The sequence below is a fragment of the Enterovibrio baiacu genome (assembly GCF_004120195.1).
Taxonomy (GTDB): Bacteria; Pseudomonadota; Gammaproteobacteria; order Enterobacterales; family Vibrionaceae; genus Enterovibrio; species Enterovibrio baiacui.
The window spans coordinates 57,429-115,099 of the sequence record NZ_SCHN01000012.1; the positions used below are offsets into that span (position 1 = coordinate 57,429).

General features: G+C 48.7%; 53 protein-coding genes and 1 pseudogene (2 of these 54 cut by a window edge). 33 read left to right on the forward strand and 21 right to left on the reverse strand.

Translation table 11 applies throughout. The features are described from left to right. Positions 1–484: the 5' portion of an acetylglutamate kinase gene (gene argB / locus EQP46_RS13795; protein ID WP_129494224.1), read on the reverse strand. 296 nt of this gene lie to the left of the window's left edge; only the first 484 of its 780 coding nucleotides appear in the window; it begins with the start codon at positions 482–484; the stop codon falls past the left edge of the window. Between the two features lie 10 nt (positions 485–494). Next, on the reverse strand, positions 495–1,502 hold the full coding sequence (gene argC, locus EQP46_RS13800; protein WP_129494225.1) for an N-acetyl-gamma-glutamyl-phosphate reductase: 1,008 nt from the start codon (positions 1,500–1,502) through the stop codon (positions 495–497). Positions 1,503–1,977: 475 nt separating this feature from the next. Here argC and ppc point away from each other — a divergent pair, with 475 nt between their 5' ends. Together ppc and EQP46_RS13810 are read left to right on the forward strand one after the other, a co-directional pair. Continuing rightward, positions 1,978–4,608 carry a phosphoenolpyruvate carboxylase gene (ppc, locus tag EQP46_RS13805; RefSeq protein WP_129494226.1) on the forward strand — a complete coding sequence of 877 codons (2,631 nt, stop codon included), beginning with the start codon at positions 1,978–1,980 and terminating at the stop codon, positions 4,606–4,608. Positions 4,609–4,961: 353 nt separating this feature from the next. Further along, positions 4,962–5,534: a PadR family transcriptional regulator gene (locus EQP46_RS13810; RefSeq protein WP_017009582.1), complete on the forward strand. Its 573-nt coding sequence runs from the start codon at positions 4,962–4,964 to the stop codon at positions 5,532–5,534. Between the two features lie 119 nt (positions 5,535–5,653). Here the strand turns inward: EQP46_RS13810 and metF are convergent, their stop codons facing one another. From metF to EQP46_RS13825, 3 genes are all read right to left on the reverse strand, one after another. After that, positions 5,654–6,544: a methylenetetrahydrofolate reductase gene (gene metF, locus EQP46_RS13815; protein WP_129494227.1), complete on the reverse strand. Its 891-nt coding sequence runs from the start codon at positions 6,542–6,544 to the stop codon at positions 5,654–5,656. Positions 6,545–6,782: 238 nt separating this feature from the next. Next, the gene (locus tag EQP46_RS13820; RefSeq protein ID WP_129494228.1) at positions 6,783–9,224 is read right to left on the reverse strand and encodes a bifunctional aspartate kinase/homoserine dehydrogenase II; all 2,442 of its coding nucleotides are present in this window, start codon (positions 9,222–9,224) and stop codon (positions 6,783–6,785) included. Then, on the reverse strand, positions 9,224–10,387 hold the full coding sequence (locus EQP46_RS13825; protein WP_129494229.1) for an O-succinylhomoserine (thiol)-lyase: 1,164 nt from the start codon (positions 10,385–10,387) through the stop codon (positions 9,224–9,226). The genes EQP46_RS13820 and EQP46_RS13825 overlap by 1 nt, the downstream gene beginning before the upstream one ends. A gap of 208 nt (positions 10,388–10,595) precedes the next feature. Between EQP46_RS13825 and metJ the strand changes: the two genes are divergently transcribed. Further along, positions 10,596–10,913, forward strand: coding sequence for a met regulon transcriptional regulator MetJ (metJ, locus tag EQP46_RS13830; protein WP_017009578.1), 318 nt, complete (start codon positions 10,596–10,598; stop codon positions 10,911–10,913). Positions 10,914–11,027: 114 nt separating this feature from the next. Here metJ and EQP46_RS13835 read toward each other — a convergent pair whose 3' ends face one another. Continuing rightward, complete coding sequence (locus tag EQP46_RS13835; RefSeq protein WP_129494230.1) at positions 11,028–12,278, reverse strand: malic enzyme-like NAD(P)-binding protein; 1,251 nt, start codon at positions 12,276–12,278, stop codon at positions 11,028–11,030. Positions 12,279–12,559: 281 nt separating this feature from the next. Next, on the reverse strand, positions 12,560–12,772 hold the full coding sequence (gene rpmE, locus EQP46_RS13840; RefSeq protein ID WP_017009576.1) for a 50S ribosomal protein L31: 213 nt from the start codon (positions 12,770–12,772) through the stop codon (positions 12,560–12,562). A 264-nt stretch (positions 12,773–13,036) separates the two neighbouring features. Here rpmE and priA point away from each other — a divergent pair, with 264 nt between their 5' ends. The 7 genes from priA (at position 13,037) to rraA (ending at position 20,827) form a co-directional block, all read left to right on the forward strand. Then, positions 13,037–15,232, forward strand: coding sequence for a primosomal protein N' (gene priA / locus EQP46_RS13845; protein WP_129494231.1), 2,196 nt, complete (start codon positions 13,037–13,039; stop codon positions 15,230–15,232). A 147-nt stretch (positions 15,233–15,379) separates the two neighbouring features. Further along, on the forward strand, positions 15,380–16,417 hold the full coding sequence (gene cytR, locus EQP46_RS13850) for a DNA-binding transcriptional regulator CytR (RefSeq protein ID WP_276320902.1): 1,038 nt from the start codon (positions 15,380–15,382) through the stop codon (positions 16,415–16,417). Positions 16,418–16,497: 80 nt separating this feature from the next. Continuing rightward, the gene (locus EQP46_RS13855) at positions 16,498–17,082 is read left to right on the forward strand and encodes an SPOR domain-containing protein (protein WP_129494233.1); all 585 of its coding nucleotides are present in this window, start codon (positions 16,498–16,500) and stop codon (positions 17,080–17,082) included. 145 nt (positions 17,083–17,227) lie between these two features. After that, positions 17,228–17,752, forward strand: a complete 525-nt coding sequence (gene hslV, locus EQP46_RS13860) for an ATP-dependent protease subunit HslV (RefSeq protein ID WP_017009572.1) — start codon at positions 17,228–17,230, stop codon at positions 17,750–17,752. Positions 17,753–17,765: 13 nt separating this feature from the next. After that, a complete protein-coding gene (gene hslU / locus EQP46_RS13865; RefSeq protein WP_129494234.1) occupies positions 17,766–19,100 on the forward strand; it encodes an HslU--HslV peptidase ATPase subunit in 1,335 nt (444 codons plus the stop codon). 171 nt (positions 19,101–19,271) lie between these two features. Continuing rightward, positions 19,272–20,177, forward strand: a complete 906-nt coding sequence (locus EQP46_RS13870) for a 1,4-dihydroxy-2-naphthoate polyprenyltransferase (protein ID WP_192545512.1) — start codon at positions 19,272–19,274, stop codon at positions 20,175–20,177. Positions 20,178–20,341: 164 nt separating this feature from the next. Continuing rightward, entirely contained in the window at positions 20,342–20,827 is a 486-nt protein-coding gene (gene rraA / locus EQP46_RS13875; RefSeq protein ID WP_129494236.1) for a ribonuclease E activity regulator RraA, read from the forward strand. A gap of 134 nt (positions 20,828–20,961) precedes the next feature. On the opposite strand, the gene zapB is transcribed toward rraA, so the two are convergent. Next, the gene (zapB, locus tag EQP46_RS13880) at positions 20,962–21,204 is read right to left on the reverse strand and encodes a cell division protein ZapB (RefSeq protein WP_129494237.1); all 243 of its coding nucleotides are present in this window, start codon (positions 21,202–21,204) and stop codon (positions 20,962–20,964) included. A 633-nt stretch (positions 21,205–21,837) separates the two neighbouring features. Between zapB and glpK the strand changes: the two genes are divergently transcribed. Beyond that, positions 21,838–23,343, forward strand: coding sequence for a glycerol kinase GlpK (glpK, locus tag EQP46_RS13885; RefSeq protein ID WP_129494238.1), 1,506 nt, complete (start codon positions 21,838–21,840; stop codon positions 23,341–23,343). A 216-nt stretch (positions 23,344–23,559) separates the two neighbouring features. Beyond that, on the forward strand, positions 23,560–24,567 hold the full coding sequence (gene glpX / locus EQP46_RS13890) for a class II fructose-bisphosphatase (protein WP_129494239.1): 1,008 nt from the start codon (positions 23,560–23,562) through the stop codon (positions 24,565–24,567). A 78-nt stretch (positions 24,568–24,645) separates the two neighbouring features. On the opposite strand, the gene EQP46_RS13895 is transcribed toward glpX, so the two are convergent. Together EQP46_RS13895 and EQP46_RS13900 are read right to left on the reverse strand one after the other, a co-directional pair. Then, entirely contained in the window at positions 24,646–26,133 is a 1,488-nt protein-coding gene (locus tag EQP46_RS13895; RefSeq protein WP_129494356.1) for a DHA2 family efflux MFS transporter permease subunit, read from the reverse strand. Positions 26,134–26,198: 65 nt separating this feature from the next. Then, positions 26,199–27,230 (reverse strand): HlyD family secretion protein, encoded by a 1,032-nt coding sequence (locus EQP46_RS13900; RefSeq protein WP_129494240.1) that lies wholly within the window; start codon positions 27,228–27,230, stop codon positions 26,199–26,201. A 329-nt stretch (positions 27,231–27,559) separates the two neighbouring features. On the opposite strand from EQP46_RS13900, the gene EQP46_RS13905 reads away from it, so the two are divergent. The 3 genes from EQP46_RS13905 to EQP46_RS13915 all read left to right on the forward strand — a co-directional run bounded on the left by EQP46_RS13905 (position 27,560) and on the right by EQP46_RS13915 (position 29,646). Beyond that, positions 27,560–28,180 carry a helix-turn-helix transcriptional regulator gene (locus EQP46_RS13905; RefSeq protein ID WP_102317269.1) on the forward strand — a complete coding sequence of 207 codons (621 nt, stop codon included), beginning with the start codon at positions 27,560–27,562 and terminating at the stop codon, positions 28,178–28,180. Positions 28,181–28,243: 63 nt separating this feature from the next. Next, positions 28,244–28,987: a ferredoxin--NADP reductase gene (locus EQP46_RS13910; RefSeq protein ID WP_129494241.1), complete on the forward strand. Its 744-nt coding sequence runs from the start codon at positions 28,244–28,246 to the stop codon at positions 28,985–28,987. Between the two features lie 320 nt (positions 28,988–29,307). Continuing rightward, entirely contained in the window at positions 29,308–29,646 is a 339-nt protein-coding gene (locus EQP46_RS13915) for a DUF3135 domain-containing protein (RefSeq protein ID WP_129494242.1), read from the forward strand. A gap of 73 nt (positions 29,647–29,719) precedes the next feature. Here the strand turns inward: EQP46_RS13915 and EQP46_RS13920 are convergent, their stop codons facing one another. Next, positions 29,720–30,073: a 5-carboxymethyl-2-hydroxymuconate Delta-isomerase gene (locus EQP46_RS13920; protein WP_129494243.1), complete on the reverse strand. Its 354-nt coding sequence runs from the start codon at positions 30,071–30,073 to the stop codon at positions 29,720–29,722. Between the two features lie 279 nt (positions 30,074–30,352). Here EQP46_RS13920 and tpiA point away from each other — a divergent pair, with 279 nt between their 5' ends. After that, positions 30,353–31,123 (forward strand): triose-phosphate isomerase, encoded by a 771-nt coding sequence (gene tpiA, locus EQP46_RS13925; RefSeq protein ID WP_129494244.1) that lies wholly within the window; start codon positions 30,353–30,355, stop codon positions 31,121–31,123. A gap of 180 nt (positions 31,124–31,303) precedes the next feature. Further along, entirely contained in the window at positions 31,304–31,768 is a 465-nt protein-coding gene (trmL, locus tag EQP46_RS13930; protein WP_129494245.1) for a tRNA (uridine(34)/cytosine(34)/5-carboxymethylaminomethyluridine(34)-2'-O)-methyltransferase TrmL, read from the forward strand. An 85-nt stretch (positions 31,769–31,853) separates the two neighbouring features. On the opposite strand, the gene EQP46_RS13935 is transcribed toward trmL, so the two are convergent. The 3 genes from EQP46_RS13935 to EQP46_RS13945 all read right to left on the reverse strand — a co-directional run bounded on the left by EQP46_RS13935 (position 31,854) and on the right by EQP46_RS13945 (position 35,759). Then, positions 31,854–33,524 (reverse strand): methyl-accepting chemotaxis protein, encoded by a 1,671-nt coding sequence (locus tag EQP46_RS13935; protein WP_240671737.1) that lies wholly within the window; start codon positions 33,522–33,524, stop codon positions 31,854–31,856. A 142-nt stretch (positions 33,525–33,666) separates the two neighbouring features. Further along, complete coding sequence (cpxA, locus tag EQP46_RS13940; protein ID WP_129494246.1) at positions 33,667–35,064, reverse strand: envelope stress sensor histidine kinase CpxA; 1,398 nt, start codon at positions 35,062–35,064, stop codon at positions 33,667–33,669. Then, positions 35,064–35,759 (reverse strand): response regulator, encoded by a 696-nt coding sequence (locus EQP46_RS13945; protein ID WP_129494247.1) that lies wholly within the window; start codon positions 35,757–35,759, stop codon positions 35,064–35,066. Before EQP46_RS13945 ends, cpxA begins: the two co-directional genes overlap by 1 nt. 246 nt (positions 35,760–36,005) lie before the next feature. On the opposite strand from EQP46_RS13945, the gene EQP46_RS13950 reads away from it, so the two are divergent. The 3 genes from EQP46_RS13950 to pfkA all read left to right on the forward strand — a co-directional run bounded on the left by EQP46_RS13950 (position 36,006) and on the right by pfkA (position 38,832). Then, positions 36,006–36,476 carry a Spy/CpxP family protein refolding chaperone gene (locus EQP46_RS13950; protein ID WP_192545513.1) on the forward strand — a complete coding sequence of 157 codons (471 nt, stop codon included), beginning with the start codon at positions 36,006–36,008 and terminating at the stop codon, positions 36,474–36,476. Between the two features lie 236 nt (positions 36,477–36,712). Then, the gene (gene fieF, locus EQP46_RS13955) at positions 36,713–37,603 is read left to right on the forward strand and encodes a CDF family cation-efflux transporter FieF (protein WP_129494248.1); all 891 of its coding nucleotides are present in this window, start codon (positions 36,713–36,715) and stop codon (positions 37,601–37,603) included. 266 nt (positions 37,604–37,869) lie between these two features. After that, positions 37,870–38,832: a 6-phosphofructokinase gene (gene pfkA, locus EQP46_RS13960; RefSeq protein WP_129494249.1), complete on the forward strand. Its 963-nt coding sequence runs from the start codon at positions 37,870–37,872 to the stop codon at positions 38,830–38,832. Positions 38,833–38,955: 123 nt separating this feature from the next. On the opposite strand, the gene cysE is transcribed toward pfkA, so the two are convergent. From cysE to EQP46_RS13980, 4 genes are all read right to left on the reverse strand, one after another. Beyond that, positions 38,956–39,798: a serine O-acetyltransferase gene (gene cysE, locus EQP46_RS13965; RefSeq protein WP_129494250.1), complete on the reverse strand. Its 843-nt coding sequence runs from the start codon at positions 39,796–39,798 to the stop codon at positions 38,956–38,958. Between the two features lie 316 nt (positions 39,799–40,114). Continuing rightward, on the reverse strand, positions 40,115–41,146 hold the full coding sequence (gene gpsA / locus EQP46_RS13970; protein WP_129494251.1) for an NAD(P)H-dependent glycerol-3-phosphate dehydrogenase: 1,032 nt from the start codon (positions 41,144–41,146) through the stop codon (positions 40,115–40,117). A gap of 26 nt (positions 41,147–41,172) precedes the next feature. Continuing rightward, a complete protein-coding gene (gene secB / locus EQP46_RS13975) occupies positions 41,173–41,643 on the reverse strand; it encodes a protein-export chaperone SecB (RefSeq protein WP_102317281.1) in 471 nt (156 codons plus the stop codon). Between the two features lie 102 nt (positions 41,644–41,745). Then, positions 41,746–42,186, reverse strand: a complete 441-nt coding sequence (locus tag EQP46_RS13980; RefSeq protein WP_129494252.1) for a rhodanese-like domain-containing protein — start codon at positions 42,184–42,186, stop codon at positions 41,746–41,748. Positions 42,187–42,629: 443 nt separating this feature from the next. Between EQP46_RS13980 and gpmM the strand changes: the two genes are divergently transcribed. Genes gpmM through EQP46_RS13995 form a run of 3 tightly spaced genes read left to right on the forward strand, consistent with a single transcriptional unit; the run spans position 42,630 to position 46,073 of the window. After that, a complete protein-coding gene (gene gpmM / locus EQP46_RS13985) occupies positions 42,630–44,168 on the forward strand; it encodes a 2,3-bisphosphoglycerate-independent phosphoglycerate mutase (protein ID WP_129494253.1) in 1,539 nt (512 codons plus the stop codon). Between the two features lie 17 nt (positions 44,169–44,185). Then, the gene (locus tag EQP46_RS13990; protein ID WP_129494254.1) at positions 44,186–45,340 is read left to right on the forward strand and encodes a peptidoglycan DD-metalloendopeptidase family protein; all 1,155 of its coding nucleotides are present in this window, start codon (positions 44,186–44,188) and stop codon (positions 45,338–45,340) included. Positions 45,341–45,356: 16 nt separating this feature from the next. Continuing rightward, positions 45,357–46,073, forward strand: coding sequence for a divergent polysaccharide deacetylase family protein (locus EQP46_RS13995; RefSeq protein ID WP_129494255.1), 717 nt, complete (start codon positions 45,357–45,359; stop codon positions 46,071–46,073). Positions 46,074–46,126: 53 nt separating this feature from the next. Here the strand turns inward: EQP46_RS13995 and tdh are convergent, their stop codons facing one another. The 3 genes from tdh to EQP46_RS14010 all read right to left on the reverse strand — a co-directional run bounded on the left by tdh (position 46,127) and on the right by EQP46_RS14010 (position 49,273). Further along, on the reverse strand, positions 46,127–47,167 hold the full coding sequence (tdh, locus tag EQP46_RS14000; RefSeq protein ID WP_028025850.1) for an L-threonine 3-dehydrogenase: 1,041 nt from the start codon (positions 47,165–47,167) through the stop codon (positions 46,127–46,129). Between the two features lie 7 nt (positions 47,168–47,174). Continuing rightward, positions 47,175–48,371 carry a glycine C-acetyltransferase gene (locus EQP46_RS14005; protein ID WP_129494256.1) on the reverse strand — a complete coding sequence of 399 codons (1,197 nt, stop codon included), beginning with the start codon at positions 48,369–48,371 and terminating at the stop codon, positions 47,175–47,177. 254 nt (positions 48,372–48,625) lie between these two features. Then, positions 48,626–49,273: a TetR/AcrR family transcriptional regulator gene (locus tag EQP46_RS14010; protein ID WP_129494257.1), complete on the reverse strand. Its 648-nt coding sequence runs from the start codon at positions 49,271–49,273 to the stop codon at positions 48,626–48,628. Between the two features lie 104 nt (positions 49,274–49,377). On the opposite strand from EQP46_RS14010, the gene rfaD reads away from it, so the two are divergent. The 10 genes and pseudogenes from rfaD to EQP46_RS14060 all read left to right on the forward strand — a co-directional run. Beyond that, entirely contained in the window at positions 49,378–50,322 is a 945-nt protein-coding gene (rfaD, locus tag EQP46_RS14015) for an ADP-glyceromanno-heptose 6-epimerase (protein ID WP_129494258.1), read from the forward strand. Between the two features lie 65 nt (positions 50,323–50,387). Then, entirely contained in the window at positions 50,388–51,329 is a 942-nt protein-coding gene (gene lpxM, locus EQP46_RS14020; protein ID WP_129494259.1) for a lauroyl-Kdo(2)-lipid IV(A) myristoyltransferase, read from the forward strand. Positions 51,330–51,339: 10 nt separating this feature from the next. Next, positions 51,340–52,605, forward strand: coding sequence for an O-antigen ligase family protein (locus tag EQP46_RS14025; RefSeq protein ID WP_161972866.1), 1,266 nt, complete (start codon positions 51,340–51,342; stop codon positions 52,603–52,605). Next, entirely contained in the window at positions 52,598–53,419 is an 822-nt protein-coding gene (locus EQP46_RS14030) for a glycosyltransferase (RefSeq protein WP_129494261.1), read from the forward strand. The genes EQP46_RS14025 and EQP46_RS14030 overlap by 8 nt, the downstream gene beginning before the upstream one ends. A gap of 35 nt (positions 53,420–53,454) precedes the next feature. Further along, positions 53,455–54,501 carry a lipopolysaccharide heptosyltransferase II gene (waaF, locus tag EQP46_RS14035; protein WP_129494358.1) on the forward strand — a complete coding sequence of 349 codons (1,047 nt, stop codon included), beginning with the start codon at positions 53,455–53,457 and terminating at the stop codon, positions 54,499–54,501. Positions 54,502–54,591: 90 nt separating this feature from the next. After that, positions 54,592–55,167: pseudogene (locus tag EQP46_RS14040) on the forward strand (glycosyltransferase family 9 protein); the annotation flags it as partial. A 16-nt stretch (positions 55,168–55,183) separates the two neighbouring features. After that, positions 55,184–56,059, forward strand: coding sequence for a hypothetical protein (locus EQP46_RS14045; RefSeq protein ID WP_129494262.1), 876 nt, complete (start codon positions 55,184–55,186; stop codon positions 56,057–56,059). Positions 56,060–56,127: 68 nt separating this feature from the next. Next, positions 56,128–57,084: a glycosyltransferase family 2 protein gene (locus EQP46_RS14050; RefSeq protein WP_129494359.1), complete on the forward strand. Its 957-nt coding sequence runs from the start codon at positions 56,128–56,130 to the stop codon at positions 57,082–57,084. Positions 57,085–57,101: 17 nt separating this feature from the next. Further along, positions 57,102–57,482: a GtrA family protein gene (locus tag EQP46_RS14055; protein WP_240671741.1), complete on the forward strand. Its 381-nt coding sequence runs from the start codon at positions 57,102–57,104 to the stop codon at positions 57,480–57,482. Between the two features lie 15 nt (positions 57,483–57,497). Next, positions 57,498–57,671, forward strand: partial view of a 3-deoxy-D-manno-octulosonic acid transferase gene (locus EQP46_RS14060; RefSeq protein ID WP_129494264.1) — the 5' end (the start) only. It continues 1,122 nt past the right edge of the window; 174 of the gene's 1,296 nt are visible here — the first part of the coding sequence; it begins with the start codon at positions 57,498–57,500; its stop codon lies beyond the right edge, outside the window.

Here is a 57,671-nt window from a genome sequence, read left to right on the forward strand (position 1 = left end):
CGTTCACGTTCATCAGTTGTCCGTTATCATCCAAGCCAATTGAGCTAATGATAGGCACACAACCTGTCGCTAAAATCGCCTGCAATAATGCAGAGTTTCCTGGTGCTGCTTTACCCACACACCCCAATTCAGGATCCAGCTGTGTGATTTGACAAAGGCCACCATCTGCAAGGCTCAAGCCCGCCGCATTAATGCCGCTTCTTACCGCTTGGCCCTGTAGCAATTTATTTGCTGTTCCCGCAAGTGCACCGGCAACCACGTTAATCTGATCGCTTGGCGTGACACGCAGGCCTTGTTTCTTTTCGACTTTCAGGTTGAGGCCATTCATGAGCTCATCAACCAAGTAGCCACCACCATGAACCACCACCAAATCACGGTGCGCTGATTCTTTATATTCACTGATGGCATTGAACAGTTTCTCGAGCGTTTCTTCACAAGAAAGCGCTGCACCGCCTAGCTTTACTACCAAAGGACGTAAACTCATCACCACTCTCCTAAACGATCGCCGTAAGAGGCGCAAAGCCGAAACGAATGTTTATGCACTGCATCGCTTGGCTTGCAGCACCTTTTAATAGATTGTCGATCGCCGAGGTAAGCACCACGTGCTGCCCTTTCACAGACCAGCCAATGTCGCAAAAGCCTGTGTTTTGAACAGATTGCAGTTTTGCACTTTGGCCGGCACCGAGTGGACGAACCAAAGGTTGGTCAGCATACGCTCCCTCAAGTGCTTGTGTTACCGCACTTTCATCCACGCCATCAGCCAGCTTTGCCGTGATGGTCGCTAGGATACCGCGTTTGAAGTTGCCAAGGTGCGGCGTAAAGATAACTTCTCGACCAAGATGCGCAGAAATCTCAGGTTGGTGACGGTGTGTGAACACGCCATACGCATGCAGACTCACTTCGCAAAAGCTGTTGGTCATTGACGCTTTGCGGCCTGCACCAGATACCCCACTCACTGCACTAATGACGGGCCACTGAACTTCATCAAGTAACCCTGCATCGATAAGCGGTTTTAATGCCAATTGAGAAGCCGTTGGATAGCACCCCGGTACTGCAATCAAATCTGCCGATGCAATGGCATCTGCATTCCATTCAGCAAGGCCGTAAGCCGCTTGATCGAGCAACTCTGGGAAGGTGTGGGCAAAGCCATAATAAGTGGTATAGAAATCATCGGACTTCACACGGAATGCACCAGACAGGTCGAAGACTTTACAACCCTGCGCGAGGAACGAGGCCGCCAGATCATGGCTCACTTCGTGGGCGGTCGCTAACAACACGACGTCCGCATTTTTTGCAATAGTATCAACGTCTACCAAAGGCTGTAGCGGCAAATCAATCAGCCCTTTCAACTGACCATGGAGATCGCTGATAGGTGTGTTGGCATCGGCACTGTTCTTCGATACGTATAACCCAGCTAACTCAAGCTCTGGGTGTAGATGGACCATCTTGGTCAGCTCGGCACCGGTATAGCCACTAGCGCCGACAATCACAGTCTTTAACATGGAAAATCCGTTTATATAATCGGTAGAGAATTGTTGTGTTTCAGCTCGCTCAGCTGCGGGAGGGGTGCGCGTCACCCGGCGTTAAATTAACGTCGGCGTCGTCGTAGAAGAAGAGGGGTCTGTGAGTAATAATCCATCATCGTATCGTACCTTTTCACTGCATCCGTGAGCGAATTTTTTAATTGTTATTCATTTAATATGAATTTATATGTGCTTTTTATCGTGATAAGTGACTAATGTCAACTCTTTGTACAAACAAAAAACACAAAGGCTGGATGCAACGCAAATTCGGCGTTTTTCGCCACTTTCAGTTGTAATTTTGTTACATCTCGCTGTATGCCTTGCTATCGCTGGGATGAACGACAAAAAGTCGACAATTCAACACATGGATGATTGACCTTAGGTGCGTATATTGGCTAGATTGAGTGACTATGATTGCAATTTGGATGTAACAAAGTTACGAAACGGATGCCTTATGAATGACAAGTACGACGCGCTAAAAAGCAACGTCAGCATGCTTGGTCACTTGCTGGGAAACACCATCAAGGATGCCCACGGTGACGAATTGCTGGCAAAGGTAGAAGAGATCCGTAAGCTCTCTAAATCTGCCTCTGCAGGAAACGACGAAGATCATGCAAAACTGATCGACGTGCTTCAAAGCCTACCGAACGATCAGCTTCTTCCTGTTGCTCGCGCTTTTAGTCAGTTCTTGAACTTGACCAACATCGCAGAACAATACCACTCAGTCTCTCGCCACTGCGAAGAAACCGTCTGCAGCCCAGATGCACTGGACGGACTATTCCAACGCCTAAAAGGTAGCGACATTTCTCCTGCCGACACAGAGAAAGCGATTGATGACCTAAAAATAGAGTTGGTATTGACGGCGCACCCAACGGAAATTGCTCGTCGTACAACCATTCATAAGCTCGTACAAATCAACAAATGCCTTTCCAAACTAGAGTTGGGTGACATTTCTTACAGCGAGCGCAATAAAACAGAACTTCGCCTTGAGCAGCTTATCGCGCAGGCTTGGCACTCTGACGTTATTCGCCAACAACGCCCAACGCCGCTTGATGAAGCTAAATGGGGCTATGCGGTTATCGAAAACAGCTTGTGGCAAGCGGTGCCTGAGTTCCTTCGTCAATTCGACCTCAAGCTTAAAAGCCACATTGGCCGTGGCCTGTCTGTCGATGCATCACCGATTCAGATTTCAAGCTGGATGGGCGGTGACCGCGACGGTAACCCATTCGTCACCTCTGACGTGACCCGTGAAGTGTTGCTTCTTTCCCGTTGGAAAGCGGCAGACCTTTATCTAACAGACATTCAAGAACTCATCAGCGAATTGTCGATGACCCGTTGTAATGACGTGGTTCGCGCAATGGCAGGTGACGAGCACGAACCGTACCGCGCGATTTTGAAATCTCTGCGTAAAACACTGACCAACTCCCTTGATTACCTCGATGCGAAAATCAAAGGTCAGCGCGCAGAAGATAAAGACATCCTGACGCACATTGACCAGCTTTGGACGCCTCTTCACGCGTGTTACCAATCGCTGCACGAGTGCGGCATGGGCATCATCGCTGATGGTTTGCTACTTGATACGCTTCGCCGTATTCAATGTTTTGGCGTTAACCTTATCAAGCTGGATATCCGCCAAGAAAGCACCCGTCATGCTGACGCGCTGTCTGAAATCACCCGTTGCCTAGGCATGGGCGATTACAGCCAATGGAGCGAGCAAGACAAACAAGCCTTCTTGATCCGCGAGCTTAGCTCGAAGCGCCCTCTTCTTCCGCGTAACTGGGAACCGTCTGACGACGTACAAGAAGTCCTTGATACCTGCCGCGTAGTGGCACAACAGCCACGTGAAGCATTGGGCTCATACGTGATCTCTATGGCGCGCACCGCCTCAGACGTACTTGCGGTTCACCTTCTGCTTAAAGAAGCAGGTTGTCAGTTCCGCATGGATGTCTGTCCATTGTTCGAAACCCTAGAGGATTTGAACAACGCTGAATCCGTGATCAATCAACTGCTGAGCATTGATTGGTACCGCGGCTTTATCCAAAACTTCCAAATGGTCATGATCGGCTACTCAGACTCTGCGAAAGATGCAGGTGTGATGGCGGCAGGCTGGGCGCAATACAAAGCCATGGAAGCATTGGTTAGCGTCTGTGAAAAGGCTGGCGTTGATTTGGTGCTGTTCCACGGTCGCGGCGGTTCAATTGGTCGTGGCGGTGCACCTGCGCACGCAGCATTGCTGTCACAACCACCACGCAGCTTGAAGGGCGGCCTTCGCGTGACAGAACAAGGTGAGATGATTCGCTTCAAACTGGGTCTACCAGATGTGGCGACAAACAGCCTCAACCTTTACGCAAGTGCGATCCTCGAAGCAAACTTACTACCACCACCAGAGCCAAAACAAGAATGGCGTGATCTGATGGAAACCTTGAGCGAAGTGTCATGCGAAGCATACCGTGACATCGTTCGTGGTCATTCTCAGTTCGTTCCTTACTTCCGCTCAGCCACACCAGAGCTAGAGCTTGGTAAACTGCCTTTGGGTTCGCGTCCTGCAAAACGTAATCCAACGGGCGGCGTTGAAAGCCTACGTGCCATTCCTTGGATTTTCGCATGGAGCCAAAACCGTCTTCTATTACCTGCATGGCTAGGTGCGGGACAGGCAATTCAATTCTCTATCGATCATGGCCACCTCAAGCAGCTTGAAGAGATGTGTAGTGAATGGCCATTCTTCTCAACGCGCCTTGGCATGTTGGAAATGGTCTTCACCAAAACCAGCCCTTCTATCTCGAAGTACTACGATGAGAAATTGGTTGATAAAGAGCTTTGGTCTTTGGGTGAGCAATTGCGTGAACGCCTAAACCAAGACATCAAAGCGGTGTTGATGGTAGAAAACAGCGATCACCTGATGGCGCAAAACCCTTGGGGTGCAGAAGCCATTCGCCTGCGTAACATCTACGTTGAACCATTGAACATGCTTCAGGCCGAACTGCTTTGCCGTACACGCGCGACGGAAGGTGAAACCGCCGCATTGGACGATGCACTGATGGTGACCATCGCAGGTATCGCAGCAGGTATGCGCAATACTGGATAAATGAGAAATTGTTCCAAAAATAAGAAAGGCTGCATTCTTGCAGCCTTTTTTATTTTCCGTGCGTCTTTTTCCATTGTTGTCGCATTGATAATGTTATTAATATGTTGAAGTGCTTAGACGATGTGCATACATAGCGCATCGCATGGCCGCGACGACGGTAAATAACCGTTCTAATTCCCACGTACTATGTCTTTTTCAGTATCCGCACCATTTTTGGATACGACGTTGGCAAGGGGCATGGCGAGGGTAATTGGATACGTTTCGATCCGCCCAGTTTTGTGGAATAAACAAACTCGCCAAAGAGCGACATCCCAGGGCACCGGATCGTCTTTTTATGATTTTGGATAGAAGAGATGTCACTACCACACGTAATTCTCACGGTACTAAGTCACCGGGATGCTACTGGTTACGATATAACCAAAGAGTTTTCTAACGCCATCGGTCAATTCTGGAAAGCCAGCCACCAGCAAGTGTATCGCGAACTTAATAAGCTCGCAGATATGGGCGCTGTTAGCTGCAAACTCGAACCTCAAGACGGCAAACCTGATCGCAAAGTCTATTCCATCACGGACATCGGCAGACAAAGTTTGTATGAGTGGTTCTTGTTACCCGCTAAACACCCAACTGACCGCGATGAAGTGTCTGCAAAGCTTCTGACTTGCAGCCTTTTTGAACCCGCACCTATGATTCAACATATGCATGCATTGATCGATGAGTCGCGCCTCCAGCTAAGCCAATATCGCGATCTGGAAAAGAATCACTACGCTGATTCTGCGCTTCTAACGCGAGATGGACGCCTTGAGCGCCTGACGCTACGTCGAAACATTTTGCGTAAGGAAGCTTGGTTAACGTGGGCTGAAGAAGTATTGATTGAACTAAACGCCATGGAAGCCTCTGTGCTAGAACCTAAGTTGGCCATGCGTTAAGTCATATTCACTACCCACAAAAAAAACCGTCGTTATCGACGGTTTTTCTTTTTCTGCAGTCCACCCAAAGTATTCATTCGGGCCAGCCTTCTTTAATTCGATGTATTGCTGAGCGGGTATTAACCTTTTGGACGAACACCTAAGGTGTGGCAAAGCGCATAGGTATGTTCAGCACGGTTCAGCGTGTAAAAGTGGAAATCCTTCACCCCTTCTCGGCTTAGCACGCGGATCATATCAATCGCTTGGCTTGCACCCACCATTTGGCGTGTAACCGGATCATCATCAAGGCCTTCAAACTGGTTCGCCATCCAACCAGGGATGCGCACGTTTGTCATGTTTGCAAAGCGTGAGGCTTGCTTGAAGTTGGACACTGGCAAAATGCCCGGGATGATTTCTACGTCAATGCCCGCCGCTGCGCAGCGGTCGCGGAAACGCAGGTAGCTTTCAACATCAAAAAAGAATTGGGTAATTGCACGGTTTGCACCTGCATCCACTTTGCGTTTTAGGTTAATCAAATCCGCCTGTGCACTGCGCGCTTCAGGGTGTACTTCTGGGTAGGCCGCCACTGAAATATCAAAGTCAGCTTCGCCTTTTAGCAATTCCACCAAATCTGCCGCATACATATCAGGCTTGGCGCTTTTTTCTGGCAAGTCACCACGCAATGCGACGATATGGCGAATACCACTGTCCCAATAATCACGTGCAATGGCTTTCAATTCATCACGGCTTGCGTCGATACACGTCAGGTGCGGCGCAGCTTCAATGCCGGTTTCTTGTTTAATGCTTTTTACGATGGAATGCGTACGGTCACGCTCGCCGGAGTTTGCGCCGTAAGTAACAGAAACGAACTTTGGTTGCAGTGTTTTTAAGCGTTGAACAGATGCCCAGAGGGTTTGTTCCATGCTTTCAGAGCTTGGCGGGAAGAATTCAAACGATACGTTGATGTCGCCGTTCAAATCGGTAAGATTTTGATTCAATGCGTCTAAATGACTGGCGTGTGAGTATCCCATACTGTCTCCCTGACTCGGCTACACAGCCGATAATTCCTTATGACGAACTTCCATTTAGCCGTCTATATGTCTAGATGATGTCTTGCGAACATATCAAAGTCAACTTGGTTTAGTTGAATTTTCTTCATGTTGATCATCATGATTTTTCAAAAAGAAAAAAGCGGAGGGGCTAACCTCCGCTTTTATGCTTGATCCTTATCGCCATTTAAACCTTGTTCTGCAACAAGTTTAAAGTCCGCTAAAGCAAAGACGCGATTCGGTTCAAATCTGATAGCAATGCACCGGCGGTAACGTCTCGCCCTGCGCCAGGGCCTCGGATCACCAAAGGGTTCTCTCGATACCATTGGCTCTCAATCGCGAAGATATTGTCACACGGCAACAAGTTCGCCAGAGGATGCTCGTCAGAAACCACCTCTAAGCCAACACGCGCCTTTCCATCACGCGTGAAACGCGCGACATAACGAAGGACACCCTTTTCTTTTTTTGCATCTTCTAGCCACTCAGACAGCGTGCTGTCCAATGCTTGGCTTTGATCAAAAAATGCATCAAGCGACAAATCCATCAATGCGTCAGGCACCAGTGATTGCACGCGCACTTGCTCTGGTTCAATCGTTAGCCCGGATTCGCGTGCCAAAATCACCAGTTTACGCATCACATCAGCACCGCTGAGATCTTCACGTGGATCAGGTTCTGTTAATCCTTGCTGCCACGCTTGCTCAAGCAAGTCACTGAACGCCACTTCACCGTTGTATTGCTGGAATAGCCAAGACAAGGTGCCAGAGAAGATGCCGGATAAGGCGATGATTTGATCGCCACTCTCGCGCAGATCTCGAACGGTATGGTTCACAGGAAGCCCTGCGCCTACCGTCGCGTTATACAGCCAATGGCGGCCTGTTTTCGCAAACGCGTCTTGTACCCTGTGGTATTCCGTCCCACTGGCAGAACCCGCGACTTTATTCGCAGACACAAGGTGGAAACCGTGCTCCGCCAATTCAGGGTACTGCTTCGACAACGTCGCACTGGCGGTTACATCCAGCACAACAACGTCGTCATACGGGTGGTTGAGCAATTGAGAGAGCCAATCGCTGTCTTGATACGGCGCTGAATGCTCTGTGAATGCATCCATCACAGTCGCCGGATCGATACCATTGAAATCAATCCACTGGCTGCCACTGTCGAGGACAGAGATCAGCTCGAAGTTCATGCCGTGACGCTTTTCCAATGCGGCTTTTTGCTCAGCAAACAAATTCAACCAACGACTACCAATGTTGCCTTTACCTAACAGCACAAGGCCAATACGACGCTGTGCTTGAAACAGCGCGCGGTGAATCCCTGCCACCAATGCACCCGTGTTTGCTTTGCGCAGCAATGCCGCGATGCTCAGGCCATTTTTAGATTCACTGATAAACTCTATCGGCTGCTCGCGAAGCTGCTGATAAAATCCGTGGCAGTGAACAGGGTTCCCCGTGACCCCCGCCCCCACGGCAGCCACCAGACTGAACCCTTCGCGCAAACGGATCTCAGCAGGAATACCGGCATTTTGCAGTTGCTCTAACACGCTATTGACCACTTCTGAGGTGTAAGCGAGTTGAATCCGGTGCTGATCTTCACTGGCGGATGTCGCCAGTGGTTGCAATTGATTACGTGTCAGCAAGCGTTCTAAATCTAAACGGGCGATTTCAAAATCGTGCGAACGCGGGACATCCAATTGCAACAAGCACACATCATCCAGTGATGTGATGATTTTCGCGCCGCGGCCAGAAGCCAATACGCGCTCAATGCGTGTAGAGCCAGATTCCGGTTCGTAGCTACAACGAAGGTTCAAGTCGATACAACTTTGCGCGACAGGTTGTAGCGTTCGCGTGTGCATCACAGGCGCAGCAAGGCGCGCCAATTCTGCTGCTTCATCAAGGCGAAGCAAAGGCAGTAAGCAGGCGTCAGTAACGACACGAGGGTCCGCGCTATAAACGCCGGCCACATCGCTCCAAATCGTCACGCGGTTTACATCCGCCAACGCACCAATCAAGGTGGCGGAGTAATCGGACCCATTGCGTCCAAGTAACACGGTTTCACCCGCACGGTTTTGCGCCATGAATCCGGTGATCACCACACGGTGGTGGTTGTGCTGCACCAACTGCTCTTTAAGCAGCGGCCAAGAGCTTGCGCGATCCACTTCCGGTTGCGCGGCACGCTCTGCACGCAAAAAAGAGCGCGAGTCCATGCTGACAGACGGCATACCCATTTGAGTAAGCAGTGCGGGTAAAAGGCGTGAAGACCATACTTCACCAAACCCTTGAGCCCATGCACGTTGCGCCTCAGTTAAACGTGCTTCAGCCGCTTGTGCCAATACGCTGAAATCTTCATAAAGCGCATCGACCAAGGCTTGCTTCGCATCACCTTCAATCAAGTTTTCAATCAAATCTTGCTGATATTTACGCAAGCTTTGCAGGCTTTCATGCGCAAGACGGCCATCTTTCTCTAGAAGGCCTAACCATTCGATTAGACGATTGGTGGTTTTACCTGCAGCAGAAACCACGACCAAGTCGTCTTCACCGCTGTATTGCTCGAGAATACGAGCCACGCGACGAAAACACGCTGGGTCGGCAAGGCTACTGCCACCAAATTTGTGTAACTGGCGGGACAGCGAATGCTGTGGGGGGACTACTTCAACCGCGCTCATTACTGATTCTCTCTCACTGTGTCGAATGCATATTTCAGGTCAGCGACCAAGTCGTTATGATCCTCTAGACCGATAGACAAACGCAATAGGGTTGCGGCGATACCCGCTTCCGCCTGCGCTTCATCAGACATGGCTCTGTGCGTCATCGAACCAGGGTGAGTCACGAGACTCTCCACACCGCCGAGTGATTCTGCCAACGTGAATAGCTTAAGGGAGCGAAGGAAAAGTTTCAGCTCACTTTCGTTCCCTTCGAGCTCAAAGCTCAACATACCACCAAAACCTGTTTGTTGTTTCTTCGCAATCTCATGGCCAGGGTGTTCTGGCAGCGATGGATGGTAGATAACACGCACCAATGGCTCACTTTGTAAGAAGGCCAGAATCTCTGCGCTGTTTTCTTCATGCTGGCGCATTCTCGCGCTCAAAGTACGTAATCCACGCAGCGTCATGTAGCTATCAAACGCATTGCCTGTTGCGCCGATACAGTTGCCCCACCATTTCAGTTCGTCAGCCAAGGTCTGGTCTTTGGCAACGACAACACCGCCAACGGTATCAGAGTGACCGTTGATGAACTTCGTGGTGGAGTGAACAACAAAGTCAGCGCCTAAGTTAAGTGGCTTTTGAAGCATTGGAGATAAGAAGGTGTTATCCACGCCGACCCACGCGCCCACCGCGTGAGCTTGTTGGCAAATTGCTTGCACATCGACCACGCGTAGAAGTGGGTTTGATGGGGTTTCAATCCATACCAGTTTCGGGCTCTTCGCAAGCGCAGATGCCAAGGCCGCTTCATCCGATTGATCAACAAATTCAATCTTGAATGCCCCTTTTCTCGCGCGCGAATCAAACAGACGATACGTGCCACCGTAGCAATCGTGCGGCGCAACAATCAGATCGTCTGGTCCTAATAAAGACAACACCAAATTAATGGCAGACATGCCGCAGTTCGTTACTACTGCACCCGCGCCATTTTCTAAATCACAAAGCGCTGTCTCTAGCAGGTTTCGTGTGGGGTTGCCGCCACGCGCATAGTCGTAGGTTGGCACTTCCCCAAACTCAGGGAATTCGTAATTAGTAGAAAGATAGATAGGAGGAACCACTGACTGGTATTGTGAATCTGTAGTGATACCAGTGCGGACGGCGATGGTGGCTGACTTCTTGTCGCTCATAGGTGCTTCCCTGTAAAAAATGCGTGCGGAATATGTTTGAATTATGTTCAACCTTAAACATTCGAGACTAAGACGTCAACACTTCTAGACGTCTATATGTCTTTACATGTAGCGGTTAATATCGCTAAAATTTATGTTCATCCAACCTGGGCGATTGCTTCCGGCGTTGACTGCGATTTGAGAATTGAACTGCTTATGAAGGTGAACGATGGCAGACTGGAATGGCGAATATATTAACCCTTACGCCGAGCACGGTAAAAAGAAAGAACAAGTAAAGAAGATCACCGTCTCTATCCCGCTGAAAGTGTTAAAGATTCTGACAGATGAACGTACTCGTCGTCAGGTGAATAATTTGCGCCACGCCACCAACAGTGAACTGCTGTGTGAAGCATTTTTGCATGCTTACACTGGTCAACCACTGCCCACGGATGATGATATTCGCAAGGACAAAGGCGACAGCGTGCCTGCGGAAGCAAAGCGCATTATGAAAGAACTGGGTATCGAGTTTAACGAAGAAGAATATTAATTTCGTTAGCAGAATGACAAAAAACCAGCCAATTGGCTGGTTTTTTTTATTTAAAAGAAAACGGTACTATTTTCCTTTCAAGGTACTACGTAAGAATTATGCGTCGATAAACGCTTATTTATCTTCCATGTAGTTTTCTGGCATCTCGATACGTGACACACCAGATTCCACCGCAGCAATCGCAACAGCTTTAGCAACGCGTGGCAGAAGACGTGGGTCCATCGGCTTCGGAATGATGTAATCAACACCAAAGCTCAAAGCATCAACACGTGCCGCTTTCAATACTTCTGCTGGTACAGGCTCTTTTGCCAGTGAACGGATCGCTTCAACGGCTGCTAACTTCATTTCGTCATTGATGCGGCTTGCACGTACATCCAGCGCGCCACGGAAAATGAACGGGAAACAAAGTACGTTGTTCACTTGGTTCGGGTAATCCGAACGGCCTGTACCCATGATCAAATCGTCACGCACTTGGTGTGCAAGCTCAGGTTTGATTTCTGGATCAGGGTTTGAACACGCAAACACAATGGGCTTTTCAGCCATAAGTTTCAACGCTTCTGGTGGCAACAAGTCTGGACCTGACACACCCAAGAAAATGTCGGCACCTTCAATCACATCTTCAAGCGTACGCTTGTCGGTGTTGTTCGCAAACAGTTGCTTGTATTCGTTGATGTCATCACGGCGCGTGTGAATAACGCCTTTACGGTCCAGCATGTAAATCTTTTCACGCTGCGCGCCACACTTGATCAACAGCTCCATACACGCAACCGCCGCTGCGCCTGCACCCAAACACACGACAACCGCATCTTCGATGTTTTTGCCTTGCAGCTCCAAGGCATTCAACATGCCCGCCGCGGTCACAATCGCGGTGCCGTGCTGGTCATCGTGGAAAACTGGGACATGGCAACGTTCGATCAACTGCTTTTCGATTTCAAAACAATCAGGTGCTTTGATGTCTTCAAGGTTGATGCCGCCAAAGGTGTCAGAGATGTTGGCAACCGTGTCGACAAACTCTTCAATGGTGCGGTGCTTTACTTCGATATCAATGGAATCGAGACCCGCGAAGCGTTTAAACAGTAACGCTTTGCCTTCCATCACAGGTTTTGATGCAAGTGGACCCAAGTTACCTAGGCCAAGGATTGCAGTACCGTTTGAAATCACGGCAACCATGTTACCTTTCGCTGTGTATTTATAAACATTATCAGCATCTTGTGCGATTTCACGAACGGGCTCTGCCACACCAGGGCTGTACGCCAACGCCAGATCTTCCACGGTATCAGCCGGCTTGGTAAGTTCTACCGAAATTTTACCTGGCACTGGATAGGCGTGATAGTCCAGAGCCTGTTGGCGTTTGTCTTCAGACATGTTGTTATTTCCTGATTGTATTTATCGTCATTGGTTAAAAACCTTGCCGCGTTAACGATCTCGCAAGCGAAGAGATCAATCCGAAGCAAGTTCAGGGCGAGAACATCCCTACCCTAAATGTAATCGTAAAATGTTAACGCAGTGAGAATTTCAGAACCACCCAATTCAACGGTTATTATTAATTAGTATCTATAGTGATTTATGGGACGGGTATTACATGCCGAAATGGCATAAAAAAAGGGAGGTGCTTTCGCACCTCCCTTTTTATTGTCTCTGCAATATTACTTGCTAGACAGAGCGCCAAAACGCTTGTTGAAGCGATCAACACGGCCGCCAGTGTCAACAACACGTTGCTTACCAGTGTAGAATGGGTGGCACTTGTCACATACGTCCAGGTTGATGTCTTTACCTAGAGTAGTGTTGAATTCAAAAGTGTTGCCGCATGAACATTTCGCAGTTACTGCAGCGTATTCTGGATGGATACCAGCTTTCATAGGGATAACCTCTAATATAAGGCCGTGTCGCTCTCCCGAGCCTATCGGGCACCACACGTCGTTAACAAACAAATTGTAAGGCGCGAAATTCTAATCAAGGAGACCTAGGATCGCAACTTTTTTGTTCAATTCATTTCAAGGCCAAGGATTGCACTGCTTCAGCACCTTGATTCAAAAAGAATATACTTTCGTCCTTTGCGCACCTGTTTCCCATAGGTACACTGTTCCTATGACGAGTCTCTTACTACGCAGCCTTTACACCTCATGACCCCAATCATTGCCCAAGTGGCCTTGCCTGTGCCGTTGCACAAAACGTTTGATTACCGAATTGGCAGTGACATGCCTGTTATCGGTGGGCGAGTGCGTGTGCCATTTGGTAAGCAGTTCAAAGTGGGCATTGTGGTTGCGCTGTCCGATACGTCCGATTTTCCGCTAGAACAAATCAAACCGATCAATAGCGTGATAGATGCCGCGCCTTTATGGCCTTCTCCTTTATATAAGCTATTAAATTGGGCGAGCCGTTATTATCAATACCCGCTTGGCGATGCGCTCGCGACCGTCATGCCTGGGCATCTAAGAAAAGGAAAGCTTGCGCAGCGTGAACGCGAACGTGTTTGGCAACTTACTGAATCAGGAAAGGTCCAACCGCTCACCGCGTTGAGTCGCGCACCTAAGCAGGCGCGGCTGTTAACCTTGTTGAGAAGCGGGGCGATGACACACAGCGATCTCCTTGATACCGAGTTAACGGCAGCTGTCATAAAAGCCGTTGAGGACAAAGGCTGGATTGCGCCTGTAGAGAATGTGCGCGCGAAGCCGTGGACATCGGGTTATGCCGTCGTCGAAGACAAACCTACCCTCAACCATGAGCAAGCCATGGCGGTGGCAACCATCAATGCCAACCCAGAGTTTGGCTGCTATTTGATTGAAGGGGTAACGGGTTCCGGTAAAACCGAGGTGTACTTAAACCTGCTTGAGCCTGTTCTAGCAAAAGGCCAACAAGCCCTGATCCTCGTGCCAGAAATTGGTTTAACGCCGCAAACCATCAACCGATTTAAGCGTCGCTTCAATGTCCCCGTTGAGGTACTGCATTCCGGCTTGAACGATACCGAACGTTTAAATGCTTGGCTTGCCGCACGCGACAACGAAGCCGCCATTATTATCGGCACCCGCTCTGCGCTTTTCTCGCCGTGCAAATCTCTTGGCATCATCATTGTCGATGAAGAGCACGATGCGTCCTATAAGCAGCAAGACAGCTTTCGCTATCACGCCCGTGATCTGGCAGTAATGCGTGGTCATGAAGAAAACATTCCCGTGGTGTTGGGCTCTGCCACCCCTTCCCTTGAAAGCCTTCACAACGCCACCACGGGCAAATACCACCATTTAATCTTATCGATTCGCGCGGGCAATGCCGTGAAAGCCAAACACGGCGTATTGGATATTCGCGGTTTGTACCTTGAGTCAGGGCTTTCTGCGCCCATGATTGCGGAAATGCGCAAACATTTGTCCGTGGGTAATCAGGTGATGTTGTTTTTGAACCGCCGTGGTTATGCCCCCGCCTTAATGTGTCACGAGTGTGGCTGGTTGGCCGAATGTAAGCGCTGTGATGCTTACTACACGCTGCATCAGCAAAGCGGCGAACTGCGTTGCCACCATTGCGGAAGTCAGCGCCCTATTCCGCACCAATGTGGCAGTTGCGGTTCAACACAGTTGATCAGCGTGGGTGTCGGTACCGAACAGCTTGAATCGCAATTGGCCAGCCTGTTCCCTGAATACAAAACCATTCGTATTGACCGCGATAACACGCGACGTAAAGGCGCGTTAGAGGAATACCTCAACGCCATCCACAATAAGGAATACCAGATCCTGATTGGCACGCAGATGTTGGCGAAAGGCCACCACTTCCCCGACGTCACACTCGTGGGCTTGGTGGACGTCGACAGCGCCTTGTTCAGTAATGATTTTCGCGCCCCAGAAAGATTGGCGCAGCTTTTTGTGCAAGTGGCAGGTCGTGCCGGTCGTGCCAGCAAACCCGGTTTGGTCTTATTGCAAACCCACCACCCAGAACACGCGCTGCTGCAATCGTTGATCCACAAAGGCTATGACAGCTTCGCGCGAGCAGCGCTGCAAGAACGTCATCAAGCGCAATTGCCGCCATTCAGTTTCTTTGGGTTGATCCGTGCCGAATCACACCAAAGCGACATGGTTGAGCAATTCCTGCAACAAGCGCGCACCGTGTTAGATGCTAGTCCATTAGAAGACGACGGCTGCGCCGTGATGGGGCCAGCCCCTGCACCACTTCATCGTCGTGCCGGGCGATACCGTTGGCAGCTGATCTTCCAAGCCCCAAGCAGGAAGATGCTGCAGCAGCGACTTTCCATTGCACTGCAAGCGATTCGCCAGCTTCCTCTCTCTAAAAAAGTCCGTTGGTCGCTCGATATCGAACCGCAAGACATGAGCTAAATGGTTTTCATTCGACTAAACCGACCGACATCACGTTATTCTTGTAATATCTGTTAACATGACCATGTTTAATACAGCCTCATCAGATTAAGATAGAGACACCAAGACACGTTTTGTCTCATTGCTGTAGGTCCCGATGGGGAAGCATTGCCAAACACATTAAGCAAGAGGAATAGCACTATGGCGACAATGAAGGATGTTGCCCATCTGGCCGGCGTTTCAACGGCAACGGTATCCCGCGCCTTGATGAATCCTGAAAAGGTGTCGGCATCGACACGGAAGAAAGTCGAACAAGCTGTGATGGAAGCAGGCTACAGCCCCAATTCATTGGCGCGCAACCTACGACGCAATGAGTCGAAAACCATCGTGGTTATCGTCCCAGACATCTGTGACCCTTACTTCACCGAAATCATTCGTGGTATCGAAGAAGCAGCGATGGAACACGGCTACCTCGTGTTGCTGGGTGACAGTGGTCAACAAGACAGTCGCGAAAGTTCTTTCGTGAACCTGGTATTTACGAAGCAAGCTGACGGTATGCTCCTTTTAGGCACAGACCTTCCTTTTGACGTCAGTAAACCAGAGCAGAAAAACTTACCGCCTCTCGTGATGGCCTGTGAATACGCGCCAGAACTTGAATTGCCAACAGTGCACATCGATAACCTGACGGCTGCGTTTGAAGCGGTGAACTACTTAACCCAAGTGGGTCACAAGCAAATCGCGCAAATCACGGGCTTAAAAGATGCAGCATTGACGCAATTCCGCGTGCAAGGCTATCAGCAAGCGCTGCGTCGTGGTGGCATCACCATTAACCCTGCCTATACCGTATCGGGTGATTTCAGCTTTGCGGCTGGCGCACGCGCCATGACATCACTGTTGTCTTTGCCAGTACCGCCCACCGCGGTGTTCTGTCACTCGGACGTGATGGCAATTGGTGCAATGCAACAAGCCAAGCGCCTCGGTTTCCGTGTTCCGCATGACATTTCGATTGTCGGCTTCGATGACATTCAATTTGCGGAATACTGCGACCCTGCACTGACCACGGTATCTCAACCGCGTTATGACATTGGCCGCCAAGCCATGTTGATGCTGTTGAAGATCCTCAAAGGCAACGATGTGCAAGCAGGCTCACGTTTGCTGGATGCACAACTGGTTGTTCGTGAGAGTGTTGCACCACCATCACGCTAAACTCAGTCTATCGGTACTGGCGCGCTTTCGAGCAAGCCAGTACCATATAGCATCCATTCGAAGAAAAGATACGCAAATAAGTGGCAACCAGAGATTATGTCAAACGTGGCAAAGCGCCGCGTAAACCGACCCGAAATACCAAGAAAGCCCCCCCAAAAGCGGCCTTCCCATTAAAGTGGGCGATTATCGCTATTTTACTCGTGGGCGCATTCGGTTATGGCCTTTTCCTCCTCGCCACCAGCACGCCACCGGAAAACACGACACCTGCTGAACAGAAAGTAGAGAAACCCGCACCTGCCTCTAAAGCGTCCTCTTCAAGCCAAAAGGCAAAAGAAACCTTGCCACCACAGCCCAAAGAAAAGTGGTCATACATTGAAGAGCTCGAAAACAAAGAAGTCGAAGTCGAAGCGAACGAGCAAGAAGTATCGAGCCGCCCTTACCTGATGCAGTGCGGTGCTTACCGAAGCTCGAGCCAAGCCGATGAGCGTAAAGCCATGATTGCTTTCCAAGGCTTAGAAAGCCATGTCAAAACCAGCCAAGGCGAAAAAGGCATCTGGTATCGCGTCGTTCTAGGGCCTTACCCGCTCAAACGCGAAGCAGAACGCGACCGCAACATGCTGCGCCGCGCAGGCATAGAACCTTGCGCAATCTGGTACTGGAACTGATTTAATCCGGTTTTTCGGCGAAAAAATCCTATAAAGCAGGGTTTCATCCCTGCTTTTCCCCTTGAATTTAGTTTTCTCCATCCCCACCTCTGTTGTTAACAACCCATACTGGTTATAAGCCAGAGCAAAACGAAGAGGTTCTTCCGTGACAACGATTGTTTCAGTCCGCCGCAACGGCAAAGTTGTGATCGCCGGTGACGGCCAAGTGTCACTGGGTAACACCGTAATGAAAGGCAATGCCCGCAAAGTTCGCCGCCTATACAACAACAAAGTACTGGCAGGTTTCGCTGGCGGCACCGCTGATGCCTTCACCCTATTCGAACGTTTCGAGCGTAAGCTGGAAATGCACCAAGGTCATTTGACCAAAGCCGCGGTTGAGCTCGCTAAAGATTGGCGTTCTGACCGTGCACTGCGCAAGCTAGAAGCACTGCTTTGTGTTGCGGATGAAACCGCGTCTCTGATCATTACCGGTAACGGTGATGTGGTTCAGCCAGAGCACGATATGATCGCCATCGGTTCAGGCGGTAACTTTGCACAGGCTGCGGCCATTGCATTGCTAGAAAACACAGAGCTTGATGCACGCGAAATCGCCGTGAAATCTCTGACCATTGCTGGCGACATCTGTGTCTTCACCAACCAGCACCACACCATCGAAGAACTTGATTACTAAGCAGGATCCCAGCATGTCTGAAATGACCCCACGCGAAATCGTGTCTGAACTAGACCGTCACATTATTGGTCAAACCAAAGCTAAACGTGCCGTTGCGATTGCGCTTCGTAACCGCTGGCGTCGCATGCAGTTGGATGAAGATCTGCGCGCAGAAGTGACGCCTAAAAACATCCTGATGATCGGCCCTACTGGTGTCGGTAAAACTGAGATCGCACGTCGTCTCGCAAAGCTTGCGAACGCGCCGTTCATCAAAGTTGAAGCCACCAAGTTCACCGAAGTGGGCTACGTGGGTAAGGAAGTGGAAACCATTATCCGTGACCTGACTGACGTTGCAGTAAAAATGACCCACCAGCAAGCGATGGAAAAAGTGAAATTCCGCGCTGAAGAACTGGCTGAAGAGCGCATTCTCGATGTCCTGCTGCCGCCGCCGCGCGATGCATGGGGACAATCTGAAGAGCCAAAAACGGATTCGAGCACACGTCAAAGCTTCCGTAAGAAAATCCGTGAAGGCCAGCTTGACGACAAAGAAATCGAAATCGATGTTGCTGCACCGCAAATGAGCATGGAAATCATGGCGCCTCCAGGCATGGAAGAAATGACCAGCCAGCTGCAAGGCATGTTCCAAAACCTTGGTGGTGGTAACACGTCGAAAAAGCGCAAAATGAAGCTAAAAGATGCCCTTAAAGCCGTGACGGAAGAAGAAGCTGCCAAGCTGGTTAATCAAGAAGAATTGAAAGACCAATCTATCCACATGGTTGAAAACAACGGCATCGTCTTCATCGATGAAATCGACAAAATCTGTAAGCGTGGCGAAAGCTCAGGCCCAGACGTATCACGTGAAGGCGTTCAGCGTGACCTGCTTCCACTGGTTGAAGGCAGCACGGTTTCCACCAAACACGGCATGGTACGTACCGACCACATCCTGTTTATCGCATCCGGTGCTTTCCAAGTGGCAAGCCCATCGGATTTGATTCCTGAGCTGCAAGGTCGTTTGCCAATCCGCGTTGAACTTGAAGCGCTATCCGCGTCTGACTTCCAACGTATTTTGACTGAGCCAAATGCGTCTTTGACAGAGCAATACTCTGCACTGATGGGCACAGAGCAATTGAACCTGACCTTCACGCCAGACGGCATTGAAGAAATCGCGAACGCAGCATGGCGCGTGAACGAACGTACTGAGAATATCGGTGCGCGTCGTCTACACACTGTGATGGAGCGTTTGGTTGATGAAGTCTCTTTTGACGCGAGCGAACGTGGCGGTGAATCTGTTGAGATCAACGCAGAATACGTGCGCAACTGCCTCGAAGAGCTGGTTGATGACGAAGATCTGAGCCGCTTCATTCTGTAATCCTTACGATTATCAGACAGTAAGCAGAAAATAGGCAGCCAAGGCTGCCTATTTTTATTTCTGCCCACCAAGCCCTATGTCATCACTATCACGGCTAATTTGGGCTTCAACATTGCCGATAGTGCAAAAAATGCCAATAATGTCGCCTGATTCTTTAGGTACTGCATGGCTATGTCTTCAATCACTCTTTCAACTTGGCTCGACGCTGCGCGTCCTAAAACACTGCCGCTCGCCATCGCGTGCATCCTGTGTGGCAGTGCAGTTGCAGCCCAAACTGACCGTTTTTCTATCACCATTACCTTGCTCGCCTTGGTGACAGCATTGTTGTTGCAGATCCTCTCCAACCTTGCCAATGACTATGGAGATGCCGTCAAAGGCACAGACAATGACGATCGTTTAGGCCCTAAGCGTGCCATTCAGCAAGGCTTGGTCACCACCACCACGATGAAAAAAGCCATGGCGCTGAACATCGTACTCACCATTCTATCCGGTGCGGCATTGGTGCTGACCGCCTTTGATCAAACGGCTGATATTCTGAGCTTCATTGGTTTAGGGGCGCTCGCCATTGTCGCGGCGATTTGCTACACCGTTGGCAACAAACCTTACGGCTACCGTGGCCTTGGTGACTTGTCCGTGTTGATCTTCTTTGGCTGGCTCGGTGTGGCGGGCACTTACTACTTGCAGACCGGCTCACTGAGCTCTGCGGTGCTTTTGCCTGCGACTGCCTGTGGTTTACTTGCGGTGGGTGTACTGAACATCAACAACCTTCGTGATATTGATAACGACAAAGCCTGCGGAAAACACACCTTGGTCGTGCGCATGGGTGCAAGATGGGGTCGTGTTTATCATCAAGTTTTACTGGCAGGTGCCTTTGGGTGTTTTTCGCTTTACGCCTTATTAGAGCATGCACCTCTGACTGGCTGGCTGTTTATACTGGCGCTGCCGCTCGCCCTCAAACATGGTAAAGCCGTGTGGACATCGCCTGATGGTGAAACCTTGCGCCCGATGATGGCTGACATTGTGAAAGTGGCATTGCTGACCAATTGTTTATTCGCTATCGGTGTCTTAGTTCGCTAAGACATCCTCGTACATAAAGGCGTTGCGCCTCCGATTTATGTTTTGAGTCATTGCAATGCCCTCCCTTGTCGTTATACTTTTTTGACATAGGGTGGCGGTGAGCTTTTCTCGAACCGTCACTATTTTGCCTTCCGGCCATTTACGCCCCAAGAAGAAGTCTGATTATGGAATACAATACCTCTGAACTGTGCGACATGTACCTCGATCAGGTTGATGTGCTTGAACCTATGATGAGCACGTATGGCGGCCGAAGCTCTTTTGGCGGTCAAATTGTCACTGTGAAATGCTTTGAAGACAGTGGACTTATCCGCCAAGTGGCTGAACGTAATGGCGAAGGTTGCGTCATGCTTATCGACGGCGGTGGCTCATTACGCCGCGCTATCGTAGATGCAGACATTGCTGCGTTAGCGGCAGAAAACAACTGGGAAGGCTTAGTGGTTTACGGTTGTGTACGCGACGTTGATGCGCTGGATGAAATTGATATTGGTATTCAAGCGCTGGCATCCATTCCTGTTGGTGCAGACAACCAAAGCGTGGGTGATACCGACATTCCTGTGAATTTTGGTGGCGTCACCTTCATTCCTGAAGATCACCTCTATGCCGACACGACAGGTGTTATTCTTTCTCAAGAGCCTATCGACATTGAATAATCGCACATTGGCGTGAACGTTGATGTGTTGTCTACCCAATCGCCTGAAGATGTAAGATTCAGGTCTTTTTGGGTATGTGCCCCAGTGAAAACAGTGAGGCACAAAGAAAAACAGAGCCCATCGGCTCTGTTTTTTTATTCTACTTCTTCAATCTTACCAAGCAGGCTGCGAATGCGTTGTTGCCATGCCTCTTGGTCCGCGCGAAGACGCGCATTTTCTTGTTCTAATGCATCTCGGCTTTCACGAACAGTGTCCGTTTCTTGGCCCAAGGTTACGTTTTTTTCTTTAAGCTCTTCGATTTCCATTTGAAGCAGCGAAATGGTATCCACTGCCATCTGAACTTTGGCTTCAAGCTGCTCTAAAATTTCCAATGACATCAAGGCCACCTTTCTCATCCAACTAAATCTCGCCAAGGCTTGCCCGATAAGGGTTCTTCACCTTGTGCGTCCCAGAAAACCTATTCTAACGGGGCATGGCGCAAGCCGCACCTTTCTAATACGTTTTTAGATCACAAGCGAACAAAAAAGCGGCACTTTTAACATTTTCTCATACCGCCTTTATTTCCAATTCAGGTTATCTTGCCACCATTTTGACTAACAATGCGATCTCACTCAATTTATATTCACTTTTAACGTGGTACCGTATACATGATCGTATCTCTCTTGGAGTATTCCAAGACTTGCCGGTATCGGCTGGGCTGACACTCATCGTGTCAGCCTTTTCTTTTTGCCCCCTAAAAAACCACCGGAAATTATTCACTTCGTCTCACGTTCCCTTTAATGACACCCAGATTCACCCTGTGAATGCTCAATCGCGCATTCATATTGCATAAATAATGAGCGAACGCACATTTAGACGCGCAAACACTTCACGAAATCCGTTTCGTCTCTAAAGTAGCAGGTACGATTATCGTGGCAGCCAAGACCACGAGCATGAAATGGGTCTCGTACCTACCCCAATAACCGAATTCTTAGCGCTATGCTGTTTAGAGGAAACAAAGAGGACCACCTATGAGCACGGAACAGAAATACGTCGTCGCACTGGATCAAGGCACCACCAGCTCTCGTGCGGTTATCCTCGATCATGACGCGAACATAGTCACCGCCGCCCAGCGCGAATTTACGCAAATCTACCCGCAATCAGGCTGGGTGGAACATGACCCTCTTGAAATATGGGCCACGCAAAGCGCGACATTGGTTGAAGCGCTGGCGAAATCAGGTATCCGATCCGACGAAGTCGCAGCCATTGGTATCACTAACCAACGCGAAACCACCATTGTGTGGAACCGCCATACTGGCAAACCGATTTATAACGCGATCGTATGGCAGTGCCGCCGTACCGCCCCGATTTGTGAACAACTCAAATCGGATGGCTACGAAGATTACATTCGCGAAACAACGGGCCTTGTGGTTGACCCGTATTTCTCTGGCACCAAAGTAAAATGGATCCTCGACCATGTTGAAGGCGCGCATGAACTTGCTGCGAAAGGCGATCTGCTGTTTGGTACTGTTGATACTTGGCTTATCTGGAAGATGACCCAAGGGCGTGTTCACGTAACGGATTACACCAACGCTAGCCGTACCATGCTGTTCAACATCAACACGCTGGAATGGGATGAAACCATGCTCAAAGCATTGGGGATCCCAGCATCCATGATGCCAGAAGTAAAAGCCTCATCCACGGTTTATGGTGAAACCAACATTGGCGGTAAAGGCGGCACACGTATTCCTATCGCCGGGATTGCGGGCGATCAGCAAGCTGCCCTGTTTGGTCAAATGTGTGTCGAACCGGGCCAAGCGAAAAACACGTACGGAACAGGCTGTTTCTTGCTCATGAACACGGGCAAAGAAAAAGTGACGTCAAACAATGGACTTCTCACCACCCTAGCGTGCGGACCGAAAGGCGAGGTCGCGTATGCGCTAGAAGGTGCTGTGTTCATGGGCGGCGCGTCTATCCAATGGCTACGTGATGAAATGAAACTCATCAGCGATGCGAGCGATTCGGAATACTTTGCGACGAAAGTGGATACCAGCAATGGTGTATATGTTGTTCCTGCATTTACCGGCCTAGGTGCGCCGCATTGGGACCCGTATGCACGTGGCACCATCGTAGGGATCACACGTGGTGTGAATGCAAACCACATCATTCGCGCCACACTGGAAGGCATCGCGTATCAATCCCTTGATGTATTGACCGCGATGGAAGCCGATTCAGGTATTAAGCTCGATTCACTGAAAGTGGACGGCGGTGCCGTGGCCAACAACTTCCTGATGCAGTTCCAATCCGACGTATTAAACACGGAAGTAAAACGTCCGAAAGTCACCGAAGTGACCGCGCTAGGCTCTGCCTATCTTGCAGGTTTAGCCGTGGGCTTCTGGAGTAGCATTGACGAGCTCATGAACAAGTCAGAATTGGATCGTAGCTTCACACCTTGTGAAGATGACGGCAAACGCGAACGCCGTCACCGCGGTTGGCAGCGTGCGGTTGAATGCTCTAAAGGCTGGGAAGACCACTAAACCTTGCCGTGACCGCTCAATAGCTCAGCACCTTAAACGTAACGCTCGCGGATATCTGGTGAGCGTTACGTTTCTTGTCTCAAAAACGCAAACGTTTCCTTTTTGCTTATGGTAAAATCCGCGCCGAGTTTTTCAGCTACTCGCACGGCCTCATTTCGCACTATTGCACGGCGGCGACTAGCTTCTATTTCACTTCATGAGAACACTGGAGATCGGATGAAACGCGATTTAGCGATGGCTTTTTCACGCGTCACAGAGGGCGCAGCACTGGCAGGTTACAAATGGCTTGGCCGCGGCGATAAAAACGCTGCTGATGGTGCTGCAGTTGAGGTTATGCGCATTCTTCTGAACAAAACCGAAATCGAAGGTGAAATTGTCATTGGTGAAGGCGAGATCGATGAAGCACCGATGCTGTATATCGGTGAAAAAGTCGGTCTAGGCGGCGATGCGGTTGATATTGCAGTCGACCCTATCGAAGGCACACGCATGACAGCCATGGGCCAATCTAACGCATTGGCAGTATTGGCCGCCGCGGAAAAAGGCAGCTTCTTAAAAGCCCCTGACATGTACATGGAAAAACTGTGTGTTGGCCCTGAAGCGAAAGGCGTTATCAACATCGACCTTCCACTTCGTGACAACCTGATCAACATCGCTAACGCGCTTGGCAAAACCTTGGACGAATTGGTGGTCACGACGCTGGCGAAACCACGCCACGACGACACCATCCGTGAAATGCAAGAAATGGGCGTGAAGGTGTTCGCGATCCCTGATGGTGACGTTGCGGCATCCATCCTCACTTGTATGCCAGACAGCGAAGTGGATGTGATGTACGGCATCGGTGGCGCACCAGAAGGTGTGGTGTCTGCCGCGGTTATCCGCGCGCTGGGCGGCGACATGAATGGCCGTTTGATTCCACGTCATGAAGTCAAAGAAGACAACGAAGAAAACCGTCGCATGGGCGAAGTGGAAATTGAGCGCTGTGCAGAAATGGGCATCACCACCAATATCCGTTTGACCATGGAAGACATGGCAAGCAGCGACAACGTCATTTTCTCTGCAACGGGTATCACCAAAGGTGACTTGCTGGAAGGCATCACACGCAAAGGCGATATCGCGACCACTGAAACACTGCTTATTCGCGGTAAGTGCCGCACTATCCGCCGTATTAAATCGATTCACTACCTAGAGCGTAAAGATGACGCGGTAAAAGCCATCATTCTTTAATCGCTCGCTCATCGGTTAGCGCATACGCTGATCGTCAGTGAAAAAAAGCACGCTATTTAGCGTGCTTTTTTGCAGGTGTCAGGATGGCAATGTTCGTTTGGGTGGTTTCTTCTCCGGCTTTTTAAACAGGGTCAGAAGAGGAATTAAGACAAAATACGACACCATGATGAACCCAAACGTGTACACGAACGCCAGCAGGGTTGATTGCTCGTGTAGCATGTTAGTCACGCTCGCAATGAAGCTTGGATCGGTCACCGTTTTCCCTTGAGAGGCAGCAAGGTGCTGAACGACAGGGTTATCCGGCGTAATGCCCGCCCCTAACGCGTGCCACTCTTTTTGCTGAATCTGGCTGAAATAGGTATTCACGATCGAGATACCAAAAGAACTGCCCAACGTCCTGCAAAGGTTGAACACCACCGCCCCGCCCACCGCTTGATTCGGCGCGAGCGTCGCATAAGCCAATTGGCTCAGCGGTGCAAACACTAACCCCATGCCAGCCCCTTGAATGATGCTAGGGATCAGCACCCAATACACATTTATATCGAGTGAATAGCGCATCATTATAAAGCTGCCAATGCCATTGAGAACAAGCCCTATGGTGATCAACATGCGAGGATCGAGGCGGTCGATAAACCGTGAAATGGCCAGGAGCACAATGGCGGAAGCCACGCCTCTCGGTGCCATGACAAACCCCGTGGTGTCTACGGGGTAATTCAGCAGTTGTTCCAACATCATGGGCTGCAATTGGGTGATACCAAACATGCCCATCGAGAAACCTGTCATGATCAAACAAGACACCAACAAGTTGCGGTCTTTAAGCAGCCACATTGGTGCAATGTCGCCTTTGGTTTTGAACGAGCGCACCAAGAAAAATGCCCACGCAAGCATGCTGATCACAAACGCAAACAAGATGGTGTTAGAGCTAAACCATCCGTCTTCATTGCCGCGCTCCAAGACCATTTGCAGCAAACCAATACCAATCGCCATCCCAAACACCAGCGGCCAATCGACCGTGGTTTTATCTCGGCCATCAATGCGCACAAAGATAGCAAGCAGCGTGAGACACAATGCACCTATCGGTAAGTTCACATAGAAAATCCAGCGCCAATCCATGTGTTCCGTGATCACCCCGCCCACTGTTGGCCCTAAAATGGGCCCCAGCAAGACACCGACAGAGAACAACGCCATGGCTTTGCCGCGCTCTTCGGCGGGGTAAATCTGCACCATAATGGATTGAGAGAGTGGAATGACCGACGCACCAAACGCCCCCTGCATAATGCGGAAGATGATCATCTCGGTCAGTGAGTCGGCTTGCCCGCAAAGTGCCGACATGATCACAAAGCCAGTGACAGACACCAGCAGCAGCTTTCGAACACCAAAGCGCAAGCTGAAATAGCTCGCCAGTGGAATACAAATGGCTTCCGCCATGGAGTAAGACGTCAGCACCCAGGTGACTTGTTCGGACGTTACCCCGAGCGCTCCCATCATATGCGGTAACGACACATTGGCGATGGTCATGTCGAGCAGCACCATGATGGCAGACAACATCACCGCCAAGGTCACCATGAGGCGAGTGGTTCCTTCTAGCGGCTTTATCGCATCCGAGCTCGCCGCAGTATTGGCCTCCATGCCTATTTCGCCGCAGTGGTTTCACGCGACAGCGTATCTATGGTCACCGTCGCACTCGCCCCCACCCGCATGGGTGTTGATGGCGAGGCGTTCACGTTGTCATCCAGTTTGATGCGCACAGGAAAACGCTGCGGCACTTTTACCCAGTTTCCCGTGGCATTTTCTGGCGGCAGTAAAGAAAAAGAAGAACCGCTAGCAGGAGAGATGGCTTCAACAACGCCGTTGAAGGTGACATCAGGGTACATGTCTAGCACGATAGCGGCAGGCATGGTGGTTTGGATATGCCCAATATCGTCTTCCTTAAAGTTGGCTTGAACCCAAAACGAATCTGCCTCAATCAGTGGCATCATGGCCTGCCCAGGCGCAACCACACTGCCGGGGCGCACGTTCACATCCCCTAGCCGCCCTGACGATGGCGCAACAATTTCGGTGTACGAGAGATTCAACGAAGCTTCCGACAAAGCCGCCGCTGCTTGCCTCACTTGCGGTGCCGCTTCGCCCACTGCACCTTGTTCACTGATAAGCTGAGACATCCGCGAGCGCGCCACGTCTAAATTATTCTTCGCGGCGGCAAGCTCCGCTTTCAAATCATCGCCATCTTGTTTCGGCAATAATCCTTTAGCCACCAGCGCCATGTTACGTCGGTACTTTTCTTCCGTGTCGACAAGCTGAGCACTGGCCGCGCGGATTTGGGCACTCGCCCCAACAATGGCATCACTGCTCGCTTTATTCGCGGCAGTTGCACTCTCATACGCAGCCTGTGCTTGTTCCAAGCGGGCTTTATAAGGCGCTGGGTTGATCCGAGCGAGCAGCATGCCCTTATCCACATATTGAAAATCAGTGACATCCACCTCCGTCAGTTGCCCACTGATTTGCGGCGCAATGTAGAGGATATTGCCATGCACGTAGGAATCATCCGTGCTGGGGTATTGTGCTTGATGGCGCACATAAAAATATGCGGCAGCAATCAATGCACCTGCCACCAGCATCAGAATTAAAAGGTTCTTTACAGGAAAGGCTTTTTTATCAGCCATTTGGCCTCCTCGGACACGCTAGCCGCCAACAACGGCGTGCTAACATCGATTCACTGAACATCGATGCAGTGTAGTTACGCGGCTTTATTTTGTGAGAGAACAGTGGGCTATCGGCCCTTTTTTCTTGTTGATTTTTACCCTTGCGACATACGTTCTCAGTTGCATGACAAACTTCACACTCTGAGCGCCAACACTTACCCCGCGACGGCAAAAACGCCGTGCTTCAGCGCTCACTCAACACCACGCTGCTACAATAAATAAGTAAAGACATTGCTTTATTTAGCTTGCGCACTTCATAATGGGTCATCAACGGGGAGTAGCGAAACGCGATGAAAACAGTCGACAAAATCCTGAATAAAATTAAACGCGAAGGCGCGATCAGTGCGCGTGTGCTCGCAGATGAAATGGAAATGACCACCATGGGCATTCGTCAGCATCTGCAAGCAATGGAAGATGATGGTCTTCTGGATTTTAGCGATATCCGCGTCAAAGTGGGTCGCCCCACACGCCATTGGTCACTGACGGCGGAAGGCCATCGCCGATTTGCAGACAGCCATGGCGATCTTGCTATTTCCGTGATTGATTCTGTCGAGAGTTTGTTCGGGGAAGCAGGTCTTGCCAAAGTCATTCAGCAACGGGAAGAAAAGACGTTGCAGCAATACCGCGATGCGCTCAAAGATTGCCACAATTTAAAGGCTAAACTTGAAACCTTGGCGTATCTTAGAGAGAAAGAGGGTTACATGGCCGAGGTACAACAAGATGGCGATGCTTTCTTGTTGATCGAAAATCACTGCCCGATTTGCCAAGCCGCAACCCGTTGTCCAGCTTTGTGTAAATCAGAGAAAAACATCTTTAAAACCCTGCTCGGTGAGCACTATCACGTATCCCGTGAGGAGCACATCATCGAAGGGCAACGCAGGTGTACTTACAAAATCTTGTCGAGAGAGTAACGAACGAAAAATAATAAGCAGCCTGTGAGTCAGGGTCGCATCACTGAACAGTAAGGAGCGCATATGGCAAATTGGATCAAAGCGGAAGTCATCGAGAATCGTCGCTGGAATAAGGATCTGTTTAGCCTTGTGCTCGACGCTGACGTATCTCCATTTGTAGCAGGCCAGTTCACCAAGCTCGGTTTAGAAATCGACGGGAAACTCATCCAACGCGCATACTCCTATGTAAACTCGCCCGACAGCAAGTACCTCGAAATTTACGCAACCCGCGTCGCCGATGGCTTACTCTCGCCGCAACTCCATGCGCTTGAACCTGGCGATTCAGTGATGATCACCAAAGATGCCGCTGGCTTCTTTACACTCGATGAAATTCCACAAGGCGAGCACCTTTGGATGCTCTCTACTGGCACCGCGCTCGGCCCGTATTTATCGATTTTACAGCAAGACGACGTTTGGCAACGATTTAGAAAAGTCGTACTGGTTCATGCCGTGCGGTTTTCTGCCGACCTCAGCTACCAAGCAGAAATTAACGCGCTCAAAGATACCCATAGCGACCAAATCATTGTGCAGCCATTTGTCAGTCGCGAACCCACAGCTGGCGCACTGTCAGGCCGTATCACCCATGCATTGGAAGATGGCATGTTAGAGCGATTGGTCGGCTTGCCATTGTCTGCGGAGCATAGCCAAGTCATGTTGTGTGGCAACCCACAAATGGTGAAGGACGTTCGCGCCTTGTTGGAACAAAAAGGGCTAGAAAAGAATTTACGCCGCAAGCCAGGAAACATCACCACAGAACAATACTGGTAAGCCCTCTCTGATGTCGGTACCTCAGGGTATCGACCATCCTCGAACACACTCCCTCTCACCAATACGCCTTTACCAGATAGGGCACTTTGTCCCCATCAAAGCAAAATCGATCGCTTTTACACTCAAGTCTCTCTATTGAGACTGAGTTTTAGCGCATGCCATGTTTCAGTCTGGTATCAAACAATTACCTGTATCACAGCTCAGACACACCAAATTGATTGATCAGATCTGTCTCACTTATGAGCCATTAGTGTGATTGATCGCTCATTTTTTAAACGTATAGTCTAGGGCAAGTCATGAGCAGACGGAGGAGTAATGCCATGAAAACGTTGCCTTCATTCGACGAATTAAAAGCGTTAGCGGAAACGGACCCGCAAGCTTTGGAACAACTCAGATTGGACATGAGCCAAGACATCATCGACAACGCCAGCGAGCACATGAAGCCAAAACTTCAAGCGCAGCTGTGCCACATCAACAACGTCATTGCGGTGGGTAAAAATCCCAACCACGTGAATGCATTGCTGATGAAAGAATTGATGCGTCAGTTTGATCGTTTTGCCACTGCCGTGAATGATCCAGAATCACTCACCGCAACAACGGCAACCGTCACGCCATTTCGCCCTCGTCGCGATACAGAAACGGTGGCGGTAGAAGGGTAAACACATTTTCAGTGCGGTGGTTCGCCACCGCGACTTTTTTACGCCCTTCCTGCCTCAGAAATACATGCCCTGCTTACACGTCGCGTTTTTCCTTCGCGTACCAGCGTCTATCCATGTCTCTTGCATCCACCGTCAAACTCACCACGTCACTCGCATGCTGTTTGAGCACATCCAGCAATGCATGTGTCAGGTTGTATTTCTTACCCTCATCGCGACCGTCTAGCAGCCATAAGGTGACATGAATAAAATTCTCTTGGTTGTCGGCTTCGCCAATGAGCCACTCATGACACGCGTAGGCACGGGACTTGGTATCACTGGCATCAAACTCACCGCTACCAATCACAGTGTGGTGTAAGTCTTCTAGCAATTGTCCGATGTTCACACGCTCTGAAACCGGATCGCTGTACTCCATGACAATATGAGGCATAACTTGCTCCTTGTTACGATATTGAGCCACTGTACCCCAGCATTTCGAGCAATTGTTACTAGAGAGAAGGAAATTAACCTCAGATCACACCTCCATAAGGAGTGCTCTCAGAACGCCATTCCGAAAATTTATAACGAAAATTTGTTACTCAAAGGTTCACTTTTACACGTAAAACGCGTACAAACGATGGCATTTATGATTTTGAGCAGGAAATGCTAGCGGGTCTGCTGCTATCGTTCCCAGCAGTTGAATTGATAATTGGATTACGGAGGAATTCCTATGCGCCGTCCATTGGTAATGGGTAACTGGAAACTTAACGGCAACAAAACCATGGTTGCTGATCTGATCAAAGGCCTAGACGCAGAGCTTAAAGGCGTTGAAGGTGTTGACGTTGCTATCGCACCACCTGTCATGTACTTGGACCTTGCTGAGCAACTGCTAGGCAAAGCGGAAAGCAAAATCATCTTGGGTGCACAGAACGTAGACGTGAACCTAAGCGGCGCATTCACTGGTGACATTTCTCCAGAGATGCTGAAAGATTTTGGCGCAACTCACATCATCATCGGTCACTCAGAGCGTCGTGAATACCACGAAGAATCTGACGAGTTCGTTGCGAAGAAATTTGCATTCCTAAAAGAAAACGGCCTAACGCCAGTGCTTTGCATCGGTGAATCTGACGCGCAAAACGAAGCGGGCGAAACCCTAGCGGTATGTGCACGTCAAATCGACGCTGTGATCAACACCCAAGGCGTTGAAGCACTTAACGGCGCTGTTATCGCGTACGAACCAATCTGGGCTATCGGTACCGGTAAAGCAGCAACAGCAGAAGATGCACAACGCATCCACGCAGCAATTCGCGCACACATCGCAGAGAAAAGCGAAGACGTGGCGAAGAACGTTGTTATCCAATACGGCGGTTCTGTTAAGCCAGAAAACGCAGCCTCTTACTTTGCACAACCTGACATCGACGGTGCACTAGTCGGTGGTGCAGCGTTGAATGCAGAAGGCTTCGCGGCTATCGCGAAAGCAGCTGCGGAAGCAAAAAACTAATCACGGCTTAATGCCACGATAGTTTGCCTCGCACAATCAAAAAGGAAGTGCCTAGCACTTCCTTTTTTGTTAGCAGCACCTTTTTGTTTTTAGTGCCCACGTTATTCTCGCCGAAACCTGCAACTTCCCCTGACTTACGGTTATACTGCCTCTTCCTTTCTAGCGCGGTAATTTAACGTTATGTTTCACATTGCTCTCTACGAACCTCAGATTGCTCCAAATACCGGTAATATCATTCGACTGGCTGCCAACACGGGCTGCAAACTTCATTTGATTGAGCCTCTGGGTTTTGACTTCGAAGAGAAGAAACTGCGTCGCGCAGGCTTGGATTACCACGATTTGACCAACGTCACTCGCTACCCAAACTATGCCGCGTTTCTCGAAGCGATGGGTGACAGACGTATTTTCGCGTGCACGACGAAAGGCAGCCGCCCCCACACTGACGCAACGTATCAAGAAGAAGACGTGCTGCTGTTCGGTTCAGAAACCAGTGGCCTTCCTGATGCTATCCGCGATAATTTCGCCCCAGAGCAACGTATTCGCGTTCCTATGATGCCGAGCAGCCGTAGCTTAAACTTGTCGAACTCCGTCTCGATAATCTGTTACGAAGCATGGCGTCAGCTTGGTTTTAAAGGCGGTATGTAACGCCTTTACCGATAATGCAGACGATAAAAAGCAGGCTAGGCCTGCTTTTTTCGTTTTGTTCGCCACGCCGTGACGAATTCAGTCGCTAAGCCTGTTTACCCACAGAGGCTTGAAGGTTGGTGGCAATGTGGTTGAGTTTTGTCGTTGCATCCACCAAATTCATAATCTGCTGAGCACTTAGCTCTGCCATGTCATTAATCTTGTTCACGTTAACGTTCACTTCTTCAATCACACCGCTTTGCTGTTCTGCTGCACTCGCCACTTGAAGGTTCATGTCAGTCACGCCCGCACTGGCTTCGCTGGCCTGAGAGAGATACTCACCAGATTGGCGAGAGAGCGAAATGGTTTTATCCCCCATCTCACAGCTTTTCTCCATGGTCTCAACCGCTTCTTTGGTCACCGAACTTAATTGCGCAATCATGGTTTCAATTTCGGACGTTGAATCATGGGTACGTTGCGCCAAGCTGCGCACTTCATCGGCCACCACGGCAAATCCGCGCCCTTGCTCACCGGCACGCGCAGCCTCGATCGCCGCATTCAATGCAAGCAGGTTCGTTTGCTCAGCGATGCCTTTAATGACATCCAGCACTGAGGCAATGTTACTGCTGTTTTTTTCCAGCTCGCTCAACGCCGCACTGCTCTGTGAGAGACTTTCAATCAAGTGTTGCGTCTGAATCATCGCTTCTTCATTCACACGCATGCTCTCTGACGACTTGGTTGACGCATTCTCAGTGGCACTTTGTGTGGATGCCGCGTTGTTGGAAATCTCCTGCGCGGTGGCAGACATTTCATTGAAGGCTGCAGCGACTTGAAGGATTTCACTCGATTGCTCGCTCGCATTGTTTTTTACTGCATTTGTCGTCGAGTTTAATGCTGTCACCGCTTCAGACACTTCATCGGCGACTTTGGCAATCATGGCGTTGGTGCTTTTACGTGTCCCTTCCATGTTCTTTTGGAGTACACCAATGATACCAGGTTCATCCACCACACCTGCTCGACTAAAGTCTCCCGCCGCTTGCAAGGCAAGCGCTTCAGATACTTTGTTAAGGCCTGCGTAAATACGACTAAGGATGATTTTTGACATGATGATGGCTATCACTAACGCCAGAATGACGGATCCGATCACGGTATATTCCAAGATGATGGCGCGTTTTTCGATATCAAGGACCGCGGTTTCAGTAAATTGACCAACGTCGGACAATAAGCTGTCCACCATCTTGGTTGTCGTTTCAGCTTCTTCACCGACCACCTTGTCCAACACTTCGGCCTCGTGAAAATGCTGACCTTCCAGCTCTTTGAAAACATCTTCAACATGCACCATCCATTTGGCGTGTAACGCCGATGCCTCGTTGAGCTTATTGTCGGCGGCGGTAAACGCGAGTTTTTCTTCTTCAGTGCCTTTTAAAATGCCATCAGCCAACAGCGTTTTAATCTCTTTTTTGTCTTTAATGACCTTGTCACCGAGCTCATAAAAATACGCCTTTTCTTTCGCGTATTGCGCTTCAGCTCCCGGCTCAATCCCTACTCCAAGGGCATAACGAAAGGCTTTGTTGTAGTGAACTCGCTGCTCAACCTGATGTTCAGTTGCTCTACTGATAGCGGCTAACACAGGGATATCTCTGTGAGCCACACCTTGAACATGACTCTCAATGTAAGCCAACTTGTAGAACACAAACGCGCCTACCACGATTTGGATACCACACACCAAAACGACAAACATTGTGAGTCGTTGTTTTATCGTCATTGAAGAGGACATAAGCTAACCATTCCTTAGAAGCATAAACTGCAGGGGGTACAAAGATTGACGTCGAAAAGACGTCAACCTGTTCTAAGGTTAGCCGTTGGTTTTTAAAATGAGACATTCAACTGTAAAGATAATGCAGCAAAAGCTCTCAGGACTATGAATGTGTGACGAGGCTAAAAATTAACCGAATGGTTAATCCCCCCTTATCATTTAGCAGCGCCTCTGCACGACCGTTGTGCTGCCGCATAGCACTATCAGTGATGGCAAGCCCAAGCCCGGTACCGCCACTGATGCGATCTCTTGCCGTCGAAACACGGTAAAAAGGCCTGAATATGTCTTCGAGCATTTCGGGTGGCACACCATTGCCATCATCGCTTACTTCCACAAGCAGGCTTCGCGCTTCAACAGTAAACGTCACGTTAATCTGTGTGTTCGCGTATTTGATGGCATTGCGCACCACATTTTCTAATGCGCTGCACAGGAGCGGACCATTACCTTCAATGTTCGCATTGGGCAAAGGCTGATAGCTGAAGTGCTTGTCACATTGGCTCGCTTCAAACTCAGCATCTTCCATCAGTGTCTGCCAAAGATCATCGAGCGAAAACACATCGCGTTCGGCATGGCTGTTCAACTGCATGCGTGACAGCGACAGCAAATCTGCAATCATTTGCTCCATGCGTTCTGCTTCGGTATCAATGCGGGCTAAATCTCCGCTTTCACCCTGCTTACGCATTGCCAAGGCATTCGCCATGCGAAGACGCGTAAGCGGAGAGCGTAGCTCGTGAGATATATCGGAAAGTAGACGTTGTTGACCACTGACCATTTGATTCAGCGCTGTCACCATCTGGTTAAAACTCGCACCCGCCTGACGAAACTCTTGCGGGCCTTGCTCAAGGCTAGGGTCGAGTTCAAAACGCCCTTCAGCAACGCGTTCTGCCGCTTGTTGGAGACGACGAGCAGGTCGACTCACCGCCCATGCGAGCCAGAGCAAAAATGGGGTACTGACCACCATGGTGACCAGCAGCAATTGAAAGGGTCTATCAAGAATCTGCACGTAGAATGGCGGCGCTTCTCGCCATAATTTTCCTACGTACATCAAGGCTTGTTCATCACCGTCAGAAATCAAGAACGGCCCTGCCAACATCCATCGACCATACAGACGCTGCATGGGTGCCTCAGGGTTATCAGCCACACTGGTGAAGTTTTTCAGTACACGGCTACTGCCATGATGACCGCTGAATAGCATCTCGCCCTCTAACCCGGTGAAGTAGAGTTTTCTCGGCGCACGCTCAGGCTGTTTTTTCTGTATCTTTTTGAGCTTTGACTGCAAGCTCCCATGCTTGCGGGCGACATCCTGCGATATGTCTTCCGCTAGCTCGGTATATTTCACTTTGACGGCGTCAGGCAAGTTGCGCTGTTGGCGTGGGTCACTGTGTTGGGCAGCCAATACAGCAATCAGCACCAGCAATAATGTCAGCCAAAAAATCGCAAATATGCGCCCATAAAGGCTTTTGATTCGTGGGAATTTTATTTTCGACAAGAAGAACGTCATTACACCTCCACCAGCAAATAGCCGCGCCCACGCAAGGTCTTGATACGCGGTTTGCCGTCAGCACGTTCAGGTAGTTTCTTGCGAATGTTGGAGATGTGCATATCAATCGCGCGATCAAACGGCGCAAGGCGTTTCCCCAACACATTCAAACTGATATCGGCTTTCGCAACAATGGTGCCCGGCTGCCTAACCAAATAGGTCAGCAACGCGGTTTCTGTGCCCGTCAGGTCAATCAACTGCTGTTGGCAATACACTTCCATCTTGCCTGGGAAAATTTCGATGTCTTGGTATTCAAGTTTCTCTTGCACATCGTCGCTGCGCTTTTCGTCATTGCCTTTGCCCGTGCGACGTAAAATGGCGCGCATGCGTGCGAGCAACTCTCGGTCACTAAACGGTTTCGGCAGGTAGTCATCAGCACCCAGCTCTAAGCCCATCACGCGATCGATTTCTTCCCCTTTCGCGGTCAGCATCAATACGGGGGTTTCCCATTGGTCGCGCAAACGTCGCAAGGTTTCCATACCGTTCAGCACGGGCATCATGACATCCAGTAGTACCAAGTCGGTGTCGACGGCAATTTTTTCCAAGCCTTGCTGACCGTTGTCGGCAATGTTGACGGAATAACCTTCAAGCTCAAGAAGATCTTTTAATAAGCTCGTCAATTCAGTGTCGTCATCAATAAGGAGAATGTTTGCCATGGTCGGTGATTGCCTTCATCAGTAATGTCAGGGGAATACCCAAGCAACCTAAGCGGCTTTCTTTAGCCAGTCTCTTTAGGTTGTGTGAATACAGTATCTGCCAATCTCGAATGTGATTCCATGCGTAAAGCGGAGGTTTACCGCGCTTTACATAAGTTTACCTTGCCTGCACACCGGTTTACGTCCCAAGCGATAAAGTTACTCCCATCAAACGACACAACAAAAAAACAAACCGGAGAAAACACCATGAAATTTTCTAAACGTATTGCTGCTACCGTTATCGCCCTGCCTCTGATGATGGGTTCTATGTCTGCCATGGCGTTTGGTGGTAAACACCACGGTGGCGAAGGCATGATGGGTGGCAAACACCTACTACGCGGCATCGACCTCACGGATGCGCAAGAAGAAAAAATTGATGCACTTCGCGAACAAAACCGTGATGCGAAGAAAGCAAACAAAGCGAAAAACAAAGAAGCAATGATGGCTGACCGTCAAGCGATGCAAACACTGCTTCTTGCCGACAACTTCGATGAAGCCGCTATCCGCGACCTTGCGAAGAAAATGTCAGACCAACAAGTTGAGCGCCGTATTTCTCGAATGAAAGCACAGCACGAAATGCTCAACGTTCTGACGCCAGAACAGAAAGTTCAGGTGAAAGAAAACATGGCAAAAATGGCTGAACGCATGCAAGAGCGCATGAAGAAGCACCACGGCTAATCGCCACTTCACCGCCAAGTGAGTATCCCTTCATGCCAGCCCCTGCTGGCATGTTGCTTTTTTGGCGCAAGAAAATACTAACGCGATGCCTTAAAACACAACGTTTAGATGGGGTACTCGACCTTTCCTCACAACCTTTCCCTTTCAACCTTGCTTGATTGAATACGCTCGCAATTGCTTAAAACCACACCAAAAAACGTTATACTCTGCGCACTTGTTCAGAATACGTTCTCAATATGACTAAAAATTACGCCCGGCTCGTTCAAATGGCCGCATGGGCAGCCACAATCACAGCCACGTTTCTTCTTATCATGAAGCTCTTCACTTGGTGGTACACAGGCTCTGTGAGCTTGTTAGCATCACTTGTTGATTCTCTGATCGACCTTCTCGCCTCTGTGACGAACCTTTTTGTTGTGCGCTATGCATTGCAACCCGCCGATGAAGAACATCGCTTCGGACACGGCAAAGCGGAATCACTCGCTGCCCTCGCGCAATCTGCATTCATTGTGGGCTCGGCATGTTTCTTGTTGCTTAACGGTGTTGAACGTTTCTTCAAACCCGCTGAACTTCATCACCCTGAAGCGGGCGTCGCCATCAGTGTCGTCGCAACGCTCATGACGGGTTGCTTAGTGCTGTTCCAAAAATGGGTGGTGCGCAAGACGGGAAGCCAAGCGATTTCCGCTGATTCCCTTCATTACCAATCCGATCTTCTCATGAACATCGCGATCATTATCGCGCTAGGGCTATCGTGGTATGGCTTCTCTCAAGCCGATGCCATTTTTGCCATTCTGATTGGTCTGTTTATTTTGGTGAGCGCGTTCAAAATGGCGAATGAGGCCGTGCAATCTTTGCTGGATCATCAACTCCCTGTGGAAGAGCAAGAAAAGATCATGACATTGGCGTCAACCGTCGCGGGTGTGCAAGGCGTTCACGATCTTCGCACGCGTCAGGCAGGTGCAACACGCTTTATTCAGCTTCACTTAGAGTTGGATGACGACATGAAATTGGTGGATGCGCACCGCATTGCGGATGAAGTGGAAGACAGGCTTGAGATCGCTTTTCCCAATGCCGACATCTTGATTCACCAAGATCCCGTCTCAGTGGTAGGAAAATCTCCACGAGAGTAAAACTAACACACAAATTGTCACAAAAATTTGTAACCGTTACTGATATTTATCAACGAAAAACGGTAGCGAAATTGTAATAGTCTTACATAAGTAGGAAAGTTACAGTTTTAAACGAGCAGCCAGCAAGCTAAACTGGCACGTCAAGCATGCCTGAGGCAAACCCGCGATACCTACTAAGACTTTTCTTAGCGAAGCAGGGTGCGAGGCCTAAGTTTCTGCATGCAAACCGGATTTGAAAGTTCAATTCCCAAAGTCAGAGGGTAACCATGGTTAGTAAAATTGGTGTTTTGACCAGTGGCGGTGACGCCCCAGGTATGAATGCAGCCATCCGCGGTGTTGTGCGCGCCGCATTGAGTGAAGGCATTGAAGTCTGCGGTGTTTATGATGGCTACCAAGGCCTTCACCAGAACCGCATCGAGAAACTGAACCGCACGAGCGTTTCAGACATGATCAACCGAGGCGGAACCTTCCTCGGTTCTGCGCGCTTCCCTGAATTTAAAGAAGAGAAAGTGCGTGAGCAAGCCATCCAGAACATGAAGATGCACGGCATCGAAGCGCTGGTTGTGATTGGCGGTGACGGTTCATACATGGGTGCGAAAAAACTGACTGAAATGGGTTTCCCATGTATCGGTCTACCAGGCACCATTGATAACGATATCCCAGGTACTGACTACACCATCGGTTACTTGACGGCACTCAACACCGTTGTTGAAGCCATCGACCGTCTACGTGATACGTCATCTTCTCACCAGCGTATTTCTATCGTTGAAGTGATGGGTCGCCACTGTGGTGATTTGACCCTGATGGCGTCAATCGCTGGCGGTTGTGAGTACTTCATCACGCCAGAAATCGGCCTGGATAAAGAGAACCTGATCTCTAAGATCAAAGAAGGTATCTACAAAGGTAAGAAGCACGCAATCATCGCGATCACCGAGCTAATGACTGACACCAACGAGTTGGCGAAGTACATCGAAGCAGAAACCGGTCGTGAAACACGCGCAACTATCTTGGGTCACATTCAGCGTGGCGGTCAGCCTCGCGCATTCGACCGTATCCTTGCGTCTCGCATGGGTGCGTTCGCGGTTGAACTGTTGATGCAAGGTGAAGGTGGTCGTTGTGTGGGCGTTCAGAACGAACAGCTGGTTCACCACGACATCATCGATGCTATCGACAACATGCGCCGTCCATTCCGCAAAGACCTTTACGACGTGGCAAACAAACTGTTCTAAGCATTCATTGCAGACAACACGCGTCTAAACAGCGGAAAAGAAAAACGGAGCCAATCGGCTCCGTTTTTGTATTCAGCGTGCGTGGTTCTCATGTCGGCGAGCACAGTTCGCCAGCAAATCAGATCAAATGCCGTCGCCTTCGATAAATTCGGAGGAGCTGATATTTTGGTCCATGTCGAACGACGGTGTGTCGCTGCTGGGTGTACCAATGATTTTGGCTGGCACACCTGCTGCAGTGGTATGCGCCGGCACAGGGATCAACACCACAGAACAAGCCGCAATCTTCGCGCCTTCACCCACTTCAATGTTGCCCAGCACTTTCGCACCCGCACCGATCATGACACCGGTACGAATTTTCGGGTGACGATCGCCACTTTCTTTACCGGTACCACCCAATGTGACGTCTTGAAGAATGGATACGTCATCTTCGACCACGGCGGTTTCACCGATAACAATGCCCGTTGCATGGTCGAACATGATGCCTCGGCCAATCTTAGCAGCAGGGTGAACATCGACCTGACAGGCAACCGAAATCTGGTTTTGCAGGTACACCGCCAGTTCGCGGCGGCCTTGCGACCAAAGCCAATTCGCCACACGGAAACCTTGCAATGCATGGAAGCCTTTTAAGTACAGAAGCGGCGTGGAATACAACTCGATCGCGGGGTCACGCTCAACGGTCGCGCAGATATCACAGGCAGCAGATGCCACAATGCTCTTGTCGCCCGCATACGCTTCTTCAACCACTTCACGCACCGCCATGGCTGGCATGCTTGGCGTGGCCAGCTTATTTGCCAGAATATAACTGAGCGCAGCCGCGAGCGTATCGTGCTTAATGATGGTGGCATGGAAGAAACTCGCCAGCATAGGCTCACGTTCGGTTTGCTCTTTTGCTTCGCGCTTTATGGCTTTCCAAACATTGTCTTGCTGACATTTTTTGTCGCGGCCTTCACCACATGTCCTTTGCATTCGTGTACCTTACTTCTTTCACTTACATTGCTGACATTCAGCTCAACATCTCCATTCATCGTTGTAGGTGAATGGTAGTGTTAAACCTTCGCTCATTTGCTTTCGCAGGTGATCGCTACATCCTTGGGGAATCACTCGCCAAACATTGAAGAGTCTTTCCCTAAGTGTGACATAGATATCGAAACAACCAAAATAGCCACGTAAACGACCAAGCACCAAAACGTCCGTAAACCCCAGTCATTTTGCCGTTAGTCGCAAAAAAGAAAAACGCGGGAGAATATCCCGCGTTTTCAGATTTCACATCTTCGCTCGAGGGCTATTCAGATGTTCTTTGACGTGCAAGCAAGTCTTGCGCAGCCAAATTGGCATCTTTACCTTCATAAAGTACCTGATAAATCTGCTCAACGATGGGCATTTCTACGCCAATACGTTTCGCAAGCACACGGACTTCTTTGGTATTGCGATAGCCTTCAACAACCTGACCAATCTCAGTTTGTGCTTCTTCGACGTCTTGGCCTTTACCCAAGGCTAAACCAAAACGGCGATTGCGCGATTGGTTGTCAGTACATGTCAGTACCAAATCACCCAAACCCGCCATGCCCATAAAGGTTTCGCGTTCCGCACCCAATGCCACACCCAGGCGGGTAAGCTCAGCAAGACCACGGGTGATGAGCGCTGTGCGCGCATTGGCACCAAAGCCAATACCGTCGGACATGCCTGCACCAATCGCAATCACGTTCTTCACCGCGCCACCAAGCTGCATGCCAACAAAATCGCTGTTTCCGTACACTCGGAAGGTACGGCTACAGTGGATTTTCTCTTGCAGATCAGCAAGAAACTCGGCATCAGGAGAGGCAACTGAAATGGCAGTAGGCATCCCTGCTGCCAGTTCTTTAGCAAACGTTGGACCTGACAACACAGCCAATGGCACGTTGTCACCCAGTTGCTCATGCGCGACATCTTGAAGTAAACGACCCGTCTCAGGCTCTAAACCTTTCGTCGCCCAACAAATTCGTTGGTCATCACGAAGAAACGGCTTCACCTGTGCCAGTACCATACCAAACACATGGCTTGGCACCACCACAAGAATATCGCGCGTTGCTTGAACGGCTTCTTGCAGATCGGCGCTGAGGATCAGTGAATCTGGAAAGGCGACACCCGGCAGAAATGCTTCATTAGAACGATCGATTTCCAATTGCGCCATGTGCTCGGGTTCGTGCCCCCACAACACCACATTTGCGCCGTTGCGCGCGAGTGAAATTGCAAGAGAAGTGCCGTATGAGCCAGCGCCCAATACGGTCATAGCCACGTTTGTATCTTGAACATTGGCTTTCGCGGTATCTGTCATTCGTGTCGACCTTAAATTCGCGTAGATTACGCTTCTGCGCCGTCTGTCGCTTGAGTTTGGTTTTGTAGGTAGTTCATGAACAATGCGTCAAAGTTAACTGGCGCTAGGTTCAGTTGTGGGAACGTACCTTTAACCACTAGGCTAGAGATGGTTTCGCGTGCGTATGGGAATAGGATATTCGGGCAGAATGCACCTAGGCAGTGAGCCAATTGTGGCGCTTCCATACCGTCAACAGTGAAGATACCACCTTGTTGTACTTCACATAGGAACGCATTTTCTTCTGCATTTTTAACCGTCACGGTCAAACGAAGAACCACTTCGTAAACGCCTTCGCCTAGCTCACGGCTTTGCGTGTCTAGGTCTAGGTTTACATCTGGATTCCATTCTTGCTGAAACACGTCAGGAGAGTTTGGCGCTTCAAAAGACACGTCTTTCAGGAAGATACGTTGAATCGCAAAGTTCTGTTGTGCTTGTTGGTTGTTCGCTGCTTCAGCCATAGTGTTAAATCCTTGTTATATAAAACAAATGCTTTCACGCATTACAAAATAATTCAGGCAGCCGGATAAGGCTGCCTGTCGAATAGGTCATCCGTTAAACGGTTACTTTTTCTTTTTGTGTTTGATCAGTGGCAGATTCGCTTCATTCCACGACATCAAGCCATCTTTAAGAATGCTGACATTCTCGAACCCTGCTTTTACCAGCGCATTGGCGCTTTCAGCAGCGGTTTGACCAGACTTACATACCACGATGATTGGGTCAGACTTGCGTTTTTCAATCTCACCAAAGCTTTCCGCTTTGATGTCTTTCGCCAAAACGTGAAGTGCGCCAGCAATATGACCTGCGCGATAATCATCACGGCTACGAATATCAACAAACACACCGTTCTGGCGGTTAACAAGGACAGTCGCGTCATTTGGCGTCACGATGGCATAAGCGGCGGTTTTCTGTTTAACAACTGACACAATCAGCATGACAACCAGAGCCACCCACACAAGTGACAAAATCATTTCACTTTGAACAAATTCAATAAACTGCTGCATAGCTCGCTTCTACATTCATGTCGGCAAAAAAATCGACCCCGAGTATAACCTCCCCCGCTCTCAAGTACAGCATGGGCTTGGATTTCCATGCCCTCGCTCACTTCTTATTAAAGCGAAAAACTTGAATTCCATCACATTCACCCTTACGTATTGATGAAGACATCAGTATTGCGAACCACGCGCCTGAAATTGGACAGCGAGCAAACGAAAGGCTGTTGACTTACTACAACTTTTATTCGAACAACAAACGGTAACGGAAGGCATTAAAAAGTAAGCTTTTTCGCCAAAGACACGCTTAGTCTGCGTTAAGCGCTTGCCGTTACAAGATTTGTTGAAACTTTAGCAGAAAGATTTGCCTACTGATCAACCAACAAAATGTAGTAAAGTTACGCTAATCGCTTTTTCTATTTTACACATTGAAATCGACATAAAGAGGACACCGTATGTCTGCTAAGAAGCCTTTGGCACTCGTTATTCTGGATGGATGGGGTTATCGCGAAGATAACAACGACAACGCCATTGCTAATGCAAAAACACCGGTACTTGATGGTTTGATGGCGGGCACCAGCACCCTGATCTCAGCATCAGGCATGGATGTTGGCCTGCCAGACGGTCAAATGGGTAACTCAGAAGTCGGCCACACCAACATTGGTGCGGGTCGTATCGTTTACCAAGACCTAACAAAAATCACCAAGTCTATTGCTGACGGCGAGTTTTTTGACAACGCAGTGCTCACTAACGCTGTCGACAAAGCGGCGAAAGCAGGCAAAGCCGTGCACATCATGGGTCTGATGTCACCAGGCGGTGTTCACAGCCACGAAGACCACATTGCAGCTGCAGTAGAAATGGCGGTTCAGCGCGGTGCAGAAAACGTGTACCTACACTGCTTCCTTGATGGCCGTGATACGCCACCACGTAGTGCACAAAACTCTTTGGTTCGTTTCGATGAGCTATTCGCGAAGCTAGGCAAAGGCCGCACCGCCTCTATCATCGGTCGTTACTACGCAATGGACCGCGATAACAACTGGGATCGCGTTGAAAAAGCCTACGACCTGATGACCGAAGCCAAAGGCGACTTCACGTATGCGTCTGCTGTTGAAGCACTTGAAGCAGCTTATGCGCGTGAAGAAAACGATGAATTCGTTAAAGCGTCTGAAATCCGTGCTGAAGGCCAACCTGTTGCGTCTATCAACGACGGTGACAGCCTGATTTTCATGAACTTCCGTGCTGACCGTGCGCGTCAAATCGCACGTACGTTCCTGCCAAGCTTTGACGGTTTCACCCGCGCTAAAGTGGCAGAACTGGCAGACTTCGTAATGCTGACTGAATACGCGTCAGACATCGATGCTTCTTGTGCATACCCGTCAGACAACCTGGTAAATACACTGGGTGAGTGGCTATCGAAAGAAGGCAAAACACAGCTACGTATTTCAGAAACTGAAAAATACGCGCACGTGACGTTCTTCTTCAATGGCGGAGTTGAAAACGAATTTGAAGGCGAAGAGCGTTCATTGGTTGCATCACCTAAAGTCGCTACCTACGACTTGCAACCAGAAATGAGTTCTGGAGAACTGACTGATAAATTGGTTGAAGCCATCAAGAGCGGCAAGTTTGACCAAATCATCTGTAACTACCCGAATGGCGACATGGTCGGCCACACCGGTGTTTACGATGCAGCAGTAAAAGCGTGTGAAGCCGTTGATAGCTGTATCGCTCGCGTGGTTGAAGCAATCAAAGAAGTCGATGGTCAACTGCTTATCACAGCAGACCACGGCAACGCAGAAATGATGGTCGACCCTGAAACAGGTGGCATCCACACTGCACACACCAACCTGCCAGTGCCTTTGATCTACGTAGGTAGCAAAGACCTAGAATTGGTAGAAGGCGGTAAGCTATCAGACCTTGCACCAACCATGCTTGCTCTGACAGACACCTCAATCCCTTCAGACATGACTGGTAAGCCGCTGTTCAATCTGAAATAATCTTCCCTATGCGGGAAATGATTAAGCGACTCACCAACAAAACTCGCGCCAGTGCTCTTTGCACTGGCGTTTTTCTATGTCTGTTATTCAGCGCTGCTTTGCGCGCGGATGAAGGCCAGCTTTCTGGTGTGAATAATGAAATTTCCCGCCAGCAACAGCAACTTAGTGCTAGCAGCAAGAAGCTCAACACGCTTCAAGCTGACCTAAAAAAACAAGAACAAGCCATCAGTGCCATCGCCACGCAGATCCGCACCGCCTCCCAAAAGCTTGAAACGCTCGACGATGAGATTGTCACCCTCAATCAAGAAAGCCAGCGACTAGAACAACGTAAGTTGGGTCAGATGGAGCTGTTGAAAGAGCTTTTAAACAGCCAATACCGTCAAGGTGAGCACAGCCAACTCAATACCTTTTTAAGTGGCGAAGACAGCAGCGATCTTGATCGTATGACCGTCTACGCTGAACGACTATCCCAAGCGCGCACCGATGCCATCAACGAATTGGCCGCCACGGATACCGAACTTCAACTTAAGCGCCGCATGCTTGCCGAGCAAACGCAAAAACAAACGGCATTACTCGATACGTTGAAAGCCGACAAAGCGACGCTAGAAAAACAACAACGCGCTCAAAAGAAAACTGCCGGCGCGGTACAACGCCAGATCCGCAGCGATAAGAGCTATTTGTCGGAGCTTCGTAACAACCAAAACCGCTTGAAAGCGGAACTTGCGAAAGCCGCAGAACAAGCCAAAATCGCGGCCGAACAAGCCAAAGTAAAAATGGATGGCTTGGGTCGCTACAAAGGCAAATTGCATCGCCCTGTCAAAGGGAAGACACTGCACAGCTTCGGCAGCCCGCAAACCGGTGAATTGCGCTGGAATGGCATGGTTATCTCTTCCAAAGAAGGCACTGACGTAAAAGCGGCCCACGATGGCACCGTTGTTCTGTCTAACTGGCTTCGCGGCTATGGCTTAATGGTGGTCATCGACCACGGCAAGGGCGACATGAGTTTTTACGGGTATAACCAAGCCTTGCTGAAAAACGTCGGAGACACCGTGAAAGCGGGAGACCCCATCGCCCTCGTCGGGAACAGCGGCGGGCAAACACAATCTGGCCTTTACTTTGAAATTCGGCGAAAAGGCAATGCCACCAACCCTAGCCCCTGGTTAGGCCGGTAAGCCAGGAAGGTCACAGATGCAAAGGATTGTCACTGTTACCACCCTACTCTTCCTGCTTCTGGCATCGCCTGTCGTTGCCAAACCCAAACTCGCACTGATCATTGATGACCTCGGCTATGACCTCATGCCACGAGACATCGCAACACTGCCGCCTGAAATCAGCGTCTCTGTTATTCCTTTTACTGAATTCGATACCGCTGTCGCCCTGACCGCATTGAATCAGCACCGTGAAGTCTTGCTTCATCTTCCTATGCAAAGCCAACCGGGCGCACCTGCGGAGCCTAACGCGCTTACGCTTGAGATGGACAAGGAACAGGTTCAAACCTCTGTTCGAGAAGCGCTCTATCGTGTTCCCCACGCCGTGGCGGTAAACAACCACATGGGTAGCTTGCTCACACAGCACCAAGAGCCGATGCATTGGATCATGGAGACACTCCACACGAAACAACTTGGCTTTATTGATAGCCGTACCACCCCGAGCACCGTCGCACAGAAAATCGCAAAGCAGCACGGGTTAGCCAATAACCGCCGCCATGTTTTTCTCGACCACCTGCAAACGGAAGACTTTATCCACCAGCAGCTCGAACTCGCGGTTCAACAAGCTAACCAACGCGGCATTGCCGTCGTCATCGCTCACCCGTTTCCTATCACGCTGGCGACATTGCAAAAAGTACTGCCATCATTGCAAGAGCGTGTCGATCTCGTGCCCATCTCTCAGGCTTTATCTCAGTAAACGGCCATAAAAAAACCCGCCGAAGCAGGTTTAATCAAGCCGTCAATTTGGCGTTATTTCTGCCAATCAAGGATGACTTTGCCTGACATGCCTGAACACATCTTGTCGAAGCCTTCTTGGAAATCATCAACACTGTAGTGGTGCGTGATGATTGGGCTGAGATCCAAACCAGATTGGATCAAGCTTGCCATTTTGTACCACGTCTCAAACATTTCGCGGCCATAGATACCTTTGATCACCAAGCCTTTGAAGATCACTTGGTTCCAGTCGATACCCATGTCTGATGGCGGAATACCCAGAAGGGCAATACGACCGCCGTGGTTCATGGTTTTCAACATGGAGTTAAACGCGGATGGGTTACCTGACATTTCAAGACCCACATCAAAGCCTTCTTTCATGCCAAGCTCAGCCATGACATCTTCAAGCTTCTCTTCTGCCACGTTCACCGCGCGAGTCACACCCATCTTGCGTGCAAGATCCAGGCGGTATTCATTCACATCAGTGATCACAACATAACGCGCACCCACGTGTTTCGCGACAGCCGCCGCCATGATACCAATCGGGCCAGCACCGGTGATCAACACGTCTTCACCAACAAGGTCAAACGACAGTGCGGTGTGAACCGCGTTACCGAATGGGTCGAAGATGGATGCAAGATCGTCAGAGATATCTGCAGGGATTTTGAATGCATTGAACGCTGGGATCACCAAGTATTCTGCAAATGCGCCTTCACGGTTCACACCAACACCCGTGGTGTTACGGCAAAGGTGCGTGCGGCCTGCACGGCAGTTACGACAGTGACCACAGGTGATATGGCCTTCGCCGGAAACACGGTCGCCCACGGTGAAACCGCGCACTTCCTGACCCATCGCAACCACTTCACCCACGTATTCGTGGCCGACAACCATTGGCACAGGAATGGTTTTTTGTGACCATTCATCCCAGTTGTAGATGTGAACATCGGTACCACAAATCGCGGTTTTACGGATTTTGATCAGAAGATCGTTATGGCCCACTTCTGGCAGCTCAACCTCGGTCATCCAAATGCCAGGTTCCGCTTTCAGTTTTGCCAGCGCTTTCATTTTGTTCGTCATTGACTGCTTATCCAATCAAGCCCATGTCTTTACCCACTTTGATAAAGGCATCGATAGCTTTGTCTAATTGCTCGCGGCTATATGCAGCCGACATTTGTGTACGAATACGTGCTTGGCCTTTTGGTACCACAGGGAACGAGAACCCAACCACGTAAATACCTTCTTTCATCATGCGTTCCGCAAACTCAGCGCCCACTTTCGCGTCGCCCAGCATCACAGGGATGATCGCGTGATCAGCACCAGAAAGCATAAAGCCTGCTTCGCTCATGCGCGCGCGGAAGTGGCTTGCGTTGTCCCAAAGCTGGGTGCGCAGGTGGCCACTTTCTTCCAACAGATCAATCACGCGGATAGACGCGGACACAATCGCTGGTGCCAACGAATTCGAGAACAGGTATGGGCGTGAACGCTGACGCAGCCAATCGATCACTTCTTTCTTGCCTGAGGTGTAACCGCCTGACGCGCCGCCCATGGCTTTTCCTAGCGTGCCAGTGATGATGTCGATACGGTCAATCACGTCATGGTGTTCGTGCGTACCGCGGCCATTCGCTCCCATGAAGCCCACGGCGTGAGAATCATCCACCATCACCAATGCGCCGTATTTGTCAGCCAAATCGCAAATCGCTGGCAGGTTCGCCACAACGCCGTCCATGGAGAACACACCGTCAGTCACGATAAGCGTGTTACGTGCACCCGCTTCTTTCGCCGCAATCAGTTGCTTCTCAAGCTCTTCCATGTTGTTGTTCGAATAGCGGAAACGCATCGCTTTACAAAGGCGCACACCATCGATGATTGACGCATGGTTCAATGCATCAGAAATGATGGCATCTTCCGCCCCCAAAATGGTCTCGAACAAACCGGTGTTCGCATCAAAGCAAGAGGTGTAAAGAATGGTGTCTTCCATACCAAGGAATGTAGAAAGTTTATCCTCAAGCTCTTTGTGTGCATCTTGCGTACCACAGATGAAACGCACAGATGCCATACCAAAGCCATGCTCATCCATGCCCTTTTGCGCGGCTTCAATCAGTGCAGGGTGATTCGCCAAACCTAAGTAGTTATTGGCACAGAAGTTCAGCACTTCATCGCCTGATGTCACGGCAATTTTGGCTTGCTGTGCGGTGGTGATAACACGTTCATCTTTGTAAAGGCCTTCAGCTTTCACTTCTTCAAGCTGCTGACGAATTTGCTGGTAAAAAGCGGCAGTCATCGCGCACTCCATCATGGATACAGGAACTAGGGATTCACGCCCACAGTCACTCCCTTAACAGGCAATGATACGCAGACGCACAGTAAGTTTACGCCACCCACTACTTATGCGCGGCGTTGTGATTGTCGTACCTTCGAGAAGTAAAAGCATCTAGTGAATGCTTTTTAATCAGTATGACCTATCAGCAAGGAGGCTGATAATAGTTTTCTAAGGAAGGGTAAGTCTATCGAATTAGCACATCTTGTTGCAGTAGATCACGCAAGTGTATTGGCCATTTGCTGATGATAATACGCAATGATTTCTGCCACCACAGCCTGTCCTTTGTCGGTAGACATCGGCATCACCATGCTCAGAATTTGAAGGACGCCCTGATAAATGACGGTAGGCGTAATTTTGGCCTGCGGCGCCTGCGCGCTTTGATAAAAAATCCAGCTTGAGGCAACCAATTTGAGGTTGTCGCACAAGGACTCAATGCCGTCATCGTCCATATCCAGCCAACCTGTGGCACGAAATTGCGTCAATGTGACGACGAGATTGGCTTTTAGTGCCTGCTGCGCGGTAAGGTATTTGTCTTGTAATACCGCATCTCGGCGCAAGATATCGGGCAAATTGGCGTAGAAGAATCGATAGCGCCACATCAACTGAAACGTCGCGTCTAAATACGCAAGTAGGCGCTGTTGATCGGTATCTGCCGATGTTTCTGGTTGAAAGGACGTGGTGAGATCGAGGGCGTATTGATCGAAAATACTGTGTATAATCTCTTCCTTATTACGGAAGTGGTAATACAAGTTTCCCGGGCTTATACCGAGATCCGCTGCAATGTGATTGGTGGTGATATTCGGTTCACCCTGTTCGTTGAACAGTGCCAGTGCAGAATGAATAATGCGATCACGGGTTTTCATGGTTAAACTGCTATCCTCAAGCCCAGAGCGGAAACACAAATATTACCACAGCCATTACAGTCGTGATGGCGGAGTCTTCTCATTGTCAGAATTTAGGTAAAAGTATGATTATAGTGACTGGCGGCGCTGGCATGATCGGCAGCAACATTGTTAAAGCCCTGAACGAGCAAGGCATCAACGACATTCTTGTGGTTGATAACCTAAAAGACGGTACCAAGTTCGTCAATCTGGTCGATCTAGATATCGCTGACTACATGGACAAAGAAGACTTTATCACCCAAATCATGGCGGGTGATGATTTCGGCCCAATCGAAGCTATTTTCCATGAAGGCGCTTGTTCTGCCACCACTGAGTGGGACGGCAAGTACATGATGCTCAACAACTACGAGTATTCGAAAGAGCTGCTGCACTTCTGTCTAGAGCGTGAAATTCCATTCCTATATGCCTCTTCTGCTGCAACCTACGGTGGTCGCGATCATGACTTCATCGAAGAGAAGCAATACGAAGGCGCACTGAACGTTTACGGTTACTCGAAGCAACAGTTCGACAATTATGTTCGTCGTATTTGGGCTGACGCAGAAGCACACGGCGAAACGCTGTCGCAAATCACGGGTTTCCGTTACTTCAACGTTTACGGCCCACGTGAAACCCACAAAGGCAGCATGGCGTCAGTGGCATTCCACCTGAACAACCAAATTAAAGAAGGCCAAAACCCGAAACTGTTCGAAGGCAGCAATACCTTCAAACGTGACTTCGTGTACGTTGGCGACGTGTGCAAGATGAACCTTTGGTTCCTTGAGAACGGCGTATCAGGCATCTTTAACTGTGGCACTGGCCGCGCAGAACCTTTCCGCGCCGTGGCTGACGCTGTTATCGCTCACCACAACCAAGGTGAAGTTGAAGAAATTCCATTCCCAGATCACCTAAAAGGCCGCTACCAGGCCTACACCCAAGCCGACCTCACTAAGGTACGCGCTGCGGGTTACAGCGAGGAGTTTAAAACTGTCGCTGAAGGTGTTGCTGAGTATATGGCAATCCTTAACAAGTAATTGGCTGGAAAAGCGAGCCTAGGCTCGCTTTTTTATTTAATCTGATTTATTTGCAGTTCGACTCTATGAGCCAAAAATCCAGCGACACCTCTTATTTACCCACGTTTGAGTGGGCTTTTCTGCACCCTCGCTACTGGGGAACTTGGCTAGGCATGCTCCTTGTTGCCATCCTCGCGTTTGTGCCCTTTCGTCTGCGTGATAAGTTCGCCGAATTTCTCGCTAAACGACTGGTAAAAATGAACAACCGCGCAAAAAAGCGTGCCGTCGTCAATCTTCAAGAATGTTTTCCTGAGAAAACAGAAGAAGAACGTTTTGCCATTCTCGAACAAAGCTATATTAATGCAGGATGCGTGATGCTTGGTTTTGCCACCATCATGATGCGCAGCAAGCGTTACTTGGAAAAACGGACCTTGTTCCGTAACGAGGAAATCCTCACAGAGCTTGTTGAGAAAGGTGAAAAGGTCATTTTGCTTGTTCCGCACAGCTGGGCAATTGACTACCCTGCAGTGCAACTTGCATCGCGTGGCTTACCCGTTGCTGCCATGGTGAAAAAACAAAAAAACCGTGTGGTGGATTGGCTGATGAACGTTCAACGCCTCAAGTACGGCGGTCGCACGCACGAACGCGCAGATGGCATAAAACCTTTTATTAAATCAGTACGTGAAGGTTTTCTCGGCTACTACTTACCCGATGAAGACCACGGCCCTGATTACAGCGTCTTCGTCCCACTTTTCGGTACGCAAAAAGCTACGCTGTCAGGACTGGGGAAATTAGCGACGCTCAGCAGAGCGAAAATCGTCCCGCTGATGCCTGTCTACAACCGCGAAACTGGTAACTTTGAAGTCATAGTACAACCACCGCTTGCGCCGTTTCCAACGGGTAGCGAAGAAACCGACGCGCGTATGATGAATGAGCGCATTGAACAGTTTTTAGAATCTGACCCCGGCCAGTATATGTGGATCATGAATCTGCTTAGATCGCGACCGGATGGTAGTCAGTTGTATTAAGGATCATTTTTTGACTATAGATTTTAATCATAGTGCAGTACGGAAAATCACATCGAATATGCAACAAATTAAACTATCAAGTATTTTCGATTTTTTTCTGGTTGTTCTTTTTTCACTATCTTTGATCACATCAAAAGCAGGGCTATATATTAGTTCTGCTCTTTTATTTATTCGTTTTACTCATCTGGTGTTAAGTGGTGTCATTTCTTGGGTGAATGTAAAAGATAACCCATACTACTTCATGCCATATTTGGTTTACTTTTCAGGAATATCCCTCTGCATCATATCAGGAAATTCAGTACAAGATTTAGCTGAATATGCTCGAAAGGGATCTATGATCTTAGCTATCCCTACTTTACATTACCTATTTCAATCTTCAATAAATAGAATAGCAGCTATTAGCTCCATTAGTATCGGGATACTATTATCAATTTTAACTATTTCAATTAAAATCTCTGAAAATGGTTGGGATGGAGAAAGGATATCGGCATTCTTTGATTTAGGTCGCTCTGGAGAAATTATCGGCTACGTTATAGCTTTTTTCATTCCACTCATCTACTCAAAGAATAAAAGGATTGTTTTTTTAAGTATTCCAGTAATTATACTATCCATAATAGTGCTACTGATGAACGGAGCTAGAGCTCCATTGCTTTCTTTATTCATATTGATACCCATATACTTGGTAATTAAAAAACGAAGAAACATTTTTCACTTGGCCCTACTCTTAACGCTGGCCATCGTTAGCTTAAATAGCTTCATGCCAAAAACATTAAATGACATATCTAATCGTATACAAAGCATTGCAAACATTCAAACAGACCCTTCGAATGTCGCAAGATTAAAAATGTGGGGAACATCTTTTGACTTTTTTATAGAGAATATTTCATCATCTCCTAGAGATGCGTTTTTTGGTTCCGGGCCTCATGGCTTTAAAGAAAAATATAAAGTATACCTTGAATCAAAATACTCCATAGAAAAAATCAGCACATCGACTCATTCGCAATTTTCATATAATGATAGCCATAATATGTATTTAGATTTACTGAATAAACATGGGATCATTTACTCACTAATTCTAGCCAGTGCCTTTTTCAGTGTGTTTTTTAGTAGTAAACTATCAAACAACCCATTAAAGGACAGTATAATTTTAGTGCTATTTTCTTTCTTGATAACGGGCTTATTTTACACATCTTATATGGACTTCCAAACCTCATTCATTTATTTCATAATAGCGCTATCAGGTGTAAGTTCACTAGAGGAAAAAATCCATGAGTAAAGAAGTGCGCGCATCTGTAATTATTGCCTTCTATAATAAAATAGATCTCCTTAAAGTTTTATTAACAGCTCTAAATAATCAATACGATGGTTCATTCAATGTAATTATAGCTGATGATGGTTCAAGAGATAATGTTGTAGCTGAGATATCATCCTTTAAGAAAAGCTATAAATTTGATCTTATCCACCTATGGCAAGAGGATAGTGGCTTTAGGAAAAATAAAATATTAAACCGAGCAATCACATATTCAAATGAGTACTTAATATTTATAGATGGTGATTGCATACCACAAAGCCATTTTGTTTTAGACCATTTAAATAGCGCACAAAAGGGCTATTGCCTCAATGGTAGAAGAGCAGACCTTTCTGACACTGTAAGTAAAAGAATCACTCAAGAAAGTCCAGAGAGATTCTTCGCAGAACATATAAACGAGATCGTTTTTGAGTATATTCTAGGTCGCGGTAAAAACATTGAAAAAGGTTTTAGGATAAAAAATAACCACCTTTCTAAATATTTAAACAGGAAAGACAAAGGCATTGTCGGATGTAACTTCTCTTTATTCAAAGAAGACATCATTAAGATAAACGGTTTTGACGAGAGGTATGAAGCGGCAGGAACCGGAGAGGATAGTGATGTGGAATTTAGATTACGCTTAGCAGGAATACGCATCAGGAACATATTTTTCAAAGCCAATCAAATTCACATATACCACAAAGAGTTGCCAAGAAGCACTGATAATGACAAACTTTTCTCATCAGTAAAAGAGTCTGGGGAGTCGTACACCCCTTTTGGCATCAAGCGCAAACAAGATTGATTTTAAAAAAATACAAAACATCTGAGACGTTAAAAATGACAAAGAAAACTAAAGCCCTAATCATCGGTCCGTCCTGGGTTGGCGACATGGTAATGTCTCAGAGCCTTTATAAGCGCCTGAAAAACAACGATCCACATTGCACAATTGACGTGCTAGCTCCAGCATGGTGCAAACCGATTATCGAGCGTATGCCAGAGGTTCGCTGTGCTATCGAAATGCCAGTCGGTCACGGTCAGTTTAATCTCTCCGAACGTTGGAATTTGGGCAAATCATTGCGTGAAGAACATTATGACCACGCCTACGTGTTGCCAAACTCCGCCAAATCAGCACTGATCCCCTTGTTTGCTAAAATTCCCAAACGTACTGGGTGGAAAGGCGAGCTCCGATTTGGCCTGCTAAACGATTTAAGACCAGACAGGAAAGTGTTCCAATACATGGTCGAGCGTTATGTGGCTTTAGCACATTCAAAACAAACCATGCTATCGGAAGTCAACATAGAGGGCGTATCCAACCCTACACTCAAGGTTGACAAAGAGAATCAAATTGCTTGCTTACAACGATTTAATGTTTCATCACAATCGCCGATTGTAGGCCTCTGTCCTGGTGCTGAATTTGGCCCAGCAAAGCGTTGGCCTGAAAGCCATTACGCAACAATTGCAAAGCAGTTAATTGATGAAGGCAATCAGATTTGTCTATTTGGCGGACCAAAAGATAAACCCGTAACAGATAGCATTCGAAATGCTTTGTCGGATAGTCAAAAAAGCATGTGTTTTGACTTGGCTGGCGAAACATCTTTGGTCGATGCCGTTGATCTGCTCGCGGCTTGCCACACCGTGTTCTCCAACGATTCTGGGTTGATGCACGTTGCAGCAGCCGTTGGCGCTAACATCGTGGCAATTTACGGCTCCAGCTCGCCCAAATACACACCACCACTATCTCAAAAAGTAAGAATGGTGAGTACTGATATAGATTGTCGCCCTTGTTTCAAAAGAGAATGTCCATTGGGGCATTTAAATTGTTTAAAAGAGCTTACACCTATTCAAGTCATGGCAGCTTACGAAGAGCTAAACGTTCCACTGTAATCGGGAATGCAATAAAATTTTACAAGCCTAAGATTCAATCAAATACGCATATTTTGAAAAAGGCAAGTACGAATCTAAATCAGCAAAACGTTATTTCGTTCAGATCTCCAGCCAGAAGTCGAGACCATGCTTGATATGCTGCGTTTGCTGGGTCATATCCCGTCGCAACGCCTCGACTTTGGATACCCTGATCATGCCGAGCTTGTAGATTCAAATCACCCTTACTTCATTTACTTTAATGGCGCATCGCAGCCAAGAAAGGTATTAAAAAACGACCAAGTTATGGCATTAATGGAATTGGCCGTGAAAACCTTTCCTGAGGTTAAACATATTTTCCTAGAGGGCGTCAATGAATCTGAAAAAGGTGACTTTCTGTCACACCTAACGTCCTACGATAACTTTGTGATTCAGCCTTGCATGCCTTTGGAAGAATTACTCACGTTTTGCGCAAAAGCCCAGTTGGTAGTGGCGCCAGATACTGGCGTAAGAAACGTGGCAATTTCAACGCACACACCCACTGTCGGTATTTTCTATGCCACTGTGCCATTCCGATATACACCAAGACATGAAGCAATACATCATATCGTTATGAATGCATCTTGCGCCATTCCTACCAATGAACAAATAGTACATACTACTGCACTTGCATATTCTGCAGCGAATTAACGTACGGGTAAACGGAATGATTTTAACGCTTCTTACTTTTGGTGACCGCTTAGAAAACCACTATCAGGCTTCTTTTGCCATTCTCACATATTTGAAAAGTGACCTCATTTCTAAGGTTTGTGTGGTTACCGATCGCCCAAAATATTACGAGTATTTTGGCGATCGTGTTGACGTCATCGAAATAGACCAAAACATCATGAATGAATGGCGCGGAAAGGATGATTTCTTTTGGCGTATCAAGATGAAAGCCATAGAGGCTGCAGCACTGCACAACCCAGAACAAGACATCCTTTATGTTGATTCAGACACCTTCTATGTTCGGGATATGGAAATCATTGCTAATGGCTTGAGTCAAGGTAAGTCCTTCATGCATGAAAATGAAGGAAAGATTAGCGAGATGAAAAGTAAAACGCCTCGCAACATGTGGAAGTCCCTTCAAGGTAAATCTTTTTCAGGTGTGCTAATTCACGCAGATACCGAGATGTGGAATGCGGGTGTCATCGCACTTCATCGCGACCATGCCAAACAGACAATTGCACTCGCCATCGATATCTGTGATGAAATCTGCAAAACAGATTGTCCGAGACGACTGGTTGAACAATTTGCGTTTTCAGTTGCGTTAAAACATACCTCAACCTTAACCGCTGCAGAAAATCAAATTGGTCATTATTGGGGTAACAAGCCTCATTGGAACGCAAAAATTGTCGATTTCTTCATGTATTCCTTACTTTCAGGATCTTGTGTTGAGGCTGATATTGATAGAATTAAGACAATAGACTTAGAATCGTCACCGACTGTCTATAAAGAAAAAAGCACGAAAGGAAAAGTTCAAAACATGCTTGATAAAGTGCTCCCACCCAAGGATGTTCAATATTTTAAGGGCAGAAAGTGACAACAAGGTAGAGGGCATTTAAAGGTGTGCTAATGGAGTTAGCCGTTTATGTATTGTAAAGGTAAATGATGACACTACCGACAATCTCTATCGTCTGTCCCTGCCACAATGAGCAGGAAGTTCTTCATGCTTTTACAGATAAAATCGTAGGTATTTTGTCTGAAAGCACATTTACCTATGAACTCCTTTTTGTGAATGACGGTAGCACTGACAACACGCTCGCCGTCCTTCGAGCGTTAGCAGCAAACAGCTCAAACATCCGAATCATTAACCTTTCGCGTAATTTTGGCAAAGAAGCGGCGCTCACTGCTGGGTTAGACCTTGCTCAGGGCGAGGTTATTATTCCCATCGATGCTGACTTACAAGATCCCCCTGAGCTAATCCATGATTTTCTGCTTGAGTGGCAGAAGGGCTATGATGTCGTTGTTGCCAAACGCATCGACAGAAGCAGCGACACACTGGCAAAAAAAATCACCGCAAATCTCTTTTATCGATTCCACAACACCATTGCAGATGTTGAAATTCCTGACAACGTTGGCGATTTTCGATTGATCACACGCCGTGTGGTCACGGCGATTCAATTACTCCCAGAGAACCAGCGATTCATGAAAGGCATCTTTTCCTGGGTAGGTTTCAAAACGTCTGTTGTAGAGTATTCGCGTCAGCCACGCGCCGCAGGAGAGAGCAGTTTTAATGGATGGCGCCTTTGGAACTTTGCCTTAGAAGGTATCACTAGCTTCAGTACTGCCCCCCTAAGAGTGTGGCTTTATCTTGGTTTTTTTGTGTCCGCTGTATCGTTTCTTTTTGGCGCATCCATCATATTGAAAACCATGCTTTTTGGTGTCGATATACCGGGCTACGCATCGCTGCTGATCATCGTTCTATTTTTTGGTGGTATTCAATTAATAGGATTAGGGGTCATGGGGGAATACATCGGAAGGCTTTACATGGAATCAAAGCGACGGCCTGTTTACATCATTGAGGAAGACTCAGCAGAAACCAAAGCTGACGTAGGCCCTGAGTGAAAGCCTTCATGAGTAAGATGCTAGAAAGGCGAATTGTCAGATTTGGGGTGACGGGTGGACTCGCCTCATTCACCCATATAGTTGTGGCTTTTTCCTGGCTCTACTTACTCAGTTCCAGCGTCTTTATCGCTAACATGGTTGGTTTTCTCTGCGCTTTTGGTTTGTCTTATCTCCTGCAATCACACTTTGTTTTTCAGAGAAAGATAACAACACAAAATGCCAAACGTTTTTTTGTGGTTCAATTCAGTGCACTCATGGTGTCACAACTTTTTAGCTCGCTCTTCCAAGACAGTAATCACTATGCTCGCGTGTTGCTTGTGGTATTCATGATCCCTTTGGTCACGTATCTAATTCATCGATGTTGGACCTACAAAGACAGCGAAAACACACAGCAATAGCACAAAGGAAAAAACATGCATCTAATTGAGAAGCATGCTGTAGCAATCCGATGGCTAACAATCGGACTCGGACTGTGTTTTGCGGTGATGTACGCTAATCATCAAATACTGACGGGTGATCAAACCCAGATGCTTGAAAAAGGCTACCTGGGTGCTTACCACCAGACATGGGCAGCGTTTGGTAATGCA

What these genes read in the sequence shown, in the direction of transcription:
- argC (WP_129494225.1), bottom strand. Translation starts at nt 1,502, where the DNA reads ATGTTAAAGACTGTGATTGTCGGCGCTAGTGGCTATACCGGTGCCGAG.
- ppc (WP_129494226.1), top strand. Translation starts at nt 1,978, where the DNA reads ATGAATGACAAGTACGACGCGCTAAAAAGCAACGTCAGCATGCTTGGT.
- EQP46_RS13810 (WP_017009582.1), top strand. Translation starts at nt 4,962, where the DNA reads ATGTCACTACCACACGTAATTCTCACGGTACTAAGTCACCGGGATGCT.
- metF (WP_129494227.1), bottom strand. Translation starts at nt 6,544, where the DNA reads ATGGGATACTCACACGCCAGTCATTTAGACGCATTGAATCAAAATCTT.
- EQP46_RS13820 (WP_129494228.1), bottom strand. Translation starts at nt 9,224, where the DNA reads ATGAGCGCGGTTGAAGTAGTCCCCCCACAGCATTCGCTGTCCCGCCAG.
- EQP46_RS13825 (WP_129494229.1), bottom strand. Translation starts at nt 10,387, where the DNA reads ATGAGCGACAAGAAGTCAGCCACCATCGCCGTCCGCACTGGTATCACT.
- metJ (WP_017009578.1), top strand. Translation starts at nt 10,596, where the DNA reads ATGGCAGACTGGAATGGCGAATATATTAACCCTTACGCCGAGCACGGT.
- EQP46_RS13835 (WP_129494230.1), bottom strand. Translation starts at nt 12,278, where the DNA reads ATGTCTGAAGACAAACGCCAACAGGCTCTGGACTATCACGCCTATCCA.
- rpmE (WP_017009576.1), bottom strand. Translation starts at nt 12,772, where the DNA reads ATGAAAGCTGGTATCCATCCAGAATACGCTGCAGTAACTGCGAAATGT.
- priA (WP_129494231.1), top strand. Translation starts at nt 13,037, where the DNA reads ATGACCCCAATCATTGCCCAAGTGGCCTTGCCTGTGCCGTTGCACAAA.
- hslU (WP_129494234.1), top strand. Translation starts at nt 17,766, where the DNA reads ATGTCTGAAATGACCCCACGCGAAATCGTGTCTGAACTAGACCGTCAC.
- EQP46_RS13870 (WP_192545512.1), top strand. Translation starts at nt 19,272, where the DNA reads ATGTCTTCAATCACTCTTTCAACTTGGCTCGACGCTGCGCGTCCTAAA.
- rraA (WP_129494236.1), top strand. Translation starts at nt 20,342, where the DNA reads ATGGAATACAATACCTCTGAACTGTGCGACATGTACCTCGATCAGGTT.
- zapB (WP_129494237.1), bottom strand. Translation starts at nt 21,204, where the DNA reads ATGTCATTGGAAATTTTAGAGCAGCTTGAAGCCAAAGTTCAGATGGCA.
- glpK (WP_129494238.1), top strand. Translation starts at nt 21,838, where the DNA reads ATGAGCACGGAACAGAAATACGTCGTCGCACTGGATCAAGGCACCACC.
- glpX (WP_129494239.1), top strand. Translation starts at nt 23,560, where the DNA reads ATGAAACGCGATTTAGCGATGGCTTTTTCACGCGTCACAGAGGGCGCA.
- EQP46_RS13895 (WP_129494356.1), bottom strand. Translation starts at nt 26,133, where the DNA reads ATGGTGACCTTGGCGGTGATGTTGTCTGCCATCATGGTGCTGCTCGAC.
- EQP46_RS13900 (WP_129494240.1), bottom strand. Translation starts at nt 27,230, where the DNA reads ATGGCTGATAAAAAAGCCTTTCCTGTAAAGAACCTTTTAATTCTGATG.
- EQP46_RS13905 (WP_102317269.1), top strand. Translation starts at nt 27,560, where the DNA reads ATGAAAACAGTCGACAAAATCCTGAATAAAATTAAACGCGAAGGCGCG.
- EQP46_RS13910 (WP_129494241.1), top strand. Translation starts at nt 28,244, where the DNA reads ATGGCAAATTGGATCAAAGCGGAAGTCATCGAGAATCGTCGCTGGAAT.
- EQP46_RS13915 (WP_129494242.1), top strand. Translation starts at nt 29,308, where the DNA reads ATGAAAACGTTGCCTTCATTCGACGAATTAAAAGCGTTAGCGGAAACG.
- EQP46_RS13920 (WP_129494243.1), bottom strand. Translation starts at nt 30,073, where the DNA reads ATGCCTCATATTGTCATGGAGTACAGCGATCCGGTTTCAGAGCGTGTG.
- tpiA (WP_129494244.1), top strand. Translation starts at nt 30,353, where the DNA reads ATGCGCCGTCCATTGGTAATGGGTAACTGGAAACTTAACGGCAACAAA.
- trmL (WP_129494245.1), top strand. Translation starts at nt 31,304, where the DNA reads ATGTTTCACATTGCTCTCTACGAACCTCAGATTGCTCCAAATACCGGT.
- EQP46_RS13935 (WP_240671737.1), bottom strand. Translation starts at nt 33,524, where the DNA reads ATGTCCTCTTCAATGACGATAAAACAACGACTCACAATGTTTGTCGTT.
- cpxA (WP_129494246.1), bottom strand. Translation starts at nt 35,064, where the DNA reads ATGACGTTCTTCTTGTCGAAAATAAAATTCCCACGAATCAAAAGCCTT.
- EQP46_RS13945 (WP_129494247.1), bottom strand. Translation starts at nt 35,759, where the DNA reads ATGGCAAACATTCTCCTTATTGATGACGACACTGAATTGACGAGCTTA.
- EQP46_RS13950 (WP_192545513.1), top strand. Translation starts at nt 36,006, where the DNA reads ATGAAATTTTCTAAACGTATTGCTGCTACCGTTATCGCCCTGCCTCTG.
- fieF (WP_129494248.1), top strand. Translation starts at nt 36,713, where the DNA reads ATGACTAAAAATTACGCCCGGCTCGTTCAAATGGCCGCATGGGCAGCC.
- pfkA (WP_129494249.1), top strand. Translation starts at nt 37,870, where the DNA reads ATGGTTAGTAAAATTGGTGTTTTGACCAGTGGCGGTGACGCCCCAGGT.
- cysE (WP_129494250.1), bottom strand. Translation starts at nt 39,798, where the DNA reads ATGCAAAGGACATGTGGTGAAGGCCGCGACAAAAAATGTCAGCAAGAC.
- gpsA (WP_129494251.1), bottom strand. Translation starts at nt 41,146, where the DNA reads ATGACAGATACCGCGAAAGCCAATGTTCAAGATACAAACGTGGCTATG.
- secB (WP_102317281.1), bottom strand. Translation starts at nt 41,643, where the DNA reads ATGGCTGAAGCAGCGAACAACCAACAAGCACAACAGAACTTTGCGATT.
- EQP46_RS13980 (WP_129494252.1), bottom strand. Translation starts at nt 42,186, where the DNA reads ATGCAGCAGTTTATTGAATTTGTTCAAAGTGAAATGATTTTGTCACTT.
- gpmM (WP_129494253.1), top strand. Translation starts at nt 42,630, where the DNA reads ATGTCTGCTAAGAAGCCTTTGGCACTCGTTATTCTGGATGGATGGGGT.
- EQP46_RS13990 (WP_129494254.1), top strand. Translation starts at nt 44,186, where the DNA reads ATGATTAAGCGACTCACCAACAAAACTCGCGCCAGTGCTCTTTGCACT.
- EQP46_RS13995 (WP_129494255.1), top strand. Translation starts at nt 45,357, where the DNA reads ATGCAAAGGATTGTCACTGTTACCACCCTACTCTTCCTGCTTCTGGCA.
- tdh (WP_028025850.1), bottom strand. Translation starts at nt 47,167, where the DNA reads ATGACGAACAAAATGAAAGCGCTGGCAAAACTGAAAGCGGAACCTGGC.
- EQP46_RS14005 (WP_129494256.1), bottom strand. Translation starts at nt 48,371, where the DNA reads ATGACTGCCGCTTTTTACCAGCAAATTCGTCAGCAGCTTGAAGAAGTG.
- EQP46_RS14010 (WP_129494257.1), bottom strand. Translation starts at nt 49,273, where the DNA reads ATGAAAACCCGTGATCGCATTATTCATTCTGCACTGGCACTGTTCAAC.
- rfaD (WP_129494258.1), top strand. Translation starts at nt 49,378, where the DNA reads ATGATTATAGTGACTGGCGGCGCTGGCATGATCGGCAGCAACATTGTT.
- lpxM (WP_129494259.1), top strand. Translation starts at nt 50,388, where the DNA reads ATGAGCCAAAAATCCAGCGACACCTCTTATTTACCCACGTTTGAGTGG.
- EQP46_RS14030 (WP_129494261.1), top strand. Translation starts at nt 52,598, where the DNA reads ATGAGTAAAGAAGTGCGCGCATCTGTAATTATTGCCTTCTATAATAAA.
- waaF (WP_129494358.1), top strand. Translation starts at nt 53,455, where the DNA reads ATGACAAAGAAAACTAAAGCCCTAATCATCGGTCCGTCCTGGGTTGGC.
- EQP46_RS14045 (WP_129494262.1), top strand. Translation starts at nt 55,184, where the DNA reads ATGATTTTAACGCTTCTTACTTTTGGTGACCGCTTAGAAAACCACTAT.
- EQP46_RS14050 (WP_129494359.1), top strand. Translation starts at nt 56,128, where the DNA reads ATGACACTACCGACAATCTCTATCGTCTGTCCCTGCCACAATGAGCAG.
- EQP46_RS14055 (WP_240671741.1), top strand. Translation starts at nt 57,102, where the DNA reads ATGCTAGAAAGGCGAATTGTCAGATTTGGGGTGACGGGTGGACTCGCC.